47 protein-coding genes are annotated in these 51,290 nt (G+C 68.2%); 22 read left to right on the plus strand and 25 right to left on the minus strand.

The window, feature by feature from the left end; translation table 11 throughout:
- The 4 genes from VD964_RS22705 to VD964_RS22720 all read left to right on the plus strand — a co-directional run.
- The coding region (locus VD964_RS22705) for a cbb3-type cytochrome c oxidase subunit I (protein WP_324870773.1) at nucleotides 1–1,243 on the plus strand (1,243 nt) is incomplete at its 5' end.
- A complete protein-coding gene (locus tag VD964_RS22710; RefSeq protein WP_414637242.1) occupies nucleotides 1,243–2,055 on the plus strand; it encodes a CbbQ/NirQ/NorQ/GpvN family protein in 813 nt (270 codons plus the stop codon). The genes VD964_RS22705 and VD964_RS22710, both read left to right, overlap by 1 nt.
- A gap of 3 nt (nucleotides 2,056–2,058) precedes the next feature.
- Nucleotides 2,059–3,972, plus strand: a complete 1,914-nt coding sequence (locus VD964_RS22715; RefSeq protein WP_324870775.1) for a nitric oxide reductase activation protein NorD — start codon at nucleotides 2,059–2,061, stop codon at nucleotides 3,970–3,972.
- A 24-nt stretch (nucleotides 3,973–3,996) separates the two neighbouring features.
- A complete protein-coding gene (locus VD964_RS22720) occupies nucleotides 3,997–4,683 on the plus strand; it encodes a DUF4142 domain-containing protein (protein ID WP_324870776.1) in 687 nt (228 codons plus the stop codon).
- Between the two features lie 12 nt (nucleotides 4,684–4,695).
- Here VD964_RS22720 and VD964_RS22725 read toward each other — a convergent pair whose 3' ends face one another.
- Nucleotides 4,696–5,004, minus strand: a complete 309-nt coding sequence (locus VD964_RS22725; protein ID WP_324870777.1) for a putative quinol monooxygenase — start codon at nucleotides 5,002–5,004, stop codon at nucleotides 4,696–4,698.
- Between the two features lie 238 nt (nucleotides 5,005–5,242).
- On the opposite strand from VD964_RS22725, the gene VD964_RS22730 reads away from it, so the two are divergent.
- Together VD964_RS22730 and VD964_RS22735 are read left to right on the plus strand one after the other, a co-directional pair.
- The gene (locus VD964_RS22730) at nucleotides 5,243–5,662 is read left to right on the plus strand and encodes a CopG family transcriptional regulator (RefSeq protein WP_324870778.1); all 420 of its coding nucleotides are present in this window, start codon (nucleotides 5,243–5,245) and stop codon (nucleotides 5,660–5,662) included.
- Between the two features lie 39 nt (nucleotides 5,663–5,701).
- On the plus strand, nucleotides 5,702–6,910 hold the full coding sequence (locus tag VD964_RS22735) for a PHB depolymerase family esterase (RefSeq protein ID WP_324870779.1): 1,209 nt from the start codon (nucleotides 5,702–5,704) through the stop codon (nucleotides 6,908–6,910).
- A gap of 3 nt (nucleotides 6,911–6,913) precedes the next feature.
- Here VD964_RS22735 and VD964_RS22740 read toward each other — a convergent pair whose 3' ends face one another.
- Entirely contained in the window at nucleotides 6,914–7,840 is a 927-nt protein-coding gene (locus tag VD964_RS22740; protein WP_324870780.1) for a LysR family transcriptional regulator, read from the minus strand.
- A gap of 106 nt (nucleotides 7,841–7,946) precedes the next feature.
- Here VD964_RS22740 and VD964_RS22745 point away from each other — a divergent pair, with 106 nt between their 5' ends.
- Nucleotides 7,947–8,624, plus strand: a complete 678-nt coding sequence (locus tag VD964_RS22745) for an SDR family NAD(P)-dependent oxidoreductase (RefSeq protein WP_324870781.1) — start codon at nucleotides 7,947–7,949, stop codon at nucleotides 8,622–8,624.
- 83 nt (nucleotides 8,625–8,707) lie between these two features.
- On the opposite strand, the gene VD964_RS22750 is transcribed toward VD964_RS22745, so the two are convergent.
- Complete coding sequence (locus VD964_RS22750) at nucleotides 8,708–9,286, minus strand: hypothetical protein (RefSeq protein ID WP_324870782.1); 579 nt, start codon at nucleotides 9,284–9,286, stop codon at nucleotides 8,708–8,710.
- Nucleotides 9,287–9,391: 105 nt separating this feature from the next.
- A complete protein-coding gene (locus tag VD964_RS22755) occupies nucleotides 9,392–10,405 on the minus strand; it encodes a helix-turn-helix domain-containing protein (RefSeq protein ID WP_324870783.1) in 1,014 nt (337 codons plus the stop codon).
- Between the two features lie 235 nt (nucleotides 10,406–10,640).
- On the opposite strand from VD964_RS22755, the gene kynU reads away from it, so the two are divergent.
- Genes kynU through VD964_RS22770 form a run of 3 tightly spaced genes read left to right on the plus strand, consistent with a single transcriptional unit; the run spans nucleotide 10,641 to nucleotide 13,527 of the window.
- Nucleotides 10,641–11,834, plus strand: coding sequence for a kynureninase (kynU, locus tag VD964_RS22760; protein ID WP_324870784.1), 1,194 nt, complete (start codon nucleotides 10,641–10,643; stop codon nucleotides 11,832–11,834).
- A complete protein-coding gene (gene kynA, locus VD964_RS22765; protein ID WP_324870785.1) occupies nucleotides 11,831–12,697 on the plus strand; it encodes a tryptophan 2,3-dioxygenase in 867 nt (288 codons plus the stop codon). Before kynU ends, kynA begins: the two co-directional genes overlap by 4 nt.
- A complete protein-coding gene (locus VD964_RS22770) occupies nucleotides 12,694–13,527 on the plus strand; it encodes an alpha/beta hydrolase (RefSeq protein WP_324870786.1) in 834 nt (277 codons plus the stop codon). The genes kynA and VD964_RS22770 overlap by 4 nt, the downstream gene beginning before the upstream one ends.
- Nucleotides 13,528–13,546: 19 nt before the next feature.
- On the opposite strand, the gene VD964_RS22775 is transcribed toward VD964_RS22770, so the two are convergent.
- The 5 genes from VD964_RS22775 to VD964_RS22795 all read right to left on the minus strand — a co-directional run bounded on the left by VD964_RS22775 (nucleotide 13,547) and on the right by VD964_RS22795 (nucleotide 17,536).
- A complete protein-coding gene (locus VD964_RS22775; protein ID WP_324870787.1) occupies nucleotides 13,547–13,693 on the minus strand; it encodes a hypothetical protein in 147 nt (48 codons plus the stop codon).
- Between the two features lie 92 nt (nucleotides 13,694–13,785).
- On the minus strand, nucleotides 13,786–14,622 hold the full coding sequence (locus VD964_RS22780) for an oxidoreductase (protein WP_324870788.1): 837 nt from the start codon (nucleotides 14,620–14,622) through the stop codon (nucleotides 13,786–13,788).
- A gap of 137 nt (nucleotides 14,623–14,759) precedes the next feature.
- Nucleotides 14,760–15,704: an AraC family transcriptional regulator gene (locus tag VD964_RS22785; protein WP_324870789.1), complete on the minus strand. Its 945-nt coding sequence runs from the start codon at nucleotides 15,702–15,704 to the stop codon at nucleotides 14,760–14,762.
- 117 nt (nucleotides 15,705–15,821) lie between these two features.
- Nucleotides 15,822–16,448, minus strand: a complete 627-nt coding sequence (locus VD964_RS22790; RefSeq protein WP_324870790.1) for an acetate uptake transporter — start codon at nucleotides 16,446–16,448, stop codon at nucleotides 15,822–15,824.
- A gap of 161 nt (nucleotides 16,449–16,609) precedes the next feature.
- Entirely contained in the window at nucleotides 16,610–17,536 is a 927-nt protein-coding gene (locus VD964_RS22795; protein ID WP_324870791.1) for a LysR substrate-binding domain-containing protein, read from the minus strand.
- 304 nt (nucleotides 17,537–17,840) lie between these two features.
- Here VD964_RS22795 and VD964_RS22800 point away from each other — a divergent pair, with 304 nt between their 5' ends.
- From VD964_RS22800 to VD964_RS22810, 3 genes are all read left to right on the plus strand, one after another.
- Nucleotides 17,841–18,611, plus strand: coding sequence for an SDR family NAD(P)-dependent oxidoreductase (locus tag VD964_RS22800; protein ID WP_414637239.1), 771 nt, complete (start codon nucleotides 17,841–17,843; stop codon nucleotides 18,609–18,611).
- 87 nt (nucleotides 18,612–18,698) lie between these two features.
- Nucleotides 18,699–20,684 carry a transketolase gene (gene tkt, locus VD964_RS22805; protein ID WP_324870792.1) on the plus strand — a complete coding sequence of 662 codons (1,986 nt, stop codon included), beginning with the start codon at nucleotides 18,699–18,701 and terminating at the stop codon, nucleotides 20,682–20,684.
- 40 nt (nucleotides 20,685–20,724) lie between these two features.
- Nucleotides 20,725–21,690: a D-2-hydroxyacid dehydrogenase gene (locus VD964_RS22810; RefSeq protein WP_324870793.1), complete on the plus strand. Its 966-nt coding sequence runs from the start codon at nucleotides 20,725–20,727 to the stop codon at nucleotides 21,688–21,690.
- Here the strand turns inward: VD964_RS22810 and VD964_RS22815 are convergent.
- Complete coding sequence (locus tag VD964_RS22815; RefSeq protein WP_324870794.1) at nucleotides 21,684–22,436, minus strand: GntR family transcriptional regulator; 753 nt, start codon at nucleotides 22,434–22,436, stop codon at nucleotides 21,684–21,686. The two genes, VD964_RS22810 and VD964_RS22815, sit on opposite strands and share 7 nt — an antisense overlap.
- A 224-nt stretch (nucleotides 22,437–22,660) precedes the next feature.
- Between VD964_RS22815 and VD964_RS22820 the strand changes: the two genes are divergently transcribed.
- The 7 genes from VD964_RS22820 to VD964_RS22850 all read left to right on the plus strand — a co-directional run bounded on the left by VD964_RS22820 (nucleotide 22,661) and on the right by VD964_RS22850 (nucleotide 31,934).
- Nucleotides 22,661–23,686, plus strand: coding sequence for an ABC transporter substrate-binding protein (locus VD964_RS22820; protein ID WP_324870795.1), 1,026 nt, complete (start codon nucleotides 22,661–22,663; stop codon nucleotides 23,684–23,686).
- A 178-nt stretch (nucleotides 23,687–23,864) separates the two neighbouring features.
- Nucleotides 23,865–24,671: an ABC transporter permease gene (locus VD964_RS22825; RefSeq protein ID WP_324870796.1), complete on the plus strand. Its 807-nt coding sequence runs from the start codon at nucleotides 23,865–23,867 to the stop codon at nucleotides 24,669–24,671.
- A 4-nt stretch (nucleotides 24,672–24,675) separates the two neighbouring features.
- The gene (locus tag VD964_RS22830) at nucleotides 24,676–25,458 is read left to right on the plus strand and encodes an ABC transporter ATP-binding protein (protein WP_324870797.1); all 783 of its coding nucleotides are present in this window, start codon (nucleotides 24,676–24,678) and stop codon (nucleotides 25,456–25,458) included.
- Nucleotides 25,455–26,798 carry an amidohydrolase family protein gene (locus VD964_RS22835; RefSeq protein WP_324870798.1) on the plus strand — a complete coding sequence of 448 codons (1,344 nt, stop codon included), beginning with the start codon at nucleotides 25,455–25,457 and terminating at the stop codon, nucleotides 26,796–26,798. Before VD964_RS22830 ends, VD964_RS22835 begins: the two co-directional genes overlap by 4 nt.
- Nucleotides 26,799–26,834: 36 nt before the next feature.
- On the plus strand, nucleotides 26,835–27,566 hold the full coding sequence (locus VD964_RS22840; protein WP_324870799.1) for a maleate cis-trans isomerase family protein: 732 nt from the start codon (nucleotides 26,835–26,837) through the stop codon (nucleotides 27,564–27,566).
- A 145-nt stretch (nucleotides 27,567–27,711) separates the two neighbouring features.
- On the plus strand, nucleotides 27,712–29,148 hold the full coding sequence (gene hydA, locus VD964_RS22845; RefSeq protein ID WP_324870800.1) for a dihydropyrimidinase: 1,437 nt from the start codon (nucleotides 27,712–27,714) through the stop codon (nucleotides 29,146–29,148).
- A 263-nt stretch (nucleotides 29,149–29,411) separates the two neighbouring features.
- On the plus strand, nucleotides 29,412–31,934 hold the full coding sequence (locus VD964_RS22850; protein ID WP_324870801.1) for a bifunctional diguanylate cyclase/phosphodiesterase: 2,523 nt from the start codon (nucleotides 29,412–29,414) through the stop codon (nucleotides 31,932–31,934).
- Nucleotides 31,935–32,001: 67 nt separating this feature from the next.
- Here the strand turns inward: VD964_RS22850 and uxuA are convergent, their stop codons facing one another.
- The 3 genes from uxuA to VD964_RS22865 all read right to left on the minus strand — a co-directional run bounded on the left by uxuA (nucleotide 32,002) and on the right by VD964_RS22865 (nucleotide 36,285).
- Nucleotides 32,002–33,192, minus strand: coding sequence for a mannonate dehydratase (gene uxuA, locus VD964_RS22855; protein ID WP_324870803.1), 1,191 nt, complete (start codon nucleotides 33,190–33,192; stop codon nucleotides 32,002–32,004).
- 55 nt (nucleotides 33,193–33,247) lie between these two features.
- Nucleotides 33,248–34,771 carry a mannitol dehydrogenase family protein gene (locus tag VD964_RS22860; RefSeq protein WP_324870804.1) on the minus strand — a complete coding sequence of 508 codons (1,524 nt, stop codon included), beginning with the start codon at nucleotides 34,769–34,771 and terminating at the stop codon, nucleotides 33,248–33,250.
- A gap of 152 nt (nucleotides 34,772–34,923) precedes the next feature.
- Nucleotides 34,924–36,285 carry an MFS transporter gene (locus VD964_RS22865; RefSeq protein ID WP_324870805.1) on the minus strand — a complete coding sequence of 454 codons (1,362 nt, stop codon included), beginning with the start codon at nucleotides 36,283–36,285 and terminating at the stop codon, nucleotides 34,924–34,926.
- Nucleotides 36,286–36,754: 469 nt separating this feature from the next.
- Here VD964_RS22865 and VD964_RS22870 point away from each other — a divergent pair, with 469 nt between their 5' ends.
- Nucleotides 36,755–38,449 (plus strand): ELWxxDGT repeat protein, encoded by a 1,695-nt coding sequence (locus VD964_RS22870; RefSeq protein WP_324870806.1) that lies wholly within the window; start codon nucleotides 36,755–36,757, stop codon nucleotides 38,447–38,449.
- A gap of 9 nt (nucleotides 38,450–38,458) precedes the next feature.
- Here the strand turns inward: VD964_RS22870 and VD964_RS22875 are convergent, their stop codons facing one another.
- The 3 genes from VD964_RS22875 to VD964_RS22885 are packed head-to-tail and all read right to left on the minus strand — an operon-like array spanning nucleotide 38,459 to nucleotide 41,843.
- Entirely contained in the window at nucleotides 38,459–39,226 is a 768-nt protein-coding gene (locus VD964_RS22875) for a GntR family transcriptional regulator (protein ID WP_324870807.1), read from the minus strand.
- On the minus strand, nucleotides 39,223–40,638 hold the full coding sequence (locus VD964_RS22880) for an amidase (RefSeq protein ID WP_324870808.1): 1,416 nt from the start codon (nucleotides 40,636–40,638) through the stop codon (nucleotides 39,223–39,225). Before VD964_RS22880 ends, VD964_RS22875 begins: the two co-directional genes overlap by 4 nt.
- Nucleotides 40,635–41,843, minus strand: a complete 1,209-nt coding sequence (locus VD964_RS22885) for an MFS transporter (protein WP_324870809.1) — start codon at nucleotides 41,841–41,843, stop codon at nucleotides 40,635–40,637. Before VD964_RS22885 ends, VD964_RS22880 begins: the two co-directional genes overlap by 4 nt.
- 26 nt (nucleotides 41,844–41,869) lie before the next feature.
- Between VD964_RS22885 and VD964_RS22890 the strand changes: the two genes are divergently transcribed.
- Complete coding sequence (locus VD964_RS22890) at nucleotides 41,870–42,223, plus strand: hydroxyisourate hydrolase (protein ID WP_324870810.1); 354 nt, start codon at nucleotides 41,870–41,872, stop codon at nucleotides 42,221–42,223.
- Nucleotides 42,224–42,229: 6 nt separating this feature from the next.
- Here the strand turns inward: VD964_RS22890 and VD964_RS22895 are convergent, their stop codons facing one another.
- From VD964_RS22895 to VD964_RS22935, 9 genes are all read right to left on the minus strand, one after another.
- Nucleotides 42,230–43,042 (minus strand): ABC transporter permease, encoded by an 813-nt coding sequence (locus VD964_RS22895; protein ID WP_324870811.1) that lies wholly within the window; start codon nucleotides 43,040–43,042, stop codon nucleotides 42,230–42,232.
- Nucleotides 43,043–43,058: 16 nt separating this feature from the next.
- The gene (locus tag VD964_RS22900; protein ID WP_324870812.1) at nucleotides 43,059–43,916 is read right to left on the minus strand and encodes an ABC transporter permease; all 858 of its coding nucleotides are present in this window, start codon (nucleotides 43,914–43,916) and stop codon (nucleotides 43,059–43,061) included.
- An 81-nt stretch (nucleotides 43,917–43,997) separates the two neighbouring features.
- The gene (locus VD964_RS22905; protein ID WP_324870813.1) at nucleotides 43,998–45,044 is read right to left on the minus strand and encodes an ABC transporter substrate-binding protein; all 1,047 of its coding nucleotides are present in this window, start codon (nucleotides 45,042–45,044) and stop codon (nucleotides 43,998–44,000) included.
- A 47-nt stretch (nucleotides 45,045–45,091) separates the two neighbouring features.
- On the minus strand, nucleotides 45,092–46,210 hold the full coding sequence (locus VD964_RS22910) for an ABC transporter ATP-binding protein (RefSeq protein ID WP_324870814.1): 1,119 nt from the start codon (nucleotides 46,208–46,210) through the stop codon (nucleotides 45,092–45,094).
- A 329-nt stretch (nucleotides 46,211–46,539) separates the two neighbouring features.
- Nucleotides 46,540–47,598, minus strand: a complete 1,059-nt coding sequence (locus VD964_RS22915) for a biotin-dependent carboxyltransferase family protein (RefSeq protein ID WP_324870815.1) — start codon at nucleotides 47,596–47,598, stop codon at nucleotides 46,540–46,542.
- The gene (pxpB, locus tag VD964_RS22920; protein WP_324870816.1) at nucleotides 47,595–48,317 is read right to left on the minus strand and encodes a 5-oxoprolinase subunit PxpB; all 723 of its coding nucleotides are present in this window, start codon (nucleotides 48,315–48,317) and stop codon (nucleotides 47,595–47,597) included. The genes VD964_RS22915 and pxpB overlap by 4 nt, the downstream gene beginning before the upstream one ends.
- An 11-nt stretch (nucleotides 48,318–48,328) precedes the next feature.
- Nucleotides 48,329–49,630: a TRAP transporter large permease subunit gene (locus tag VD964_RS22925; RefSeq protein WP_324870817.1), complete on the minus strand. Its 1,302-nt coding sequence runs from the start codon at nucleotides 49,628–49,630 to the stop codon at nucleotides 48,329–48,331.
- 3 nt (nucleotides 49,631–49,633) lie between these two features.
- The gene (locus VD964_RS22930; RefSeq protein WP_324870818.1) at nucleotides 49,634–50,143 is read right to left on the minus strand and encodes a TRAP transporter small permease; all 510 of its coding nucleotides are present in this window, start codon (nucleotides 50,141–50,143) and stop codon (nucleotides 49,634–49,636) included.
- Between the two features lie 117 nt (nucleotides 50,144–50,260).
- Nucleotides 50,261–51,290: TRAP transporter substrate-binding protein (locus tag VD964_RS22935; protein WP_414637241.1), on the minus strand; the 1,030-nt coding region annotated here is incomplete at its 5' end.

The following is a 51,290-nucleotide window of genomic DNA, read 5'->3' on the forward strand; positions in this document are numbered from 1 at the left end:
GCCCAACTTCCTGTCCGAGACGCTGCCATTCAACATCCTGCGCATGATCCACACCAACGCGCTGATCGTGTGGCTGCTGCTCGGCTTCTTCGGCTCGGCCTATTATCTGATCCCGGAGGAGGCGGAGCGCGACATCGAGAGCCCGATGCTGGCCTATGTCCAGCTGGCGATCCTGATGGTCGGCGCCCTTGCGGCGGTCATCGGCTACACCATGGGCATCCATGAAGGACGCGAGTTCCTGGAACAGCCGCTGTGGGTGAAGGTCGGCATCGTCATCGCAGCGCTGATCTTCCTCTACAACGTCTCGCTGACCGTGTTCCGCGGCCGTAAGACGGCGATCACCAACGTCCTGCTGCTGGGGCTGTGGGGTGTCGCCATCTTCTTCCTGTTCGCCTTCTACAACCCGGCCAACCTGGCGCTGGACAAGATGTACTGGTGGTACGTCGTCCATCTGTGGGTGGAGGGCGTGTGGGAATTGGTGATGGCGTCGATCCTGGCCTTCCTGGTCATCAAGATGACCGGCGTCGACCGCGAGGTGGTGGAGAAGTGGCTCTACGCCATCGTCGGTCTCGCCCTGTTCTCCGGCCTGCTCGGCACCGGGCACCATTACTACTGGATCGGCGCCCCGGGCTATTGGCAGTGGATCGGTTCGCTGTTCTCCACGCTCGAGGTGGCGCCCTTCTTCGTCATGGTCCTCTTCGCCTTCACCATGGCCTGGAAGGGGCGGCGCGACCACCCGAACAGGGCGGCCTTCCTGTGGACGCTCGGCACGCCGGTCTTCGCCTTCTTCGGAGCGGGCGTGTGGGGCTTCCTGCACACGCTGTCCTTCGTGAACTACTACAGCCACGGCACCCAGGTCACCGCAGCGCACGGGCATCTCGCCTTCTTCGGCGCCTATGTGATGCTGAACCTGTCGATCATTACCTACGCCATGCCGGGTTTGCGCGGCCGCGCGCCCTACAACCAGGTGCTCAATATGTGGAGCTTCTGGATCATGACCTCGGCCATGGCCTTCATGACCTTCACCCTGACCTTCGGCGGCGTCGTGCAAATCCATCTGCAGCGCGTGCTGGGGATGACCTATATGGAGGTGCAGGAGCAGTTGGCCCTGTTCTACTGGATGCGTCTCGGTTCCGGCGTCTTCGTGGTTCTGTCGGTTCTGCTGTTCGTCTATTCCGTCTTCGGACCGGCCCGCGAGCAGTTGCCCGCGCGCAGCCGGCCCAGCGTCGCTCCGGCGGAATGATGGGCGGGGATGCATCGGGAGACGGGGTGGCGGACTCCGCCATCCCCTTCTACGCCCCGACCGGCAACGAGGTGGCGCTGTTCGAACATGCCCACCGCAACCGGCTGCCGCTGCTGCTGAAGGGGCCGACCGGCTGCGGCAAGACGCGCTTCGTCGCGCATATGGCGGCGCGGCTGGGGCGTCCGCTCCACACCGTGTCCTGCCACGACGATCTGACTGCCGCCGACCTGACCGGGCGCTACCTGCTGAAGGGCGGCGACACCGTCTGGACCGACGGCCCGCTGACCCGGGCGGTGCGTGAGGGCGCCATCTGCTATCTGGACGAGGTGGTGGAGGCGCGCAAGGACGTAACCGTCGTGCTGCACCCGCTGACCGACGACCGCCGCCTGCTTCCGCTGGAACGCACCGGCGAGCTTCTGGAGGCCCCGCCGGACTTCATGCTGGTCGTGTCCTATAACCCCGGATACCAGAACATCCTGAAGTCGCTGAAGCCCAGCACCCGCCAGCGCTTCATCGCCATCGAGTTCGGCTTTCCGGCTCCGGAGGCGGAGACCGCCATCGTCGCCCGCGAGAGCGGGCTTGCCGCAGAGCGGGTGGCGCCGCTGGTTCGGTTGGGCAACGCCCTGCGCGCGCTCAAGGGACAGGATCTGGAGGAAGGCGTCTCGACCCGGCTGCTGGTCTATTGCGCCAGCCTGATCCGGGACGGCATGGCGCGCGACGAGGCGGTGCTGGCCGCCATGGTCGAGCCGCTAACCGACGACCCGGAGGTCAAGAAGGCGCTGCTGCGGGTGGCCGAACTCACGCTGGGGTGACGCATGGCATCCATCTGGGAACCGGAGGAGTTCGTCGGCGCGCTGTGGCACCGCCTTGTCGGCAATGCCGTGTCGTACCCACGCCATCCGCAGGCGGCGGTCGGCCTGGACGACATGCGGACGCGGCTGGGCGTGCTGTTCCGGGCGCTGGGCGGGCCGGGCGCCGTCCGCATCGCCGCGACCGCCGCGGAGTCCTCCGGCCACCGGCTGGGCTTGAAGCAGTGGCTGGGCCTGGGAACCGAAAAGCTCGACCGCGCCCGCTATGACGGCGCCACCCTCCAGCTTCCCGACCGCCTCGACGTCTTTCCGGTGCGCGAGGACAATGCCGGGCTCTACGAGTGGCTCGCCGCCTTCTTCGTCCATGCCGAGCCGCCGCCGATGCTTCCCCCCGATCTGCTGCAGGCCGATCTGGCCCGCCTGCGCGCGGCAAGGGTGGCGACCGACCGTGCGCTTGCGGCATGGCCGGGACTGCGCGCGCTGCATGAGCGGCTTTGCCGGGCGATGCGCGCCGCAAGGCCGCGGCGGCGCCTGCCCGTGCAGGAGGCCGCGGTGGAGAGCGTGGTCCTCGCTCTGCTCGGTGCGGAACAGCCGCCCTCTGCTGCCATGTTCGCCGCTGTGACCGATGGCACCGTGCCGCTCGATGCGTTCCGGGCGGATCCCGGCTATCGGCCGTTCCTGCCCGTGCCGCTTTGGGGCGAGGTGTCCGAGGCCATCGGAACGGGCGTGGCGGCGGACGGCGACGAGGAGGGCGGCGGCGGTGCGGAGGGGGACGGCAAGCGCCGCAAGGCCAAGCGCCGCGACACCGATCAGACCCGGCGCGACGACCCGCTGATGCTGAACCGCTTCGAAAAGATCCTGGGGCTGGCGGAGATGGTGAACCTCAACCGCAAGGTCGAGGACGACGACGAGGAGAACGCGCGCAAAGCGGCCGAGGACATGGACGAGATCACGGTGGGGCAGCATGAGCGCAAGGCCTCGACCAAGCTGAAGCTCGACCTCGATCTTGCCGCCGAGGAGGTCTATGCGGCGCCGCTTCGGGCCGAGATCACCTATCCCGAATGGGACTGGAAGCGCCGCCGCTATCTTCCCGACCATTGCCGCGTGATCGCCGAGCCCGCCGCGCTGGAAGGCGAGGAGTGGCGTCCCGACGACGATGCGATCCGCCGCATCCGTCTGGTGCGCCGCCAGTTCGAGGCCATGAGGCCGCGCCGCCAGCTGATGACCGGCCAGCCCGATGGCGACGACCTCGACCTTTCGGCGCTGGTGCGCTCCGTCGCCGACCGGCGGGCGGGCGGTTACGGCTCGGAGCGGGTCTACAGCGCGGTGCGCACCGTCGCCCGCGACCTGTCGATCTGCGTGCTGGTCGACGTCTCCCTATCCACCGACAGCTATGTCGAGGAGCGGCGCGTGCTCGACGTGGAAAAGGAGGCGCTGTTGGCGCTGACGCACGGGCTGGCCGCCTGTGGCGACGAGCACGCCATCCTCACCTTCACCTCGCATCGCCGGCACCATGTGGACGTGCGCACGGTGAAGGATTTCGAGGAGCGGCTGGACGCCCGCGTCCTGCGCCGGATACAGGCGCTCAAGCCCGGCAGCTACACCCGGATGGGGGCCGCGCTGCGCCACGCCACCTTCCGCCTGAAGGACCGTCCGCACACCCACCGGCTGCTGCTGGTGCTGACCGACGGCAAGCCCAACGATACCGACCATTACGAGGGGCGCTATGCCATCGAGGACACGCGCGTGGCGGTGCAGGAGGCGCGCCGCGCCGGATTGCGGCTGTTCGGCATCACGGTGGACGAGCAGGGGCGCGACTATCTCCCCTACATCTTCGGCACCGGCGCCTACGCCATCTTCCCGCATGTCGCGCGCCTGCCGGCGGCATTGCCGGCCATCTACCGCCAATTGACCTGCTGAGTGTTCACGGGAACAGGAGCCATCATGCCTAGGATCCTCCGCGCCGCCATTCTTGGAACCGTGTTGGGAACCATCCTGGTGTCCAGCTCGGCCTGGGCACAGGCCAACCTCCGGCCCGACCCGACGCCGCGCCTGCCGCCGCAGCCGGGGCAATCGCTGCCGCTGGAGGACGCGCTGTTCCTCAGGCAAGCCGCGGCGGCCAGCGAGGGGCAGGCCGAACTCGGGCGGCTCGCGGCGGAGAAGGGGCCGGACGACGCGTTCAAGGCCATGGCTAGGGAGATCGCGCAAACCCACACGAAACTCGACGAGGGTCTGAAACGCCTGTCCTCCGCCCGCACCCTGCCGCCGGCCGATCAGGTGACTCCGCAGCGCGCCGACCGGTTCGGAGCGGCAGGGGCGGTGACCAACCCGGCGAACACGCAAGAAGGGATGGCGCAGGAGGCGGCGAAATCCCTGTCGGCGACCAGCGGGGAAGGATTCGCCAAAGGCTATCTGGAAGCACAGCTGCGCATCCACGACCGCATCGTCGACCTGTACCAGACCGAAGCGTCGCACACGCCCGACCGGGAGCTCGCCACCTTCGCCATCACCAATCTGGTGTCGATCCAGAAGAACCGCGACGCTCTGCGGCAGATGGCCGGGCGGTTCGGGATCAGCGCCCCGGCCGAGGGGCAGGCCATCCAGTACGGCGACCCGACCAAGGCGCGCTGAAACGGGGGGTGGTCAGCCGATGCGGCGCAGCAGGTCGATCCGCAGCGGCTCGCCCAGCAGCGTGTCGAACCGCGCGGCGAGGCCGGTGAAGGCGGCCCCTGCAGCATGGGCGTCGAGTGCCGCCTGATCCTGCCACACCTCGTACATCACGATGGTGCCGGGGCGCTCGCGGCTGACATGGGCGGAGTAGGCGAGGCAGCCCGGCTCCTTCAGCACGGTCGGGACGATGGCTGTGATGGCATCGGCCAGCGCCTGCTCCTGTCCGGGCTTGGCGACGAGATAGGCGACGAGCTGCACCTGATCGTTGGGCGGAACGGTCATTCTGGAGTTTTCCTTCTGGACGGAGTTGGCCGGGGCCGGTGCGGTCGCCGGCCATATCTGTGTTGCGGCCAGGATTAAAGCGCATCCCGCCGCGGAACCGAAAATTCATTGTTCCGATCCCAGCCAGAAAGAAACCTGATCGTTCGTACAGGTTCGGGAAAAGGCGGACGCCGGTCTTGAACGGGAAGGGAGCGACATCCATTTACCATCCAGTTGGATGGTGAAGGGATGGTCGGCTATGAGCGACACGGCCCGCGACCTGCGGCCCAAGGCAGGCGACAGCGAGAAGATCACGATCAATCTCGGCTATGTCGACCTGGGCCATATCGATCTGCTGGTCGATGAAGGATTCTATTCGAACCGCACCGACTTCATCCGCACGGCCATCCGCAATCAGGTCGACCGGCATGCCGAGGTCGTCCGCCAGACCGTGACGCGCAAGAGCGTCGACCTCGGCCTGCGCCATTTCAGCCGTGCCGACCTGGAAGCCGCGCAGGCCGAAGGGAGGATGCTGGACATCCGCGTCCTCGGGCTCGCCACCATCGCCCAGGACGTTTCCGCCGACCTCGCCCGCGCCACCATCGCCTCGCTGACCGTGCTGGGCGCGCTGCATGCGCCGGCCGCCGTCAAGGCGGCGCTCGCCGACCGCATCCGCTGACGCGGCGGGCACAATTCCCGAACCCGGAAAGAAACCCATATGCCCAACTCACGCCCCACCGGCTTCCTGCCCGGCATGGATGAGGTCGCCCGCCTGACCCGTGCCGGCCGGCTTGCCGAGGCGACCGGCCTCGTCCAGCGCCTGCTGCGGGGGTCGGGCGAACCCGGCCCCACGGCCGCACCCGACCCTTCAGTCATCGAGGGCGAGTTCACGCGGCTCGATCCCGCATCCCCAGCCGGCAAGGCGCCGGGAGGCAAGCCCGGCCATGCGGCGAGAACCGGCCTGGGCGAGACCCTGCGCGGCCTTGCCGCCCGCCTGCGGCCGACCGGGCTTCACGGCACGGGAACGGGTGCGCCCCGCCCCGCTGCCGACCCGCTGCCCGATGGCGCGTCCTTCGTGACGGCGTCCTACAGCGGGGCATCGGGGACCCGCGCCTACAAGCTCTATGTGCCGGCCAACCGCGGCGAGGGGCCGCGTCCGCTGGTGGTGATGCTGCATGGCTGCACCCAGTCGCCCGACGATTTCGCCGCCGGCACCCGGATGAACGCCTTCGCCGAGCGGCATGGCGTGTTCGTCGCCTATCCGGAGCAACCGGCCTCGGCCAACCCCCAGCGCTGCTGGAACTGGTTCAAGCCGGAGGACCAGCGCCGCGACCGTGGGGAGCCCGACCTGCTGGCCGGCATCACCCGCCGGATCATGCGCGAGCATCCCATCGACCCCACCCGCGTCTACATCGCCGGGCTGTCGGCCGGCGGCGCCGCGGCGGCGATCATGGCGGCGGCCTATCCCGATCTCTATGCCGCGGTCGGCGTGCATTCCGGCCTGCCGGCCGGTGCGGCCGGCGATCTTCCGTCCGCCCTCGCCGCCATGCGCCAGGGTGGCCGGCCGGCGCCGACTGCCGCGCGGACCGGCCGCAAGGTGCCCACCATCATCTTCCACGGCGACCGCGACACGGTGGTGAATCCGCAAAACGGCGATCAGGTCGCGGTCCAGACGACCGCCGCCGTCACCAGCCTGCGCACCGAAACGCAGAACGGCGAAGCCCCCGGTCGGCGCACCTACAGCCGGACCCTGTATACCGATGCAACCGGCCGGGTGCTGTGCGAGCAGTGGACCATCCATGGCGCCGGACATGCCTGGGCGGGCGGAAGCCCTGCCGGATCCTACACCGACCCGCAGGGACCGGATGCCACGGCAGAGATGATGCGCTTCTTCCTGGAGCATCCCCTGTCGGCGACGCCGGGCTGACGATCAGGACGAAGCCGGCGGTTCCGGCAATCCGACGTCCAGTCCTGCGACGATCTGCCGGAACCAGACCAGCGGCGGGTAGCTGGCGGTCGAGCCATGCCAGTACATCCGTGCCGTGAAGCCCGGCATCGGAAAGGGCAGGGCGGTGACCGTCAGTCCGAGCTGGGCTTTCGCAGCCTCCGCAACCCGGCGGCCGATGACCAGCACGAGGTCGCTGTCGGCGACGAGTTGCGGGGCCAGCAGGAAATGCGCGACGGTGAGCGCGACCCGCCGCTTCAGCCCCATCCGCGACAGGCAGTCGTCGACGACGCCCGCACCGTCGCCAGTCTGCGAGACCAGCAGCGCGGGAAAGCCGGCGAACCGTTCCGCCGTCGGCGGTCCGTCGTGATAGGGGTGGCCGGGGCGGGTCACCATGACGAACCCCTCGTCGAAGAGCGGGCGGTTCAGCACCTCCGCCGCGCCCTCTCCCGCGACGGCCAGCGACAGGTCCACCGCACCGTCCTTCAGCAGCGAGATGGCGGATCTGCGGTCCGCGGCGATCACCCGCAGATCGATGCCCGGTGCCGAGCGGGACAGTGCCGCCATCAGCGGCGGCAACAGGACCGCCGCCAGGTAATCGCTGGCGGCCACGCGGATCTCCATTTCCGCACCCACCGGGTCGAAGGCGATGGAGTCCTGGAAGGTCGCGGTCAGCGCCGCCAGCGCCTGCGCGGCATGCACCCGGATCTCCTCCGCCCGCGGGCTGAGGCGGTATCCCCGCCCCTCCCGCACCAGCAGCGGATCACCAAAGATCTCGCGGAGCCGCGCCAGCGCGCTGCTCGTCGCCGGCTGGCTGCGTCCGATGCGAAGTGCCGCGCGCGAAACGCTGCGCTCTTCCAGCAGCGCCGCCAACGCGATCACGAGGTTCAGGTCGATCGACCTTATATTCATGGCATGGATACTCTACATACCAACTACCGCTTGGACAGATAGCTGCGTCCGGCCGCACTGTCCACCGTGTTCGGCGCGACGCCGACCTTGCAGGAGGACCCCATCCATGAGCACGGCTCACAGCACCAAGCATTCCGCCATCGTCGTCGGCACCGGTCCGGGCCTGGGCTTCGCGCTCGCCCGGCAGTTCGGACGTGAACTCGGGGAGGTCGCGCTGATCGCCCGTTCGGCCGACCGGCTCGCCCCTCTCGTCCGCGAATTGCAGGAACTGGGCATCACCGCCCACGCCCTGACGGCCGACGCTGCGGACCTCGACGGACTGCGCGGCACCATCGAACAGGCGGTGGCGGTCATGTCTCCGCTGAAGGCGCTGATCTACAACGCCGCCGCCATCCAGCCGGCGCGGCCCATGGCTTTGGACCCGAAGACCCTTGCTGCCGAGCTGGTCGTCGACGTCGCCGCTCCGCTGGCCGCGGCACAGGCGGCCGCGCCGGCCCTGGAGGCCAACGGCGGCGGCAGCGTGCTGTTCACCGGCGGCGGATTCGCCCTCTATCCCTATCCGGAGATGGCCGCGCTCAGCGCCGGCAAGGCGGCTTTGCGCAACCTCACGGCAACGCTCGCCCAGGACCTGGCGCCGAAGAAGATCGACGTCGCCATCGTCACGATCTGCGGCTATCTGGCCGAGGAAGGCCGCTTCGCTCCCGACACTGTCGCGCAGGCTTATTGGGACCGGCACGCCGCCCCTGCGGATGCCGAACGCCCGTTCGAACTGACCTACGCGTGACCGTTCCGGTGACGGGCCGCGCGTGTGTCCCGTCACCGGAACTTGCCCATCGCCGGAACTTGCCCGTCATCGGAACTTGCCCGTCATCGGAACTTGAAGGGCAGCCGGATGCCCATCGCGGCGGTGTTGAAGCCGGCGGACATGAAGGCGTTGTTCATGTACTCCATCCCCTTCAGCCGGTTGATGACGTAGCAGTCCTTCCTGTCCAGTTGGTTCAGCGTCCAGCCGCTGAACCATGGCTGCACGGTGCCCAGCGCGGTGGCCACCGGTTCCACAAGGGTGTCGAACATGTTCGGGGCGGGGGTGTTGCCCAGCGCCGCACTGAGTGTGGCGCTTCTCTTGGCCCACCAGCTCTTGCGCCCGATGTAGTAGGCGGATGCGGTGGCGATGTTGGCGGCCGATGTCTTGGTCGAGTTGCTGACGCCGTCCGATTCCAGGTTCATCGGCCCCCAATGGCCGTCGCCTTTCGTCGAGTTCTGGTCGATCAGCCATTCATGCATGACCTTCACCTTGGCCTTCGACGGCGACTGCTTGAACTGCTCCAGGCAGGTCAGGAACACCGCTTCGGCCGCACCGCCACTGACCGCCGCCCACATCATCACCATGGGGCGCTCGTTCAGGCTGAGCTTGGCGTCCACAAGCCTTTTGAAGTCGTAAGCCACGGGTCTCACCTCGGATCGGCTGGTCGGTTGGAGTAATACGCTAGCGTGGCAATGGAGGGCGGGCCATGACCGGGCGTCCAAATTTCCTTGACCATGCATCCGCGCTCAGGCGCGCAGCCGGCGCAGCCAGTCCGGAAACTCGCCGCCGATGCCGCCCGCCGCGCCGATTGAGGTGGCATCCTTCACCGGCCCGGCCGATGCTCCGGCCCGCATCTCCGACGGCGAGCAGCCGAAGGCGCGGCGGAAGGCCCGGCTGAAATGCGCCTCGCTGGTGAAGCCGTAGGCGAAGGCGATTTCCCCGATGCGCCGCCGCTCGCCGGGGTCGCACAGATGCTCGCGCACGCGCAGCAGCCGGCGCTCCTGAATGTAGCGGTTGACGCCACGGTGGGGCTCGAACAGCGTATAAAGCGCCGAGCGCGACAGGCCGAGCGCCATGCACAGCCGGTCCGGCGACAGATCCGGGTTCGTCAGGTTGGCGTCGATGTAGCGCCGCGCCTGCATGATCAGCGTCGCGGCGACCTGCGGCCTTGCCTGCACCAGCGCATCGTGGCTGGGCGCCAGACAGGCCGTGACCATGTCGCGGATGACGCGCACGACCTGCGGCGCCTCCTCCACCGTCGCCGCCGGCACCGCCTGGGCCAGGGACCGCATGTGGTCGGCCAGCAACCGCCCCATGATGCCGCCGAGGCGCGCCCCATGCAGCGCGTCCGCCCGCGGCAGCATGCCGGTCATGACATCGCGGGGAACGATGATGCAGGCGCCGTCCAGCCGCATCGGCGGCAACGCCAGCGGTTGGCCCATGTCCTTGACCAGAATTTCATCCGATGCGTTTCCGGCAGCGCCGGACCGGTCCAGGCGGATGATGAAATGGTCCATGTGGTCCGACCGGATTTTCGCCGGAGACCGGTGGTAGGCCAGCGCATCGACATCCATGGTGCCGACGATGAGCGGCCCCAGATGGGCGCTGGTGGCCGTGCCGCTGAACCGCCGGCACGCATCCTCTTCGAGCGGGGCGATCTCGTAGACCGACGTCATGGCATCGCGCCATGCGCCGAAACGCTCGCGTTCCGGAAGGAAGCCGGTGGAAAAGCGCCGGAACGGAACGGTCTGCGTGGCCACGAAGGAAACCCGCAAAATTGCTTAGTGTACAACTTTCTTTCAGATAGGCGCGTTTGGGTCAATAGGTTGGTGGAGGCCCGCCGCTGCCCATTTTCCGCTGGACAGTCTCGGGTCGGCGGAGATATCCAAGCTCATAGATTATTGGGACAACTAACAAATTTTGGGCGACGGCGGGTTGTGGGCGGCGTGCCGTGGATGTGCTGCCGCCTTCCGGCCTGAAGGAGCAGGCAGAGCGATGACGGATTTCCAAGCGACACGCGCCCGCTTCCGCATTCCCGACGGCGTGATCTATCTGGACGGCAACTCGCTGGGACCGCTGTCGGTCGGCGCGGAAGAGCGGGTGGCCCGCACCCTGACCGCGGAATGGGGCGGCCAGTTGATCCGCGGCTGGAACAGCGCCGGCTGGATGGTGCAGCCGCGCGTCGTCGGCGACCGCATCGCCCGGCTGATCGGCGCGCCGGCCGGCAGCGTGGTGGTGGGCGACACCCTGTCGATCAAGGTCTATCAGGCGTTGGCCGCGGCCCTGGCGATGCGGCCGGACCGCCGTGTCATCCTGTCCGACAGCGGCAACTTCCCGACCGACCTCTACATGGCGGAGGGGCTGATCGAGACGCTCGGCCGCGGCCATGTCCTGAAGGTGGTGGCGCCGGAGGAGGTGGAAGGGGCGATCGGCGAGGATGTCGCCGTGCTGATGCTGACGGAGGTCGATTACCGGACCGGCCGCCTGCACGACATGGCGGCGCTGACCGCCAGGGCCCATGCGGCCGGCGTGGTGACGGTGTGGGATCTCGCCCATTCCGCCGGGGCGCTGCCGGTCGATCTGGCCGGTACGGGCGCGGATTTCGCGGTCGGCTGCACGTACAAGTATCTGAATGGCGGACCGGGCGCGCCGGCCTTCATCTATGTCGCCCCGCGCCATGCGCAGACGGCGCGGCCGGCCCTGTCCGGCTGGATGGGGCATGAGGCGCCATTCGCCTTCGACCCGTCCTACCGCCCCGGCGAGGGGGTGGAGCGGATGCGCGTCGGCACCCCGCCGGTGATCGCGCTCGCCGCTCTCGACGCCGCGCTGGATGTCTGGGACGGGGTGGAGATGGCCGAAATCCGCCGCACCTCCATCGCGCTCTGCGACCTGTTCATCGAACTGGTGGAGGCGCAGTGCCCGGCGCTGGAACTGGCCTCACCGCGCGACGGCACGCGGCGCGGCAGCCAGGTGTCCTTCCGCCATCCCCACGGCTACGCCATCATGCAGGCGCTGATCGACCGCGGCGTGATCGGCGATTTCCGCGCGCCCGACATCCTGCGCTTCGGCTTCACCCCGCTCTACATCGGCGAGGCGGAGGTGCGCGGTGCCGTCGCCGTGCTGAAACAGGTGATGGACGGCGGGCTTTGGGACCGGCCCGAGTACCACAGGAAGGCCGCCGTAACATGAGCAAGCGTGACATGAGTGGGCGCGACAAGAGCAAGCCTTACGATCCGGCGGCCGAGGGCGCCCAGATGGCCTTCGACGGGCGGATGTCCTACGGTGACTATCTGCAACTCGACCGCATATTGGGGGCGCAGATCCCGCGTTCCACCGCCCATGACGAGATGCTGTTCATCATCCAGCACCAGACGTCGGAGCTGTGGATGCGGCTGGCGGTCTACGAGATCCGCGCCGCGCGCGAGGCGATCTGCGAGGATCGGCTGTCGCCCGCCTTCAAGATGCTGGCCCGCGTCGCCCGCATCTTCGAACAGCTGAATTCCGCTTGGGACGTTCTGCGCACGATGACGCCCAGCGAATACACCCGCTTCCGCGACGATCTGGGCCAATCCTCCGGCTTCCAGTCCTACCAGTACCGGGAGATCGAATTCCTGCTGGGCAACCGCAACCCGGCGATGCTGCGCCCCCACGCTCACCGGCCGGAAATCCACGCCATGCTGGAACGGGAGCTGTCCCGCCCCAGCCTGTACGACGAGGCGCTGCGCCTGCTGGCCCGCAACGGTATCCCGGTTCCGGCCGAAGTGCTGGAACGCGACGTGACGCTGACCCACCAGCCCCATGACGGCGTGACGGAGGCGTGGCGGGTCATCTACCAGTCCCCCGAAGCGCATTGGCCGCTGTACGAGCTTGCCGAGAAACTGGTGGATTTCGAGGATTATTTCCGCCGCTGGCGCTTCAACCATGTGACGACGGTGGAGCGGGTGATCGGCTTCAAGCGCGGCACCGGCGGTACCGGCGGCGTGTCCTACCTGCGCAACATGCTGGCGGTGGAGCTGTTCCCGGAACTCTGGCGCGTGAGGACGGTGCTGTGAGCGGATTGCAGGCAATCACCGATTGGGACGGCGCCTACAGCAACAGCGCCTATATCCCCGGCGGCGACGCCTATCCGGCGCGCTGGGCGGAGCAGGCGGCGGCCTTCCGGGCAGAGCTTTCGGCAGCCGGCCGGGCGGAGTTGGACCTGCCCTATGGCGAGGGCGAACGGGACCGCTACGACCTGTTCCACCCCGATGCCGCAGCCAGGGGAACCGTCCTGTTCATCCATGGCGGCTATTGGATGGCCTTCGACAAGGGGCGCTGGTCGCATCTGGCGGCCGGCGCGCTCGCCCGCGGCTGGGCCCTCGCGATGCCCAGCTATACGCTCTGCCCCGAAAGCCGTATCGCCGGCATCACCCGGCAGGTCGCGCGTGCGGTGGAGGTCATCGCGCAAACCCAGCCGGGACCGTTGCGGCTGACCGGCCATTCCGCCGGCGGCCATCTGGTCAGCCGGCTTGCCTGTGCCGACGCGCCACTGTCGGCGGAGGTGCAGGGGCGGGTGGAGCATGTCGTCTCCATCAGTGGTCTGCATGACCTGCGGCCGCTGCTGAACACCCGCATGAATGGCACGTTGAATATGGACGAGGCGGAGGCAGTTGCGGAAAGCCCGGCCCTTCTGCGCCCGCGGCCGGGCACCCGCATCACCTGCTGGGCGGGTGCCGCCGAACGGCCGGAGTTCGTCCGGCAGACCGAACTGCTCGCCAACATCTGGCATGGGCTGGGGGCGGCGACCGAACTGCGGCTGGCCGCCGGGCGCCATCACTTCGACGTCATCGACGATCTGGCCGATCCGAAGTCAGATCTGTTGGCAACTTTGCTTGGGACTTGAAGCGGTGATCGGCTGATCCTCATCCCAACAACTCCTCCCCGCGCTGGCGGCGGGGACTGGCGGTCGGCTGGTACGCCTCATGGCGCGTATGAATCTGAAAGCTGCGGTCGCTGCCGACCAGCAGAAGCAGGCCGAGCGACGTGGCGACGATCCCGATGCAGAGCATGGCGGCATCTCCTGTCGTGATGGTATTCCTTGCCTGATTCTCCAGGAGAGTGGAGGGCAGGGGCGGGGTGGCCGCCCCCGATCCCCACGCTGTCAGGCTGCGAAGTCGGTCCCAGCCGAGCGGTCCCGCCAAGCGGCGATCTCGGCACGGCGCTGCTCGATCACGCCGTCGGCCATCGCGAGCGCATCGGAGCCGGCCAGGAAATGGCGGGGCGGTTCCGGCGTGTCGGCCAGTTCGACCATGGCGGCGGCCAGCTTCACCGGGTCGCCCGGCTGCTTGTGGCTGTAGCTGTCGTAAGTCGACCGCTGCTCGGCCGAGTGGGCGGCGTAATCGGCGATCTCCTTGGTGCCGTAGCGCACCGAACTTCCGTCGAGGAAATCGGTGCGGAAGAAGCCGGGTTCAACCACGGTGACGTGGATGCCGAAGGGCGCCACCTCCAGCGCCAGCGAGTCCGAGAAGCCCTCCACCGCGAACTTCGTCGAGCAATAGACCGAGGCACCGGCAAAGCCCAGGACCCCGCCGATGGAGGACAGGTTCAGGATGCGGCCCGACCGCTGCCGGCGCATCACCGGCAGAACGGCGCGGGTGACGTGGAACAGCCCGAACACGTTGGTGGTGAACTGCCGCTCGATGTCCGCCGCTTCGATCTCCTCGAACCGGCCAAGCTGGCCGAAGCCGGCATTGTTTACCAGCACGTCGATACGCCCGAAGCGGTCGACCGCCGCCTGCACCGCCGCAACCGCCTGTGCCTCGTCGGCGACGTCGAGCGCCACCGTCAGCACGCGGTCGCCATGGCCGGCATAGGCCGCCTGCAACTGGTCGAGCTTGCGGCCGGTGGCGACCACCCGGTCGCCGGCGGTCAGCGCCGCCTTCGCAATCTCCGCCCCGATGCCGCGCGCGCTGCCGGTGATGAACCAAACCTTGCTCATGTCCGTCTCCCATCTTCGCTGGAGGACCCGCAGTGCGCTGCGGTCCCGATGAAGAGAGGATAGGGGCGGGCGGTGCGCACCCGGTAGACCAGAGGTCCGACAGGATTGCCTGATCCTTCGGGGCCGGGAGAAATTCCTCAGGCCCGCGCCGCCTGACGGGCGCCGGCATCCTCGCCGGTCATGGAGGCGCGCAGGCGCGCGGCGTCGCGGATCGGCGGCAGTCCGAACAGGCGGGCATATTCGCGGCTGAACTGGGACGGGCTGCCGTAGCCCACGGCGAAGCCGGCGCTGGCGGCATCGGCCAGATTGGCCAGGATCAGCCGCCGCGCCTCCTGCAGGCGCAATTGCTTCTGGTACTGGAGGGGGCTGAGCGCCGTGACCTCCTTGAAATGCTGGTGGAAGGCCGACGGGCTCATGTTGGCCTTTGCCGCGACCGTCTCGATGCGCAGCGGCTCGCGGAAATTGTCCTTGATCCACTTCACGGCGCGGCCGATCTGCGCGGTTCGGCTCTCGCCCAGCGCGATCCGGTGCAGCAGGCTGCCCTGGTCGGCGGTCAGCAGCCGATAGAGCAGTTCGCGCTCCACCAGCGGCGCCAGAACCGGAATGGCGTCGGGCGTTTCCAGCAGCCGCGCCATCCGCGCCGCTGCGTCGATCATCTCCGGCGTGGCGAGGCTGGTCGTCAGGCCGAGCCCCTGGTCGGCTTGCGGCGCCGCCTTCAATCCCGCTTCCAGGATCAGGCCGCTCAGCAGCGCCGGGTCCAGCGTCAGGCGCAGGCACAGATATGGGGCCTTCGCCGTCGCCTGCGTCACTTGCCCGATCACCGGCAGGTCGAGCGACACGGCGAGATACTGGCCAGCGCGGTAATCCAGGATCCGGTCGCCGGCGATGCTGCGCTTCGCCCCGCGCGCGACGATGCACACGGACGGCTCATAAACGGTGTGGAGCTGTTCGGTCGGGCTGCCGGCGCGGACCACCGCCAGCCGGGGGATTTGCGTTTCATGGACCCCGTCCCCCAGATCGGAGGTCACGCGGTCCAGGATCAGCGAGAATTCGGTCTCCTTGAAATTGGATGGCAGGAACATGGATGGCAGGCTCCCATTCCGGATCAGTCCGCAGCCAGCCATCCTAGCGTCCGGATGCCGATGCTCACAGATGTCCAAGAGGATCGTGCAAGCATCGGCGAGGAATGGGCCGAACTTTCAGCGCAGGAACGGCTTTCCCATCGGCAGCACGTCGCGGCCGAAGACGTCGAGGAAGACGGCATGCGCCATGCCGTACAGCGCCAGGCCGGCGCAGACCATCAACTCGTAGCCGGCGATCACCGTGAAGACATGATCGGCGAAATGGGCCAGATCCAGCAGGACGAAGCCGGCCAGCAGCGTGATGAAGATCAGGCCCAGCACCCGGCTGATCCGCATGGCACCGATGGTCATGATCGCGGTGTAGAGCGTCCAGGCGACCAGAAACCAGCCGATGTCCGTCTCGCTGACGGTGAACAGGCCCGTCTTGTTGCCGATCAGGATCAGGCACAGCGAGATCCAGAAACAGCCGTAGGAGGTGAAGGCGCTGTAGCCGAAATTGTTGCCCGCCTTCATCTCCTGCAGGCCGGCGATCATCTGCGCTACCCCGCCGAAGATCAGGCCGAGCCAGACCACCGGGCCGATGTCGACCCAGCCGACATTGTGGAACTGCAGAAGCAGGGTCGACAGCCCGAAGCCGGCAAGCCCGACGACGGCCGGGTTGCCGTGCTTGAGCGGGGCGTGGGAAACGGTCTGACCGGCTTCGGCAGGCGAAGCCGGTTTCGCGACGAGAACGGATACTGACATTCTGGTTCCAGTCTCGCGGGCGGCAAACTTGAGCCCGCCCGCGGCAAAGATAAGGTGTTGGAGAAGGGCGGACACCGAACGCCCGCCTCCACCTTTAAGACCACGTTCCCGCGCGCCGATGAAGTGGTCATACCAGCGACATACCACCGCATCCGTATGCGTCAACCGGGCGGCGCCCGGTGGCCGGGGGCCGCCTTGTCGAAATCGATCCTCGGAACGTCAAGCTCTTCGACAAGCCACGTCACGAAGCAGCGGAAGGCGTGTTTCCGTTCGGCGCCCTTCGGCCAGACCATCCAATGCGCGACATGCCGCAGGCTTTGCGAGCGTCCCTCCAAGGGGGCCACCAACTGGCCGGTCTGCAGTTCGCGCTCCGCCAGACGCGTGGATTCCAGCACCACGCCGACCCCGTTCACCGCGGCGGCGATGGCCATGAAGCTGCGGTCGAAGCGCGGTCCCGCCGGGGTGGCTGCTATGGCGGAATTCGCGTCGAACCACATCGGCCATGTGACCCGGTTGTGGTCGCTGCGGACGAGCGGGACCGACAGGAGATCGTCGATGGCGGTGACCCGCGACGCGATGGCCGGCGCGCACAGTGGGCAGACCGTTTCCTGCCCCAGCGGGATCGCAACCACGTCGGTCTGGCGCGGCTCCCCATAGACGATGGAGAGGTCGTATTCCTCGGACGGGAACAGCGGGTAGTCCGGGCTGGCCGACAGCTTCAGCTCCACCGCCGGGAATAGGCCCAGGAAGCGGCCCAACCGCGGCGAGAGCCATTGCGCGGCGAAGGACGGCGCGCAATGGACCCTGATGCGCGCCGGCCCGGCGGTCGTGATCTCCTGCAAACCGCGCTGCAGCTGATCGAAACCGCGGGTCACGTGCTGGAAGAGCGTCCGTCCTTCCGGCGTCGGCGCGATCTTTCGCGGCGACCGCTGGAACAGCACCGTTCCCAGCATGCGCTCAAGCTCGCGGATCGCATGGCTGATCGCGGAGGGGGAGACCGCCAGTTCCTGAGCCGCCGCGGCAAAGCTGCCCAGGCGGCAGGCCGCCTCGAAGGCGCGGAGCTGGGTCAGCGGAAGACGGCCAGTCATAGGTGAATCCAATTCATGACCTGTTGCAAACGATGCGTTTGTCAGATGGTCCGGGGTGATGCAAGTCTTTCATCGCGCCGCAGCCATTCGAAAGAACCCGCCAAGGCACGCCTCCCTGGTTCAGCGCGCTACTGAGATCAAACAGCCGGATCGGGCGGAAAATCCGGCACTGCCTGAACGGAAGACCCGGCGACGGCATTCCTGTCCCGGCGAGCTCCGGCACGGCACCAGAGATGAGCCCTCCTCACGAACTCCTTCGCTCCCCGCCGCGCCGGGGATCGGCCCCTCGAACTGAAAAGGTCCCATGACAATGCAGCAGCGTTCGCTCCTCGACGGCAAGGTCGCCGTGATCTCCGGCGCCGCCTCTCTCCGCGGCATCGGCATGGCGACCGCAAGGATGTTCGCCGAGCATGGCGCCAAGATTGCCATCCTCGACCTGGACGGCAAGGCCGCGGCCGAGGCAGCGGCGCTGATCGGACCCGCGCATCGCGGCTACGCCTGCAACGTCACCGACCGGACCGCCTGCCAGGGTGCCGTGGAGCGTGTGATCGCCGATTTCGGGCAGATCGACATCCTCATCAACAACGCCGGCATCACCCAGCCGGCCAAGACCGTCGACATCGATCCGGAAAGCTGGGACCGCATTCTCGATGTCAACCTGCGCGGCGTGCTTTACCTGTCGCAGGCGGTGATCCCGCACATGCAGCGGCGCGGGCAGGGCTCCATCGCCTGCATGTCGTCGGTGTCGGCGCAGCGCGGCGGCGGCATTCTCGGCGGCCCGCATTATTCGGCGGCGAAGGCCGGCGTGCTCGGCCTCGCCAAGGCGATGGCGCGCGAACTGGGCAAGGACGGCATCCGCGTCAACTGCGTGACTCCCGGCCTGATCCAGACCGACATCAACGCCGGCAAGATCAGCGACGACAAGAAGGTGGAGATCCTCGCCGGCATCCCGCTGAACCGGCTGGGCAACGTCCAGGACGTGGCCGGCGCCTTTCTGTTCCTGGCCTCCGACCTGTCCGGCTACATCACCGGCGCCGTCATCGACGTCAATGGCGGCATGCTGATCCACGGCTGACCGCGCGGCTCCCGTCCTTTCCGATTTCCGACCATTCCTTCAATGACCGCCGCCCCCGAAGGGGATTGCGGTGAGGAGACCTTCGCCATGCCCCCCGCTGCCATCGATCCCCGCCTGATGGCGAATGCGATCCGCTTCCTGTCCATCGATGCCATCGAGCGCGCCACCGAAGGACACCAGGGCGTGCCGCTGGGCATGGCGGAGATCGCCACGGCCCTGTTCACCCGGCATTTCAAATGCAACCCGGCCGATCCGCGCTGGCCGGACCGCGACCGCTTCGTCCTGTCGAACGGTCACGGGTCGATGCTGCTCTATTCCCTGCTGCACCTGCTGGGCTACGAGCGCATCTCGCTCGACCAGATCAGGAATTTCCGCGAACTCGGATCGCATTGCGCCGGCCATCCCGAATACAACCCCGACGCGGGCATCGAGGTCACCACCGGCCCGCTCGGCCAGGGCATCGCCAACGCCTTCGGCATGGCGGTCGCCGAAGCTTATCTGAATGCCAAATACGGCCCCGCCCTGGTCGACCACCACACCTACGCCTTCGTCGGCGACGGCTGCCTGCAGGAAGGCGTCGGGCAGGAAGTCATCCAACTCGCCGGCCATCTGCGGCTGGGCAAGCTGATCTTCTTCTGGGACGACAACAGCATCACCGACGACGGCAGCACCGTGCTGTCGATCAGCGAGGATGTCGCCGCCCGCTTCCGCGTCGCCGGCTGGCATGTGCAGGAGGTCAACGGCCATGGTGTCGAGGCGGTGTCGGCGGCAATTGCGCTGGCCAGGAAGGACCCGCGCCCGTCGATGATCGCCTGCCGCACGGTGATCGCCCGCGGCATCCCGCGCCTGGAGGGCCAGCGCGGCGGCCACAGTGCCCGCCTGTTCAAGGAGGATCTGGAGGCGACGCGCGCCAATCTCGGCTGGCCGTACCCGTCCTTCACCGTGCCGGATGACGTGCTGTCGGCTTGGCGCGCCGCCGGTGCCCGCCATGGCGGGGAGTATGACGCGTGGCACCGCCGCGTCGCCGCACTGCCGGACAAGGAACGTGCGGAGTTCACACGCGTGATCGAGGGCCGGCTGCCCGACGGCTGGCGCGACGCGCTGCTCGCCTACAAGAAGCGCATGGCCGACGAACGGGTTGCCCAGCCGTCCATCCAGGCGTCCGGCGACATCACCACGCTGCTGGCGGACATCCTGCCGGAGATGATGATCGGCTGTGCCGACCTGGAGGCGCCGACCAACCACAAGCGCACGCGCACCTCCTTCACGTCCGAAGAACCGGCCGGCTCCTATGTCCATTGCGGCGTGCGCGAGCATGCGATGGGGGCGATGGTCAACGGCATGGCCGCGCATGGCGGCATCATCCCGGTCAGCGTCACCTATCTCGCCTTCTCCGATTATCAGCGGCCGACCTTGCGCATGGCGGCGCTGATGGGCCTGCCGGCGCTCTACGTGTTCAGCCACGATTCGCTGGCGGTCGGCAAGAACGGCCCGACCCACCAGCCGGTGGAGATCCTCGCCTCCTTCCGGGCCATGCCGAACATCCTGGTGATGCGCCCGGCCGACGCGGTCGAAGCCGCCGAATGCTGGGAAATCGCGCTGGAACACCGGACCGGCCCCAGCATGCTGGTCTGCTCCAAACAGGCGCTGCCCCCGACCGGCCGTGCTTACGGGGCTGAGAATCTGACGCGCCGCGGCGCCTATGTGCTGGCCGAGGCCGAGGGCGGCAAGCGTCTGGTCACGCTGATGGCCACCGGGTCGGAGGTGGCGCTGGCGCTCGAAGCCCGCAAGACCCTGCAGGCGGAGGGGATCCCCACCGCCGTAGTGTCGATGCCCTGCTGGGAACTGTTCGACCTGCAGGACGACGCCTACCGCGCCGAGGTGATCGGGTATGGCACGGTGCGCGTCGGCGTCGAGGCGGCGGTGCGGCTGGGCTGGGACAAATATGTCAGCGAGACCGGCGGCTTCATCGGCATGAGCGGCTTCGGCGCCTCCGGCCCGGTCGACGCCCTGTTCGAACGCTTCGGCATCACCCCGGCCCACATCGTGGCCGAGGTCAAGCGCCGGCTCTGACCGTACCGCCGCCCCCCCTTTCGTGACCAAGGACATCGTGATGCGCAAGATCGTCTTCCTCGACCGTGCCACCCTCGCCCCGCAGATCCGCTTGCGCAAGCCGGGCTTCCCGCATGAGCTGGTCGAACATGCCCGGACGACGCCGGATCAGGTGCTGGACCGGCTGGCCGGTGCCGAAATCGCCATCGTCAACAAGGTGCAGCTGACCGCCGACCTGCTGGAACAGCTGCCGCAGTTGAAGCTGATCGCCGTGGCCGCCACCGGCACCGATTGCGTCGACAAGGAGTATTGCCGGACGCAGGGCATCGCGGTGAGCAACATCCGCGGCTATGCCATCAACACGGTGCCGGAACACACCTTTGCCCTGATGCTGGCGCTCCGCCGCAACATCGTGCCCTTCCGGCAGGACGTGCTGGACGGCGAATGGCAGAAGTCGGGCCAGTTCTGTTTCTTCAACCATCCGATCCACGATCTGCAGGGCGCCCGACTCGGCATCATCGGCGAGGGCGTGCTGGGCCAGCGGGTCGCCGACATCGCCCGCGTCTTCGGCATGGTTCCGCTGTTCGCCGCGCACAAGGGCAAGTCCGGCCTCGGGCCGCTCTACACGCCGTGGGACGTGGTGCTGGAGACCAGCGACGTCATCACCCTGCACAGCCCGCTCACGCCCGAGACGCGCGGCATGATCGCCATGCCCGAGTTCCGCCAAATGAAGCGCAAGCCGCTGATCATCAACACCGCGCGCGGCGGTCTGGTGGTCGAGGAGGATCTGGTGACGGCCCTGGACGAGGGGCTGATCGGCGGCGCCGGTTTCGATGTGACGCTGCCCGAACCGCCGCCGGCGGACAGCCCGCTGATGCGGATCGCCGGGCGGTCCAACGTCATCGTCACGCCACATCTGGGCTGGGCGTCGGACGAGGCACAGCAGGCGCTGGCCGACCAATTGATGGACAACATCGAAAATTTCGTCGCCGGGTCGCCCAGCAACCTCGTGATGGGTGCCTACTGACGAACGCCGATGCCGGCGGGGTGGTCGGAAACCGACCGGCCATCCTTCCCGGAAACCGCACCTGCCTCATTGCCCTGCCGCAAGGTGCGCAGGACCGCATCGGCGGTGCGGCGGCTATGGTCGGCCAGCAGGGCTGCGGTGGCGGTGGCATCGCGGCGTTTCAGGGCGTCCATGACCGCCTCATGCTCCGCCAGCGATTCTTGCCAACGGTCGGCATCGTAATTCGCCAGCGAGCGCGCCCGGTTCAGCTGGGCGGCGAAGCCCTTGTAGGTCGCCTCCAGCACCGGATTGCCGGCCATGGCGACGATCCAGCCATGGATGCGGCGGTTGGTGGTGGAATAGGCCGCGCGCTCCCCCGCATGGAACTGGGCGACGAGCTCGCCGTGCAGCCGATCCAGCTCCGCGAACTCCTCGGCCGAACCGTTGTCGCAGGCGAGTCGGCCGGCGAGGCTTTCCAACGCCTCCATCACCTGGAAGATCGCGGCGATCTCCTTGGGATCGATGGGCGTCACCACGGCGCCGCGGTGCGGGCGCAGTTCCACCAGCCCTTCGGCCGCCAGCACGCGCAGCGCCTCGCGCAACGGCGTGCGCGAGACGCCGAGCTGCTCGCACAACTCCATTTCCGGCACGCGGCGGCCGGGCGGCAGCTCCCCCTCCAGGATCATCGCCCGCAGCTCCGCCACCGCGGAGTGATGCAGCGTTTCGCGGCGCAGCGGGCCGGTGGCGGTCTTTGCGGGGCTGTCCATGGTCGATCCGGCGGGCCTGTTCTGCTGCATACTTGGGCATTCTTGTTCAAACGATGCCATGCGCTCAAAAATAAGGCAAGCAACCTCGTTGATGATCCTCTGCTCAAGAATATCTCTAATATATTGATATGTAATTGAAATTGCAGAATAGAGATTTTGTATACAATCTGGCACGGTGCTTGCGACAGAGGTGGAAACGCAACCGCATCTGGAGCCGAAGCCCCATGTCGATCCGGTCCCTCACCCTGAACGCCGTCACCGCCACCGCGCTGGCCCTGTCCGCACTGGCGGCGGCCGCACCGACGGCGCAGGCCGCCGATGCGGAAGCGGTGAAGCTCGGCTTCGCCAAATGCGCCCATTGCCTGCCGATGGCGCTGACGCCCGATCTGGCGAAGGGCGTTTCGATCGAGGCGATCAACTTCAATTCCGGCAACGACGTGCTGACCGCCCTGGTGTCCAAGAGCATCGACGTGGCGCAGGTCACCTACCTCCACTACGTCACCGCGCTGGACAAGGGCTTCGACGTCGTCGCCATCTCCGGACAGGTCAATGGCGGGTCGGAGATCGTCACCGCCAAGGGCATCGACCTGAAGGCCGGCGACTGGGCCGGGCTGAAGGCGCTGGCGGCTGCCCGCAAGGCGAAGGGCGAGCCGCTGCGCGTCGCGGCGTCGCGCGGGAACGCGCAGGACATCCACATGCGCGGCGCGCTGCAGAAGCACGGCATCGACGCCAACAAGGACGTCCAGTTCATCAACATCCCCAATCCGTCCGACCATGCCGCCGCCCTGCAGCGCGGCGAGGTCGACGTGATCTGCACGGTGGAGCCCTTCGCCTCGCAAATCCGCAGCACCGGCGTCGGCGCGCATTTCGCGCTGCCCTATGACCAGGCGGCCGGCAACCTGACCAACCTGATCGTGACCCGGTCCGATGTGATCAAGGAGCATCCGAAGGCGGTCGAGGCCACCGTTGCCTCCGTCGTGGCGCTGGTCGACAAGCTGAAGACCGACCGTACGGTGTGGGTCGACACCATCAACAAATACACCGGCCTCAACAAGGACATCGCGGCGGCGTCGCTGGAGAACGCCTTCCCCGACTACGCCATCCACAAGGACAGCACCGTCGCCATCGCCACGATGATGCGGGAACTGAAATACATCGGCAAAGACGTGTCGGACGTGGCGGTGAAGAACATCGACTACCGGTTTCTGGAGGCGGTGACGAAGAAGCCGAAGAGCGAGCTGGGGGGCTGAGGGGGCAACTTTCCGCGTCCTTGAGGTTTTGCCCCCTCCCCGACCCTCCCCCGCTTTGCGGGAGAGGGAGTAGGCGCAAGAGCCGCGGAGTTCCCTCTCCCGCGAAGCGGGGGAGGGTTAGGGAGGGGGCGAGCGGCAGCACGCCTGAAGATGTGTTTCGAAGGATAGGAGCCGGTCCATGACCGCATTGTCGAAATCCTGGGAGCGCGCGGTCGTTCCCGTCCTGATCCTCGCGGCCTGGGAGATCGTGTCGCGGTCCGGCCTGTTGCCGGCGGCCCTGCTGCCGGCGCCCTCGATCGTGCTGCACAGCTGGGCCGATTGGGTGTTCGGCTTCGACGAGACGGCGCAGGCCAACAGCGGGCGCTGGCTGGCCGACGCGCTGTCCAGCGCAGTGCGCGTCGCCGCCGGCTATGGCATCGCGGTGGCGAGCGGCGTGCTGCTGGGCATCGCCATCGGCTGGTGGAACTGGGTGGAGCGCGCCATCGAGCCGACCATCCAGATGCTGCGCCCGGTGCCGCCGGTGTCCTGGATCCCGGTGGCGATCATCTGGTTCGGCATTGCCAACAAGCCGGCGATCTTCCTGGTCTTCCTCGGCGCCGTCTTCCCGATCCTGATGAACACCATCCACGGCGTGAAGACGGCCGACCGCAACCTGATCCGCGCCGCCTCGATGATGGGCGCCACCGAGCAGCAGCTGTTGCGCCATGTGGTGTTCCCGGCGGCGCTGCCCAGCATCTTCGCCGGCCTGCGCATCGGCATCGGCGCCGCCTGGATGCTGACCGTCACCGCCGAGATGGTCGCGGTCAAGAGCGGGCTGGGGTACGTGCTGTGGGACAGCTATTACTTCCTGCGCTACGACCTCGTCCTTGCCGCGATGGCCAGCATCGGGCTGCTGGGCTACGCCACCGACGCGCTGATCAAGCTGCTGATGTCCGCGGCGCTGCACTGGCAGCACGCCTCCACGCTCCAGAGCCGGGAGGGTTGACCCCATGGCCTCCATCGAACTTCGGAACATCACCAAGGTCTACAGCGACGCCAAGCGCAAGCGCGACCTGCTGGCCATCGACGACGTCAGCCTGACGGTGGAACGCAACGAATTCCTCTGCCTGCTGGGCTCGTCCGGCTGCGGCAAGTCCACCCTGCTGAACATGATCGCCGGCTTCGAGAAGCCGACCAAGGGCACCGTCACCGTCGGCGGCAAGCCGGTGGACGGCCCCGGCGCCGACCGCGGCATGGTGTTCCAGCAGGCCAACCTGATGCCCTGGCTGCCGGTGTGGGAGAACATCGCCTTCCACCTGCGCCTGAAGGGCTGGCGCAAGGCCGACCGCCGCGCCGCCGCGCAGGAATACATCGACCTCGTCGGGCTGAAGGGCTTCGAGAGCCATTACCCGGCCGAACTGTCGGGCGGCATGAGCCAGCGCGTCGGCATTGCCCGCGCGCTGCTGATGAACCCGCAGGTGATCCTGATGGACGAGCCCTTCGCCGCGCTGGACGCCCAGACCAAGATGGACATGCAGGAGGAGCTGGTCGCCATCTGGCAGAAGCAGCGCTGCACCATCGTCTTCGTCACCCACAGCGTCGACGAGGCGCTGGTGCTCGGCACCCAGGTGGCGGTGCTGACCAGCCGGCCGGGCCGTTTGCGCGAACGCATCGAACTGGATCTGCCGCGCCCGCGCGACATCACCAGCCCGCGCTTCAACGACCACAAGCGCCATATCCTGAACCTGATCCGCGAGGAGGGCCTGCAACAGCGGCAGGTCGCCGCGGCATGACCGAGGCTTCCCAACCGCAACCGCTCGACCTGCTGCTGACCGGCGCCACCGTCATAACCGGCAATGCCGCAGGCGTTATCGACGATGCGGCGCTCGGCATCCGCGACGGGCGGATCGTCCATCTGGCCCCCGCCGCACAGCCCGCGCCGCTGGCCCTGCGGACGTTGGCGCTGCCGGGCCGGCTGGTGACGCCGGGCTTCGTCAACGCCCATCTGCATGCGGTGCTGGTGATGGTGCGCGGTGTCGCCGCCGACCTGGGCTTCGCGCCGTCCTACACGCCGGGCGTGCCCAAGGGCACAGACGCGACGCCGGAGGAAGCCCGCGCGCTGGCCCGGCTGGGCGCGGTGGAGGCGCTGCTCGCCGGCTCCACCCTGGTCTGCGACCATTTCGTCCATGCCGACGCGACGCTGGAGGCGATGGCCGAGCTTGGCTTGCGCATCCATGCCGGCTGGCGGGTGCATGACGTCGATTTCGCCCGCGTGCCCAAGGGTGAGTGGAGCTTCGATGCGGCGCTCGGCGAGGATCTGCTGCGGCGGACTCTCGACCTGCACGACCGCTGGGACGGTGCGCGCGGCGGGCGCATCCGGGTGCAGATGGCGGCCCATGCGCCCGATACCTGCTCCCCCGCCTTCCTGCGTACGCTGGGCGAGGTGGCGGCGGAGCGCGGCATGCGCGTCAACACCCATCTGGCGCAAAGCCGGGTGGAGGTGGAGCGGGTGAAGGCCGCCACCGGCATGACCCCGGCGGCGCTGCTGGAGGAAACCGGGATGCTGAACGACCGGCTGCTCGCCACCCATTGCCTCTACGTGGATGAGACCGACATCGCCCGGCTGGCGCGGTCCGGCGCCCATGCCGTCCATGTGCCGAAATGCAACGCCGCGTCGGGCCGGCTGGCGCCGACCCCGGCGCTGAAGGCGGCGGGCGTCAATCTGGCGCTCTGTACCGACACCCAGCATGGCGACATGGTGGAGGCGATGCGCTGGGCGCTCGCCACCGGCCGCATCCTCCAGGGCGGCGTCACCGCCGACTGGCAGCCCGCCGACGTCTTCCGCATGGCGACGCTGGGCGGCGCCCGCGCCGTCGGCATGGCCGACGAGATCGGCACGCTGGCGGTCGGCAAGGCGGCCGACCTCGTGGTGTTCGACGCCCGCCGGCCGCACCTGCGCCCGCTGACCAACCCGCTGGGAACGCTGGTCCACACCGGCCGCGGCGGCGATGTGGAGATGGTGCTGGTGGACGGCGAAATGCTGGTCGACGGCGGCCGTCCCGTCCATGCCGACCTGGAGGAGATTTGCACCGAGGCCGACAAGGCCGCCCGCGCCCTGTGGGCGCGTGCCTGACCCCCACTCAATTCAAAGAAAGACGAGTCCCCCGAGATGACCAAGCGCGTTCTTCTGGGCATGCTGACCCCGTCCTCCAACACGGTGCTGGAACCGGTGACCGCCGCCATGCTGAGCGGCCTGCCGGAGGTGAGCGCCCATTTCGGCCGCTTCACCGTCAAGGAGATTTCGCTGCGCGCCGCGGCGCTCGACCAGTTCACCGACGCGCCTTTCCTCGATGCCGCCCGGCTGCTGGCCGATGCGCAGCTGAACGTGATCGGCTGGAACGGCACCTCGGCCGGCTGGCTCGGCTTCGATGCCGACGTGAAGCTGTGCAAGGCCATCGAGGAAGAGACGGGGATTCCCGCCTGCACCTCCATGCTAGCGCTGAACGAGATTCTGGAGACGACCGGCCGCAAGCGCATCGCCATCGTCAGCCCCTATCTGGACGAGATCCAGCAGACGATGGTCGCCAATTACAACGCCGCCGGCTTCGAGGTGGTGGCGGAGCGGCACCTGAACGACCGCGGCAACTTCTCCTTCTCCGAGATCAGCGAGGAGCGGATCGAGCGCATGTGCATGGAGGTGGCGGAGGCCAAGCCGGAGGCCATCGCCATCATCTGCACCAACATGCGCGGCGCCCCGGTGGCGGAGCGGGTGGAAAAGGCGCTGGGCATCCCAGTCTACGACACGGTGTCCACCGTCCTGTGGAAGGCGCTGCGCATGACCGGCGTCGACACCCGCCGGGTCCAGGGCTGGGGCAGCCTGTTCCGGGAATTGCACGGGTGAGCGGCCTCTGCCCCCTCCCCAACCCTTCCCCGCTGACGCGGGAGAGGGGGCTGCCGCCACTCCCGCGCTAAACTCCCTCTCCTGCCGAAGGCGGGGGAGGGTCGGGGAGGGGGCAAAGTATTTAAAGAATTGGGAGACTCAACCGATGGACTTCGATCTGGTCATCCGCAACGGCACGGTCGCCACCGCGTCGGACGTGTTCAAGGCCGATGTCGGCGTGCGGGACGGCAAGGTGGCGGCGCTCGGCAGCGGGCTCGCCGCCGGGCGGGAGGAGATCGACGCCGACGGACTGCTGGTCCTGCCGGGCGGGGTCGACGGCCATGTCCATTTCGACCAGCCGACCGGCGACTCGTCCGTGATGGCCGACGATTTCCTGTCGGGCACCCGCTCGGCGGCGTTTGGCGGCACCACCACGGTGCTGCCCTTCGCCTGCCAGCAGAAGGGCCAGTCCCTGCGCGCCGCGGTGGAGGATTATCACCGCCGCGCGGCGGGCAAGCCGGTGATCGACTATGCCTTCCACCTGATCGTCACCGACCCGACGGAGCAGGTCCTGGGGCAGGAACTGCCGGCGCTGATCCGCGACGGCTACACCTCCTTCAAGATCTACATGACCTACGACGCGCTGAAGCTGAACGACCGCCAGATTCTGGAGGTGCTGGACATCGCGCGGTCCGAGGGCGCCATGGTGATGATGCATGCGGAGAATGCCGACTGCATCGCCTGGCTGACCGAGAAGCTGGAGCGGGCTGGCCAGACCGCGCCCTTCTTCCACGGCGTCTCCCGCCCCCGCGTGGCGGAGCGCGAGGCGACCCACCGCGCCATTTCGCTGGCGGAACTGGTGGACGTGCCGATCCTGATCGTCCATGTCTCCGGCGCCGACGCGGTGGAGCAGATCCGCTGGGCCCAGGGCCGGGGCTTGCGCATCTATGCGGAAACCTGCCCGCAATACCTGTTCCTGACCGCCGACGATCTGGGCGGGGAGGGATTCGAGGGCGCGAAATGCATCTGTTCGCCGCCGCCGCGCGATGCCGCCAACCAGCAGGTGATCTGGGACGGCCTGACCGGCGGCACCTTCCAGATCTTCTCCTCCGACCATGCGCCGTTCCGCTTCGACGGGCCGGGCGGCAAGAAGGTGAACGGCGAGAAGGCCCCCTTCCGCTGCGTACCCAACGGCATTCCGGGGGTGGAGACGCGACTGCCTCTGCTGTTCTCCGAGGGCGTGATGAAAGGCCGCATGGAGCTGACGAAATTCGTCGAACTGACCGCCGCCAACCCTGCCCGCATGTATGGCCTGCACCCGCGCAAGGGCACCATCGCCGTCGGGTCGGACGCCGACATCGCGATCTGGGATCCGGCACGCAAGGTGACGATCACCAACGACATCCTGCATCACGAGGTCGACTACACCCCCTACGAGGGGATCGAGGTCACCGGCTGGCCGGTGGTCACGCTGTCGCGCGGAGACGTCGTGTGCCGCGACGGCGAACTGCTGGCGTCGCCCGGCCGCGGCGCCTTCCTGCCCTGCGGCCTGCCGGCCCCGGCCCGGCCGAAGGGATCGCCGGCGCCGGCATTGTCCTTCTAAGGGTTACACCGGATTGCGAAGCCCAAATCTATGACGAAAGGCAAGGTATCGCGCAACAGGAGGCCGGCTGCGCGGTAAGATTGATCTGCGTCCCCTGCGAACTGTTCTCATAAGCGGAAAATTAACTGGAAGGAGGGCACAATAATTGTGACATTCGAAACTCGGTAACTTTCGCGATGATCTCTCCCCGCACTCCAGAAATCTTCGATCGGGCCACGGGCGATGCCCGCCGGCTTAACGTGATCGGGCTGATTTTTATCGCCATGGTTGTGCTGACCATCGCGTTCGTGATGTTCATGGCGCTGGAGACGGCGCGGCGAATCGACACGGCGATGGCTGAGCGGACGAAGGCGGAGATCGTCGATGCGGTGGCCGATCTGGGCGCCGCGATGGGGAAGAAAGCCGAGGAATACAGTTTGTGGAACGACGCCGTCGACCATCTGGTGGTCAGATTCGACGGCGTCTGGGCCAATGCCAATGTCGGTCCCTATGCGGAACGCCTGTGGGGGCTGGACCGCTCTTATGCCTGGAACGGCCGTGACGGGCTGATCTATGCGTCGAAGGACGGCGCCCTGCGCGGCGACCTGGATGCGGCCGCCCGGGAGGCCGCGGATTTGCGGCCGGTTCTGACGGCGGCGCGGACCGCCGGCCGGGCGATCAGCGGCATCGTCCATATCGGGCAGACTCCCTTCGTCTTCGGCGCCCGCGTGATCGAGTATGAGGAGGGGCGCGCCGCCCTGCCGCCCGACCCGCAACAGCCCGTCCAAGTCTTCCTGACCACGTTGGAAGGCGAGTTGGCGAAGCTGGCCGAGTCGCGGCGGATCGCCGAATTGCGCGTGGTCCCGATCGACACGCCGGCTCTTCCGGCCCTGGCCAGCCTGTCCCTGGAGGCCATCGCGGATCAGCCGGTCGGCATCCTGACCTGGAAGCCGGAACAACCCGGCGGCACTCTGGTCCGCCGGATCGCGCCCTATGCCGCCGGCTTCGCGCTGGCCCTGCTGGCGTTGCTTTTCCTGTTCCAGCGCCTGTTGCACCGGCTGAAGCGGCAGGAGCCGCTGCGCCTCAGCGAGGCGCGGCTGGCCCAGGCGCAGCGGGTCGCCCGGCTGGCCTACACCGTCCATCTGCCGGAGGAACGGCTGGAGGTCTCCGCCAATTTCCGCGAGCTGATCGGTCTGCCGGGCGATTCCAGCCTGCTCACCATCGGCCTCTATCTCGACCGGGTGATGCCGGAGCACCGCCTGGACGTGCAGGAGGCCTACCGCCGGGCCTGGGCGGAGAACAGCCGCTTCGACATCGAATACCGCATCACCCGCTCCGACGACGGCCATCTCGACCTTCAGGAGGTGGGGGAGCCGTTCCACGATTCCGATGGCCTCGTGCTGGGCCTGATCACCGCCATCCAGGACGTCACCGCCCGCCGCCACGCGGAGGAGACCATCCGGCACCAGGCCAATTACGATGCGCTGACCGGTCTTCCCAACCGGCCGCTGTTCTACGACCGGCTGCGGCAGGCACTGCGGCGGGCGTTGCGGCTGCGCAACCGGATGGCCCTGCTGTTCATCGACCTGAACCGCTTCAAATGGGTCAACGATACGCTGGGCCACCAGACCGGCGATGTGCTGCTGCGCGAGGCGGCGCAGCGGATGGCCGGCTGCCTGCGCGATTCCGAAACCATCGCCCGGATCGGCGGCGACGAGTTCACGGTGATCCTGTCCGACATCGGCGACCGCGAGGACGCCGAGCGGGTGGCCCGCCGCCTGCTCGACTGTCTGTCGGAGCCGTTCCGCATCGCCGGCCAGACCCTGCACATCTCCGCCAGCATCGGCGTCACCGTCGCCCCCGACCAGGGGACCGATCCCGAGCTTCTGGTGAAGAACGCCGATGTCGCGATGTACCATGCCAAGCGCATGGGCACGGCCAACTGGACCTTCTACGATCCGGCGATGGATGCCGACGCCCTGGCGCATCTGCAGTTGGAGAACGAACTGCACGAGGCGGTGGCGAAGGGCCAGCTCGCGCTGTTCCTCCAGCCGGTGGTGGATGTCGCCAGCGGCCTGCTGGCGGGTGCCGAGGCGGAAGTGCGCTGGAATCATCCCGACCGCGGCCTGCTTTCCGCCGGTGAATTCCTGCATCTCGCCGAGGCGAACGGACTGATCGTGGCGGTCGGCGGCTGGCTGCTGGATGCCGCCTGCCGGCAACTGGCGGACTGGCGCGACCGTGGCGCCACCGGCCTGCGTCTGACCGTCCCTGTGTCCTCCCTGCAGCTCCGCCATTTCGGCTTCGACGAGCAGGTCGCCGGCAGCCTCGCCCGTCATGGCGTCCCGCCCGACCGGCTGATCCTGGAGCTTCCGGAAGCCGCCATGCTGTCGCCGTCGGATGAGACGACACGGACGATGCAGACGTTGCGGACGCTGGGGATCGCCTTCTCCATCAGCGGCTTCGGCACCGGCTATGCGTCGCTGGGCCATCTGCGGCGGCTGCCGGTGGAGTTCCTGAAGATCGATCAGGTCATCCTGCAGGACATGGCGCGGAACCCCGGCAACCAGGAGATGGTGCGCGCCATCGTGGCGCTGGCCCGCAGCATGAACCTGACGGTGATCGCGGAAGGCATCGAGACGGGGGAACAGCAGGCACTGGCCGGCGAGGTGCGCTGCGTCTATGCCCAGGGCCGCTATCTCGGCCATCCGGTTCCTGCCGAGTCCTTCGACCTGACACTGACCGCCGCGGGGAGCGGGCCGCTTTGTCCGGCAGACGTCTGCCCGGCGGACGGCGAAGTTCGTCTCTGACGCGCGCTCGGCGGCGGGGCCCCTCCCCCCGCACTGGAGAGGGGCCCCGCCGCTGTCACGCCCGTCGTCACGCCACCCGCTTCTCGCGGAAGGCCTCGATGGTCCGCATCACGCCCCGCAGCTCGGCGAGGCCCTTCAGCCGGCCGACGAAGGAGTAGCCGGGGTTCATCGTCTGGCCGATGTCGTCACCCAGCAGATGGCCGTGGTCGGGACGCATCGGGATCTGGGCGTCGGCGCGGCCTGCCTGCCGGCGGCGGGCCTCCTCGTCGATCAGCGCCGCGGCCACGCCGATCAGGTCGGTGTCGCCGCCGAGATGGTCGGCCTCGTAGAAGGACCCGTCCGGCTCGTGCGTGGTGTTGCGCAGATGGACGAAGTGGATGCGCGGCGCGAACTCCTTCGCCATCGCCACCAGATCGTTCTTCGGGTTGGACCCGAAGGACCCCGTGCACAGGGTCAACCCGCAGGCCTCCTGCGGCACCGCATCGAACATCGCCCGCACGTCGTCGGCGGTGGACATCACGCGCGGCAGGCCGAAGATGGGGAAGGACGGATCGTCGGGGTGGATGCACAGCCGCACCCCTTCCTCTTCCGCCACCGGCGTGATCTCGCGCAGGAACTCGACCAGATTGGCGCGCAGATCCTCGACGCCGATTTCCTGGTACAGCTCCAGCATGCCGCGGAAGCTGTCGCGGTCATAGGCGAAGTCGCGCGCCGGCAGCCAGTCGATCAGGTTGCGTTCAAGCTCGGCCACCTGCTCCACGGTCATCGCATCGAACCGCGCCTTGGCGGCGGCGATGTGGGCGGGATCGTAGCTGGCCTCCGCGTTGCGGCGCTTCAGCACGAACAGGTCGTAGGCGGCGAAATCGACGCTGTCGTAGCGCAGGGCATAGCCGCCGTTCGGCAGCCGGTGCATCAGGTTGGTCCGGCTCCAGTCGGTGATGACCATGAAGTTGTAGCAGATCACCGGGATGCCGGCGCGGGCCACATTGCGGATCGACTGCTTGTAATTATCGATCTTGGTGCGGAAATCGCCGGTGCGGGTCTTGATCTCCTCTCCGACGCCGATGCTTTCCACCACCGACCAAGTCAGGCCGGCGGCCTCGACCATGGCGCGGCGCTTCATGATCTCTTCGGTGGTCCAGACGCTGCCCTGATTCATGTGGTGCAGCGCCGTGACGATGCCGGTGGCACCGGCCTGACGGGCCTTCTCCAGGGTGACGGGATCGTCCGGGCCGAACCAGCGCCAGGTTTCCTGCATGATATGATCCTTTCAAGAAGCGGGTTTGCTTGCGGCGGTCGTGACCGCTGCGATTTCACGAATTGGCGAGGAAGGCGGCCAGCGTCTTGGCGACGCCGACGGTCATCAGGCTGTCGAGATGGCGGACCACCGCGTCGCGGAAGCCGGCTTCGGCGACCAGTTCCGGCGCGAAGATGTCCTCGATGGCGAACAGGGCCGCCGCCAGCGCGCCGGGATCGCCGGCATGGACGCGGGCGATGCGGGTCAGCGCCGCCGCCATCGGGTCGGCCACCGCATAGGCGTTGCCGGCCTCGTCCTTTTCCAGCAGGAAGCGCATCCAGGCGGCGACGGCCAGTGGGATCACCCTCGGCACCTTGCCGGCGGCGAACAGTTCGCGTGCCGGTTCCAGCAGGCGCGGCGGCAGCTTCTGCGATCCGTCCGACGAGATCTGGATGGTGCGGTGGCGGATGCCGGGGTTGCGGAAGCGCGCCTCCAGCGCCGCGGTATAGGCGGGGATGTCGGTTTCGGGCACCGGCGGCAGGGTCGGGATCAGGTCGGATGCCCACATGCGGCGCATGACGGCGGGCAGCTGCGGATCGGCCATGGCGTCGGCGATGGTCTCGATCCCGGAGATCACCGACAGGTAGGCCAGCAGCGAATGGGCGCCGTTCAGGCAGCGCAGCTTCATCAGCTCGAACGGGTGGACGTCGTCGACCAGGATGGCGCCGGCCTTTTCCCAGGCAGGACGGCCGAGCGGGAAGCGGTCCTCGATCACCCATTGCTTGAATGGCTCCGTCACCACCGGCCAGGCGTCGGCGCAGCCCAGCGCCGCTTCCACCGTCGCGCGGTCGGCGTCCTGGGTGGCCGGCGTGATGCGGTCGACCATGGTGCAGGGGAAGCTGACCTGTTCCGCGATGTAGGCGGCAAGCTCGGGATCACGCAGTTCGGCGTAGCGGACGACGATGCCCTTAACCTTGATGCCGTTCTGGGCGAGGTTGTCGCAGACCAGCACCGTGAAGGGCGCCACTCCGGCGGCGCGGCGGCGGCGGATGGCTTCGCACAGCAGTCCGGGAACGCTGCGCGGTGTTGTGGGATCGGCAAGGTCGGCACGGATCAGCGGGTGCGCCTCGTCCAGGGAGCCGGTGGCGGCGTCCTGGCAATAGCCCTTCTCCGTGACCGTTAGGGTGACGATGCGGATCTCCGGCTTCGCCGTCAGGGCCAGCACCGCTTCCAGCTGGTCGGCGGTCGCCATGGCGTCGAGGAAGGACCCGACCACGCGCAGGCTATCGCGGTTCTCCTCGCGCACCAGCAGCGTGTAGAGGCAGTCCTGCGGCTTCAGCGCGTCGCGGATGGCCGGCGACAGCGGATCGACGCCGACGATGCCCCAATCCTTCGCTCCGGTCGCCAGCACATCGTCGGTGTAGGTGGCGAGATGGGCGCGACAGAAGGCGCCGAGGCCGATATGGACGATACCGGGCGTCACCGCGGCGCGGTCGTAGGTGGGGCGTTCGACGGCCTGGGGAAGGCGGCGGAGGGTGTCGGGGGAAAGGCGGGTTTGGGAAGGACGGGCCGCCAGCAGGGCGGTGTTCGCGTCGGGCATGATGGGCTCCGGTTCGCGGCGGTCGCTGCGGTCACCCAGTTTTTCCGCTGTCGCGGAGTGTCGCGGGGGGCCGGTGCACCGTCATTCGGTGAGGCTTGAATGGTTCGGAAGGTCTCCGGGGCAAGGCGCCCCGGAGCCTTGGGGTGGATGCGTCAGACCTCGATGCCGGCCGGGGTGCGGCCCGAACCGGTCTTCGGCAGCACGAAGTGCATGATCGCCAGACCGACGAGGTAGAGGACGGAGGCGATGCCGAACAGCACCTGATAGTTGCCGTTGGTGGCGTCCAGCAGGCGGCCGACGCCCATCGACACGAACATGCCGACGAAGTAGGCGCAGAAGCCGCCGATGCCGACCACCGAGCCCACCGCGTTGCGCGGCATGGTGTCGGACACGATGGTGTAGACGTTGGCCGAATAGCCCTGGTGGGCGGAGGCGGCGATGCCGATCAGCAGCACGGCCAGCCACATGTTGGACACGGTGGAGGCGAAGAAGACCGGCAGCACGCACAGGCCGCAGATCAGGAAGGTCAGCTTGCGGGCGCGCAGCGGCTTCATGCCGCGCTTGATCAGGTGGGAGGAGAACCAGCCGCCGCCGACGCTGCCGAAATCGGCCATGGTGTAGATGATGATCAGCGGCAGCATCGCCCCGAACAGGTTGACGCCATACTGCTTGTTCAGGAAGCCCGGGACCCAGTTCAGGTAGAACCACCACACCGGAGCCGAGAAGCAGGTGCCGACGATGTTCGCCCAGGTGCCGCGATAGCTCAGCAGCTTGATCCAGGGGATGTTTTCCTGCGGCATCACGGGGTCGCTGCGGATATAGGCCAGTTCCTCGGCCGTCAGCTTCGGATGCTCTTCCGGCTTGCGGTAGATCAGCAGCCAGGCGATGACCCAGAAGAAGCCGATGCCGCCGGTGACCAGGAACGCCGCCTGCCAGCCGAAGGCGACCAGCAGGATCGGCACCAGGATCGGCGCCACGACCGCGCCGACGTTGGAACCGGCGTTGAAGATGCCGGTGGCGAGCGCCCGCTCCTTGGCCGGGAACCACTCCGACACCGCCTTGATCGAAGCCGGGAAGTTGCCGCCCTCGGTCAGGCCCAGGCCGGCACGCGCCACCTTGAAGCCGAAGACGCTGCCCATGAAGGCGTGGATGCAGGCGAAGAAGCTCCAGCCGGCGACGGCGGCCGGCAGGCCGATGCGGATGCCGATCTTGTCCATCAGACGGCCGCAGCCGATGTAGCCGAAGGCGTAGGCCAGCGAGAAGGCGGCGACGATGTCGCCATAGTCGGACTCGGTCCAGCCCATGTCGCCCATCAGCGTGGACTTCAGCAGGCCCAGAACCTGACGGTCCATGTAGTTGATGGTGGTCGAGAAGAAGAGCAGGGCGCAGATGGTCCAGCGGTAGCGGCCGATGGCCTTGCTTACCGTGACCGCGGCCTTGCCGATGCCGCCGGCCCTGCCGGCCGGCTCCGCCGACTGCGCGGGGGCGGCGTCGGCAATGATCTGTTCGCTCATGATTTGGCGTCTCCAGCCAGGACGCGGTTCACCGCCGCCGGTCTTCGATCCCGCACCCATGGTCGATCCTGCATCGGACATGGGCACGCCGAAGGGCATGCGCGGAAGCCGGCATTCCGGGCTCCCACGCTGCATCGGGCGGTGGTTTCTCGCGTTTCAGCACTGTCTCCTGGAGCAGTCCGGCCATCGTCGGGAGCGGTGCCGCTTCGGTACCGTTCGTGGCGTTGCATACTACCATTCCAGTTGCTGGTATGGTAGTTGCGCTCGGGGCCGGTGGTCAATCGAACCATCTGCGGCATTTCGTCAGGCTTCCGTCCGCCCCTCTTTCTGACGGGTGTCCAGCGGTGGCGCCTTTCCTGATCGGGGTAGGCGGATGGCAGATGGGGCAGTGGCTGACCGCGCTCTTCGGGAAAACAACCAAAGAATGTAGATTCCGTCCGCCTTGCTGATGCGATTGAAGGGGGCGGTCATGGAACGGAATCACGCGCAGGATCACGGCGCGTCCGGGCGGACGATCACCGGTGGCAGGCGTCGCGACCTTCTGTTCGGCGGCGATGGAAATGACACCATCATCGGAAATCGAGGCAACGACTATATGGAGGGTGGTGGCGGCAGCGACCGCTTCGTCCTCAAGCCCGGCGACGGATGGGACTGCATCGGCGATTTCCAGGGCGGGGCCGGCGGCGACCTGCTGGACCTGCGGAGTTGGAGCGGGATCGGCAGCCTGGAGGATGTGCTGTCCCGCTCGCACCAGGACAGCGACGGGCTGGTTCTGAATTTTGGGCCGCGCGACGGCGTGAAGCTGATGGGCCTGTCGCAGGCGGATCTCACCGCCGACAATCTGCGGCTGAAAAGCGAGCGGGTGAAGGCCAGCGCCGTCTTCGCGGCGACGGACGGCACGCATGGCAACGAGTTGTGGGGGACGGACGGGCGCCGGGCCTTCCTTCTGCGCGACCTCGCGCCGGGAGCGGCCTCTTCCGAACCGGGAGACTTTGTGGAACTGGGTGGGCGCGTGCTTTTCAGCGCCGACGATGGCATCCATGGCCGCGAATTGTGGTCCACCGACGGGACCCCGGCAGGAACCCGCATGGTGACGGACATCAATCCGGGCGAGGTGGGCTCGTCGCCCACGTCACTGACCGAAGTGAACGGTCAGGTGTTCTTCCAGGCGAATGACGGCCAGCACGGCGCGGAACTGTGGGTCAGCGACGGGACGGCCGCCGGCACGCACATGGTGAAGGACATCGGCGGCGCCATGGCTGGAGTCTATCCATACAATCTGACGGCGGTGGAAGACGAACTGTTCTTCTCGGCCAGCGACAGCGAGCATGGCAGGGCGCTGTGGCGGTCGGACGGCACCGAGGCCGGAACGATGCTGGTCAAGGACTTCTATCCCGGACCGTTCGATCCGCCGGTCCCGCTCCCCATCTTTCCGGCGCATTTCACGGCGGTCGACGATCGGTTGTTCCTGACGGCGTGGGATGGCACCGGCTTTTATAGTCAGCTGTGGGTCACGGATGGAACCGAAGAGGGCACGACCAAGCTGTACGACGGGCTTGGCGACAACCCGAGGGTCGGGCGTCCGGTGGTCCTGACCGCGGTGGGGGACACGCTGTTCTTCAACCGCGGAGAGGATCTGTGGAAGAGCGACGGCACTCCGGAAGGCACTGTCCAGGTGAAGGATTTTCCATCGATCGGCCTCTCCCTGCCCAGCCGGTTCAGCGCCTTCGACGACCGGCTCGCCTTCGTCGCCGGCGACGCGGAGCATGGCGAGGAACTGTGGATATCGGACGGAACGGAGCAGGGAACGCGCATAGTGAAGGACATCGCGCCGGGCAGTGCCGGCTCCGGCATCGGTGACTTCGCCGTGGTGGACGATACGCTGTTCTTCACCGCCGATGACGGCATCCACGGACGGGGGCTTTGGATGAGCGACGGGACCGAAGCCGGCACGCACATGGTGACGGACAGGTCGCATGACACGACTTGGACGCAGCCCACGACTCTGCGCGCGGTCGGCGACAGCCTCTATTTCAGTGCGACGGATGCCAACCAGGCCGGTGCGCTGTTCCACCTCGACCCCGACAGGAGCGAGGTGACGCAGCTCGCCTCCACGCAGCCGATCAGCCTGCTGTACGGCACTTTGCAGATCGCAGGTGTCTGAGCCCGCGCGTCACCCCGCCTGCCGGGCGCGGGGGGAGGCGCAGGCGGCGGCGACCACCTCGCCGGTGCGGCCGACATGGTGGACGAACAGATGCTCCGCCATCTTGCCGTCGCGGGCCTCCAGCGCCGCCAGGATCTCGCGGTGCTCCAGCACCGACTCCTTCCACCGCCCTTGGGCGCCCAATGCGAAGTAGCGCGCCCGCGCCAACCGGCCGAGCAGCCGGTCATGCGCCTCCACCAGCGCGGGGTTCTTGGCGCTCGATACGATCAGCCGGTGGACCTTCTGGTTGATCGCGAAATATTCCTCCAGCGCGCCCGCCCCCTGCAAAGCCTCGATCTTTTCCTGGAAGCCGCGCAGGCGGCGCAGGTCGGCGGCGGTCATCCGTTCGGCGGCGAGCCGGGCCGCGAAGCTCTCGATGCAGCCTTCCGCCTCGAACAGGTGGGTCAGTTCGGCGGCGTCGAGCGGGGCGACGATGGCGTTGCGGTTGGGGCGCAGCATCACCAGCCCGTCGGCCGCTAGCAGCTTCAGCGCCTCGCGCAACGGCGTGCGGGAGATGCCGAGCTTCTCGCTCAGCTCCGGTTCGATCAGGCGGGCGGACGGCGCCAGTTCGCCATAAATGATCATGTCGCGCAGCCGGTCCACCGCCATGTCCGCCAAGGGCGGCGGCGGCACCGCGCGGCGTCGGCGCGGCGGTGCGGTGCCTGGGGCGGCGTCCGGCGTATCGTCCGGCCTTTCATCGTCCGGCCTGTCATCGTCGAAGGTCATGGTCGGGCTCATGGCTGGGAATCCGGCACGCCTGCGGCGAGCGTTTCCTCTGCGAAAGCGGCGAAGCGCAGCACCCGGCGGTCCATGCCGCGCGGTGCCACGATCTGCAACCCCACCGGCAGCCCGCCGCGCCCGGTCCCGCAGGGCAGGCTGAGCGCCGGGACCCTGGCGTGGTTGAACAGCGGGGTGAAGACGGCATGGGCGCGCGGCGGCACCGGCTGTCCGCCGATGGTTTCCGGTCCCAGCCGGTCCAGCGGCCAGGCGACGCAGGGCGTGGTCGGCCCGACGATCAGGTCCACCCCAGCGAACTGCGCGGCCAGCGCGCGACCGACCTCGACGCCGAGCAACTGCGCCGCCGCGACCTCCGCCCCGCACAAGGACAGGCCGCGTTCGATCTGCACCGCGATGTCGGGATCGAACAGGGTGGGATCACGGCGGAACGCCTCGCCACAAAGTGCCGCAAGCCCGGCATGCTGCAGCGGCATCAGCGCGGTTTCGGTGACGCCGGCCGGCCAGCGCGGGAACCGGCCTTCGGGACGGACGATGCGGGCACCGGCGCGGGCCAGAGCCTTCACCGCCCGCTCCACCGCGTCGCGCACGTCGTCGTCAACCGGGGCGTCCATGCCGAAGGTCGGGCTGTAGGCGATGGTCAGGGACGAAACCGGCCGCTCCTCCGCCGGGGCGATCGCGGCGCTGTCGGGGTCGCGCGGGTCGGGGCCGGCCAGCGCCTCGAACATCAGGGCGGTGTCGGCGACATCGGCGGCGATGGGCGCCATCACGGCGATGCCGACGAAGGGCTCGGCGAAGCCGGGGCCGTAGGGGATGGCGCCGAAGCTGGGCTTGAAGCCGACCACGCCGACATGGGCCGGCGGGCGGCGGCTCGACCCGCCGGCATCGGTGCCGAGCGCCAGCGGAACCAGCCCGCCCGCCACCGCCGCCGCCGGTCCGCCGCTGGAGCCGCCGGGGGTCAGCGTCTGGTCCATCGGGTGGCGCGTCGGGCCGAACAGCGGGTTGGTGGTGACGCCCTTGCAGGCGAATTCCGAGCTGTTGGCCATGCCGACGACGACCGCACCGGCGCGGCGCAGCCGTTCCACCGCCATGGCGTCGGCGGGGGCGTGGAAATCGGCGAACAGGCGCGACCCCTGGGTGACGCGGCGGCCGGCGACCCAGATGGTGTCCTTGACCGCCACCGGCACGCCGGCCAGCGGCAAATCCTCCAACTGCACATTCTCTCCGGCGGCAAGGCGGCAATCCACCGCGTCGGCGTCCAGCAGCGCCTGTTCGGCATGGACGGCGACCAGGGCGTTCAGGGCCGGGTTGCCGGCGGCGATGCGGGCGAGCGCCGCTTCGGTCACGGCGCGGGCGCTGCTGCGTCCGCCGCGCACGGCATCGGCCAGGGCCACGGCGCGAAGGGGAAGGGTCATCGCTTGTCTCCGAGAAGGCTCAGTCCCGCCAGCGCGGCCAGCAGGCTGACCACGAGATAGCCGGTGGCCAGCGTGCTGACCGCGGCGGCGGCCACCAGCACGACCGGGCCGGCGATCAGCCCGGCGAAGCCGCCGACCATCACCGCCCCCGTCGCCTCGCCGATGCGCCCCGCCGGAGCCAGCCGCGCCACCTCCGCCAGGAAGACCCCGTTCCAGCCGCTGGCGGTCAGCCCGAACAGGAAGGTCGCCGCCGCCAGCGCCGGGAAGGGCAGGGCGGCGCCGGCCAGCGCGACCAGCGCCGATGCCGCCGCCATGCCCAGCCCCAGCAGCCCGACCAGTCGGCGCGGCGCCACCCAGCGCGAGGCGACCACGCCCCAGCCGAGCCGCCCGGCGAGCCCGCCCGCCTGCCCGGCGGCCAGCGCCACCCCGGCGGCGACATGCTCCAGCCCCAGTTCCGCCACGGCGAAGACGACGAAGAAGCCGTTCAGCGTCAGCTGACTCGCCGAATAGGGGAAGGAGGCCAGCGCGAGCCGTCGCAGTGCCGGGTCCCTGCGCAGCAGCCGGATCGCCGCACCCAGCCCGAAAGCGGTCGTGGCGGATCGGGTCAGCGGATCATAGGCCGTCCGCAGCCGTTCGAAGGGCAGGACGCAAACCAGCGCCAGCGCGGCGATGGCCGCATAGCCGGCGCGCGGATCGGTGACGGCGGCCAGCAGCGGCAGGGCCAGCGATCCGGCCATCGCGCCGATCTGGTTGCCGGTCTGCCGGACGGAGAATACCATCGGCCGGTCGGCCTCCCGTACCAGCCGGCCGAGGATGGCGGCGCTGGCCGGTGTCTCCGGCCCGCAGGCCAGCCCGATGGCGATGCCCGCCGCCAGCAGCGCCAGGGCGCCGCTCCCCGTCATCGCGCACAGCATGGCGGCGGCCACCGCCACCGCGCAGAAGCTGGCCACCCGGAAGGAGCCCAGCCGCCCGGCCAGCACCCCGCCGCAGAGCGATGCCGCCATCCCCACGGCAAAGCCGGTGGTGGTGAACAGGCCGAGCCCCGCCGGGTCGATCCCCATGCGCGGCGCCAGAACTCCCGGTGCGAACAGGGCGAGAGCCACCAGGGCCTGCAGGCCGGTCATTCCGATCAGCGCCGGCAGAAGCGGCGGCATCGCCGGAGGCTTGGTCGGCGCTGGCGCGACCGTCGCCGTCTCGGCTACCATCGCGGAAACCCGGAACTGGAGGCGGCATGGCCGGCGGTATTTCGATTCACGGTGTGGACGTGGCGCGCGGCGTCGCCGCCGAAGGGCTGCGGGTGGAGCTTTACGCCCTGACGCCCGACCGCCGCCTGCTGGCCGACGGCCGGCTGGGCGCCAACGGTCAGCTCGACCACCCCACAATCCGCGGCGAGGGCATCACCCCCGGCCCGCACGAGGTGCTGTTCCATGTCGGCGACTGGCTGCGCGCGGCGGGATATCCGGAGGAGCAGACCCGCTTCCTCGACATCATGCCGTTCCGCTTTGTGGTGACCGACCTGGACCGCCATCTGCATCTGCCCTTCAAATTCACCCCCTTCGGGGTTTCTCTCTTTCTGGGTGTGTAGGCCGGGTCAGGTCAACCGCTTCGACAGGCCGGCCACCCGCTCCATCACCAGCATCAGCGCGATGGTGGCGACGATCAGCACGCCCGATAGCGCCGCGACCGTGACGTCGAGCTTGCCTTCCAGATCCTGCCACATGCGGATCGGCAGCATGTCGGTCGCCGCATCGCGCAGGAACAGCGAGACGGGCACATTGTCGAAGGACGCCATGAAGGCGATGAAGCCGCCGGCCATGATGCCCGGCCGGATCAGCGGCAGCGTGATGCGGCGGAAGGTGAACCAGCGGGTGGCGCCCAGGCTGGCCGACGCCTCCAGCAGGGTCGGGTTCATCTGCGCCAGCGACGCCACGGTGTTGCGCACGACGAAGGGCACCGACACCACGGTGTGGCCGATGATGAGGGTCAGCGGTGACACCGGCACCCCGACCAGCGAGAAGAACATCAGCGACGACAGTCCGAAGGCCAGCGCCGGCAGAACCAGCGGCGACAGGAACAGGCTGTCCAGCACCCGCGCCGTCAGGCTGGCCGACCGCGCGATGCCCAGCGAGGCGGCGACGCCCAGCAGGATCGACAGCGCGGTCGCCCAGGCCGCCACCTTCAGGCTGTTCATCAGCGCGAACTGGAGTTGCCAGGCGTTCCACAGCTCGACATACCAGCGCAGCGAATAGCCGGGCGGCGGGAATTTCAGCGAATAGCCGCTGGTGAAGGACACCCAGATCACCACGACCGTCGGTGCCGCCAGCAGCAGCAGGGCCAGCAGCGCCACCCCCGTCATGACGATGCGGAAGCTGAGCGCGTCGAAATCGAAACGGCGGTTGCCCATGGCGGCCTCCCCGGGGTCAGGCGTTGGTGTAGCCGCGCGACAGGCGGCCCAGCACGTTGAAGATCGACACCACCACCAGCACCGCGACCAGGAAGATGACGGAGATCGCGGCGGCGAAGGGCCAGTTCTGCAGGGTGGAGGCCTGCTGGTAGATGTACATCGGCATGAACAGCATCTGCCCGCCGCCGATGAGGCTTTGCGTGATGAAGGCGGTGATGGCCGCGGCATAGGTCAGCAGGCAGCCGGCGATGATGCCCGGCAGCGACAGCGGCAGGATCACCTTGCGGAAGGTCCGCCAATGCCCGGCCCCTAGCACCGACGAGGCGTCGGCGAGGTTCGGGTCGATGCGGCTCAGCGCGGTGATCAGCGGCAGCACCATCAGCGGCATCTGCACCTGGGCCAGGGCCATCACCACGCCGCCTTCGGTGTAGAGCAGCTTCAGCGGCGTGTCGATCAGCCCCAGCCCGAGCAGCGAGGCGTTGACGATCCCCTGCCGCCCCAGGATGACCACCCAGGCGAAGGTGCGCACCACCACGCTGGTCAGCAGCGGCAGCAGCACCAGCAGCATGATGACGCCCCTGGCCCAGCCGGGGGAACGCTGGTGAAGCCACGCCACCGGATAGCCCAGCAGCAGAGTCAGCGCCGTCACCTTCACCCCCAGCCACAGCGTCGATCCCAGCACGCCGAGGCTGAAGCTGTCGCCGAGGAAGTTGACGTACTGGGTCAGCCCGAACCGTCCGCCCTGCGGGTCGGTCTGGAAGCTCAGCGCCAGCAGGATGACCAGCGGCGTGACGAAGAAGACGACGAACCCCGCCGCCAGCGGCGCCGCCAGTTTGAGGTCGTATGTGGTGACGTTGCGCAGCGTCGCGGCCATGGTTTCGGTTCCTCTTGAGTAACCTCTCCCCGAAAACCATCCCCTCTCCCCCCGGGGAGAGGGAGGAGGGCGTTCGGGTCGTCACACCCTGATCTCGCGGTTGAACCGCTCGATCCAGGCGCTGCGCTGCTCGTTGATCTTGGCCCAGTCCTGGAACACGAACTTCTTCGCGATCTCGGCATGGTCCTTCGCCAGCGTCTTGGCGAGTTCGCCCTTGATCGCGACCTTGGTGTTGGTCGGCACGATCATGAACGGCTCCTCCATCAGCTTGGCCTGCACCTCCGGCGACAGGGCGGCCTCGATCAGCTTGAAGGCCAACTCCTTGTTGGGAGAGTTCTTGACGATGTGGATGGTCGTCTTGAAAGCAATGGCGCCTTCCTTGGGGATGACGAACTCCACCGGGACGCCGCGCGCCTTCAGGATCTGGATGGCGTTGAAGTTGCCGGGGGAGATGTCGATCTGGCCCTGCTGGAACAGGGTCGCGAGCTGGCCGGGGTTGGCGGCGACGGCGGCGAGGCTGGGGCGCAGCGCCTCCAGCGCCTTGAAGGCCGGGTCGATGTTGGATTCCGACCCGCCATGCATCTTGGCCAGTTCCACCATGAACCCGGTGCCGAGCGTGGAGTTCAGGTTGGTGATGCCGACACGGCCCTTGAATTCCGGCTTCCACAGATCGGCCCAGGAGGTCGGCGGCGTCTTCACCGTTTCCGGGTTGTAGGTGATGCCCACCACCTGGAAGAAGGGAGACGGCCCCATCGGCACCTGCGCCTCCGGGATCAGGTCCTTGTAATAGGCGCTCTTTTCCACCGGATAGGGTTCGACCAGATCCTGGGCGATGGCCTGCAGCGCGGGTCCCGGATCATGCAGCATGACGTCGATCGGCGGGTTGTTCTTCGCCGCGTTCACCTTGGCGATCTGGTCGACCGACAGCATGGGGTCGAGCACCATGTCGGCGTTGCCGGTCGCCTTGCGGAAGGCGGGGACGAGCACGGCCTTGTGCGCCTCCTCCCAGCTGCCGGTGAAGGTTGCGAAGACCAGCGGGCGCGCCTGCGCCCAGGTCAGGCCGGGGAAGGCGTGCATGGCACCCAGCGTCAGGGCCGTCTGCATCAGGGAGCGGCGGGTCAGCAGCATGTATCACTCCTGTCGGGTGGGGAGGAGAAAGGGTGAGGGACGAGACTTCAGGCCGCGGCGAAGACCGAGGCGAGGCGGGGGGCGACCGGGGCGAGGCGAACCGGGGTGCCGGGGGCGAACAGCGCGGCGCGGTCGATGCGCGGCTCGGAGACCTTCACGGCCGACCCGTCGGCGACGCGCACCTCGTGGACGATTGTGGCGCCCAGCGGCAGCCCCATCTCCACCACGCCGTTCAGCGTGTCGGCGCCGTTTGCGGCGGGATCGACGCGCAGATGCTCCGGCCGCAGGCAGACGGTGACGCGGCCGCCGGGGCGGACGTCGCCCTTTGGCGCGCGCGTCTCGATGGTGCCGCCGGCATCCAGCCGCACCGTGCCGCCGCTGCGGTCCGAACCGAGCAGAACGCCGCCCAGCAGGTTGGCGGAGCCGACGAAGGTGTTGACGAACAGGCTGTCCGGCGCGTCGTAGATGTCGGTCGGCGGGGAGAATTGCTCCAGCCGGCCCTGGCTCAGCACCGCGACGCGGTCGGCCATCGACAGCGCCTCCTCCTGGTCGTGGGTGACGAGGATGGTGGTGATGCCGGACAGGCGCTGGATGCGCTTCACCTCGATCTGCATGTCGAGGCGCAGGTTCTTGTCCAGCGCCGCGAAAGGTTCGTCGAGCAGCAGGATCGACGGGTTCACCGCCAGCGCGCGGGCCAGGGCCACGCGCTGCTGCTGCCCGCCGGACAGCTGGCGCGGCATGCGGTCGCCGAGATGGCCCAGCTTCACCAGATCTAGCATGCGCTGGGCCTCGCTGCGCTGGGTGGCGCGGTCGACGCCGCGGGCGTCCAGCCCATAGGCGACGTTCTCCGCCACCGTCATGTGCGGGAACAGCGCGTAGTTCTGGAAGACGATGCCGACGGAGCGGCGGTTGGGCGGCAGCCCGTCGATGGCCTCGCCGCCGACGATGACGTGGCCCTTGGTCTGGGCCATGAAGCCGGCGATGATCCGCAGCAGGGTCGTCTTGCCGCAGCCCGACGGCCCGAGCAGGGCCACCAGTTCGCCGCCCTTGATGTCGAGCGTCACGTCGTTGACGGCCAGCGTGTTGCCGTAGCGCTGGGTGATCCCGTCGAGAAGAAGCGTCTGCCCACGCTGGGCCGACTGGCTGCTTGGCGAGGCTCCGACCATGGCTGTACCGTCCGTTTCGCGTTGCGCTTTTCAGATCGTTAGATAGCAAAGCGCATGCCGTTTCCGGACTTATTAGGTTTTATCAGTGGCTTACGCGCATTATTGGTCGCTTGATGGACGGGTAGCGGCGCCCTGATGATGCTGAAATAAGCGGCAGACACAGGCAATTGCCGCATTTGGCGCCAACGATGCTAAACATTTGCCCCCACCCTAACCCTCCCCCGCTGGGCGGGGGAGGGGACTGCCGCCACTCTCCCGAACACGCACTTGCTCCCTCCCCTGCGAGAGCGGGGGAGGGTTGGGGTGGGGGCAATGGAGTGGGGAGCCCCTCACACCAGCGGCAGATCGCTGCCGCCATTGACGATGTCCACCGTCCCGGAGATCAAATTCTCGGCATACAGCGCCTCCAGGTCGATGCCGCCGGCCGGCCGCACCGGGCGGATGGCGCGGATCCAGCCGGATATCGCCTGTTCCTGGCGACGGCGGATCGCTTCGGCCTCGTCCACCGTCACCGCCTGGAAGGACAGGCGGTCGCCGGGACGCAGGCGGCCGGCGCGGGGCAGGTCGGCGGAGATCACGGTGGCGATCTTGGCATAGCCGCCGGCGGTCTGGTGGTCGTTCAGCAGCAGGATCGGCTGCCCGTTGCCCGGCACCTGGATGGAGCCGGTGACCAGCCCGTCGGACGGGATGTCGGCCGACCCGCGATGCTTCAGCGCCGGCCCTTCCAGACGCAGGCCCATGCGGTCGGCCTGCTTGCCGACATGGTAGGCCGCCGACAGGAAGGTTGCCAAAGCCTGCTCGGTGAAGCGGTCGTCCTGCGGCCCGAGCACGACACGCAACGGCCCGATGCCATACTCCGGCGGTTGCGGCAGTTCCACGTCCGGTCCGTCCGGAACGCCGTCGCGGACAAGCGGCAGCCGGTCGTCCTGGCCCAGAGGGCGCCCGCCGAGCGGACCGATGCCGGCCCGGACATAGGTGGACAGGCTGCCCATCACCGGTGCCAGCGCGAAGCCGCCGGCCACCGCCAGATAGGCCACCGACGCTCCATCCACCGCCCCCAGCCGCAGCAGGTCGCCCTGCCGCAGGGTGTGGCTGCGGTGGGGCTCCAGCGGCCGGGCGGCCTCCCCCTCGCGCTCCAGACTCATCGCCAGCGGGCCGACCGCAGCGATGCGGACGGAGGCGGCGTCCACCCGCAGGACGGGGCCGAGCAGCGCGATCTCCAGCCCCGCCATGCCCGGCGGATTGCCGACCAGCGCATTGGCGAGCCGCAGCGCCACCGGATCGAGCGCACCGGCCACCGGCATGCCCAATTCCTGGAAACCGAAGCGGCCCAGATCCTGGATCGTCGCGAACAGGCCCGGCCGCACCACCGTCAGAAAGGCGCTCATGATGCGGCCCTCAGGCAGGCGGGATCGAAGCGGCCGGCAGCCACCGCCTGCGCAATGCCGTCGAAGGCAGCGCGGTCCACCGCCTCGAATCGCACCCGGTCGCCGGCCGCCAGCAGGACGGGATCGGCCCGGCCGGCGTCATAGAGCGGAACCGGACAGCGGCCGATCAGGTGCCAGCCGCCGGGACTTTCCCACGGATAGACGGTGGTCAGCCGCCCGGCGACAGCGACGGAGCCGGCCGGCACCCGCACCCGCGGCTCCGTCCGGCGCGGCCGCTCCAGCTCCGCCGGCAGGTCGCCCATGTAGCCGAAGCCCGGCATGAAGCCCAGCATGTAGACGAAATACTCGGCCGAGCCGTGCAACTCCGCCACGCGCTCCGTGGTCAGCCCCAGTCCATTGGCCAGCTCGGCCAAATCGGGGCCGAGGTCGGGAGCGTAGCAGACCGGCAGGCGCCACAGCCGCCCCTCCGCCGTGGCGGCGTCGCTGCCGGCCAGCGCCGCCTCCACCGCCGCCTGCATCTCCCGCCGCCCGGTGGCGACGGGATCGTAGACCACCAGCAGCGAGCGGAAGGTCGGCACCGTTTCCACCAGTCCCGGCGGCGGTTCGGCTTTCAGCCGGGCGTGCAGGGCCATGACGCGGGCGTTGGTCGCCCGGTCGATGGCCTCGCCGAACTCGACGTTGAAGGCGGTGTCGCCTGCGGTGGTGAAGCGGATCTCCACGCCCACGCTCCTTACCCGATCATCATCGACGGCAGCCACGTCACCATGCCGGGGAACAGCCACAACAGGGCAACCATCAGCACCATCAGCAGGAAGAAGGGCAGGCTGGCCTTGCCGATGGTGAAGATGTTCCTGCCGGTCATCGCCTGCAGCACGAACAGGTTGAAGCCGACCGGCGGCGTGATCTGCGCCATCTCCACCACGATGATGATGTAGATGCCGAACCACAGCAGGTCGATGCCCGCCTGCTGCACCATCGGCAGGATCACAGAGGTGGTCAGCACCACCATGGAGATACCGTCGAGGAAGCAGCCCATCACGATGAAGAAGGCGGTCAGCGCCACCAGCAGCGCCGCCGGCGACAGCTGCATCGTGGTGATCCACTCCGCCAGCAGGCGCGGGATGCCGGTATAGCCCATCGCCACCGTCAGGAATGCCGCACCCGCCAGGATGAAGCCGATCATGCAGGAGGTGTGGGCGGCGCCGAACAGGCTGTCGCGGAAGGTCGTCCAGTTCAGCGTCCCGGTCGCCAGCGCCAGCACCAGCGACCCCAGCACGCCGATGCCGGCGGCCTCGGTCGGGGTGGCGATGCCGACATAGATGGAGCCCAGAACCGCGGCGATCAGCAGCATCACCGGGATCAGCGCGCCGGTGTCGCGGATCTTCTCAGGCAGACTCTGCGACGGTTCGGGCGGCGGCACCCGGCCGGGGTTCAGCAGCGACCAGCCGCCGACATAGGCCATGAACAGGCCGGTCAGCACGATGCCGGGAATGACGCCGGCGATGAACAGCCGGGCGATGGACACGTCCGCCGCCACGCCATAGACGATCATGATGATCGAAGGCGGGATCAGCAGCCCCAGCGTGCCGGCCCCGGCCAGCGATCCCAGCGTCATCATCGGGTCGTAGCCGCGCCGGTTCAGCTCCGGAATCGTCATGCGGCCGATGGTGGCGGCGGTGGCGGCCGAGGACCCGGACACGGCGGCGAAGATCGAGCAGCCGATGACGTTCACATGCATCAGCCGGCCGGGCAGCCAGCCGGTCCAGGGTGCCAGCCCCTTGAACATGTCGGACGAGATGCGGGTGCGGAACAGGATCTCGCCCATCCAGATGAACAGCGGCAAGGCCGTCAGCGTCCATGAGGTGCTGGCGCCCCAGATGTTGGTCGCCATCACCATGCCAACCGGCCGCGCGGTGAACAGCGCCATGGCGACGAAGCCGACGCCGGCCAGCGCCAGCGCCACCCAAACGCCGGCCCCCAGCATCAGGAACATCGTCACCACGACGACGATGGATGCGGTCGTCTGATCCATCGTTCAGCCCTCGCTCTGCATGCCGGCATGCTGGTAGGACGCGTCTCCGCCCCGCAGCACGGTCACGAGATCGTCCAGCAAGGCGATCACCAGCACGACCAGCCCGGCCGCCATCAGCGCCTGCGGTATCCACAAGGGGATCGGCAGCACGCCCTGGCTGAGGTCGCCGAAATCATAGGAATCGTAGGTCATGCGCAGCCAGTACCAGGCGAAATAGGCGCTGAGCGCCGTGCCGAAGGTGAGGCAGGCCAGTTCGAAAGCGCGGCGGGGCGCGCCGTGCAGCCGCTCCACCAACACGCCGACGCGGATGTGGGAGCCACGGCGCAGCGCCGGCCCCAGCATCAGGAAGAAGGACGCGGCCATGCAATAGCCGGCAAGCTCGTCGGCCCCCGGCACCATGCGGCCGACGAGGCGGCTTCCCACCTGCGTGATGATCAGCACGGCGATGGCGGCGAGCGCGACCGCGCCCAGGATCTCGGCGGTTCGATAAAGAATGAACAGTGCGGTGCGCATGGCGCAACCACCTCCTGCGGTCGGTCGGGGCGAAGGGGTGTCATGGACCGGTGGTGATCCGGCCGGCCGCCTTGCTGCGGCGTGCCGGCCGGATCTCCCCAAGATCCCTGCGGCCGGTTACTTGCGGAAGGCGGAGATGATCGCCTCGCCGTCGGCACCGGCGGCCTTGGTCCATTCCTCGGTCATGGTCTTGCCGATGGCGGACAGGCCTTCCTTCAGCTTGTCGGACGGCGGCAGGACCTTCATGCCGTTGCCGGCCATGGTCTTGTTCAACTCGGCCGTCTTCTTTTCCCACTCGGCCCAGCCGGCGGCCTCGGCCTTGGCGGCGGCGTCCTGGACCGCCTTCTGCGTGTTGGCGTCCAGACCCTTCCACACCTCTGCGTTGACGAAGACCATGTTGCGCGGCAGCCAGGCCTGGACGTCGTAATAGACCTTCACGAAGTCCCAGGCCTTGGTGTCGACGCCGGTGGCGGCCGAGGTGATCATCGCGGTGACGATGCCGGTGCCGAAGGCCTGCGCGACTTCCGCCGCCTCGATCTTCACCGGGACCGCGCCGCTCAGTTCGGCGATACGGGTGGTGGCCGGGTTGTAGGCGCGGAACTTCTGCCCCTTCAGCGCTTCGACCGACTGGATCTCGTCCTTCACGTAGAGGCCCTGCGGCGGCCACGGAATCGAGTAGAGCAGCTTCAGGCGCTGGCGCTCCAGCTTCTTCTCGAGATACGGCTTGGAGACGTCGTAGAGCTTGCGCGACGCCTGGAAGTCGGTGGCGAGGAACGGCACCGAATCGAGGCCGAACAACGGGTCCTCGTTCGCCCAGGAGCTGATCAGCACCTCGCCCAGCTGCGCCTGTCCGGACTGGACCGCGCGCTTGATCTCCGGATGGCGGATCAGCGAGCCGTTGGAATGGACGGTGATCTGGATCTTGCCGCCGGTGGCCGCCTTCACGTCCTCCGCGAACTGCTTCACCACGACGGTGTGCAGGTTCGTGTCGGGATAGGGGGTCGGCATGTCCCAGGTCTCGGCGAGTGCTGCCAGCGGCCCGGCGGCGACGCCCAGCCCCAGCAGGCCGGCGACGATCGGGCCGGCCATCCGGGCGACGAGACGGGATTGCAGCATGTCAGCGGTCATGATGTTCGGAAGCTCCCTG

The organism is Azospirillum sp. (assembly GCF_035628975.1).
Taxonomy (GTDB): domain Bacteria; phylum Pseudomonadota; class Alphaproteobacteria; order Azospirillales; family Azospirillaceae; genus Azospirillum.

Excerpts from the sequence above, each read along its gene's own strand:
- VD964_RS22925 (WP_324870817.1), bottom strand. The coding sequence starts at position 49,630 with ATGGATCAGACGACCGCATCCATCGTCGTCGTGGTGACGATGTTCCTG.
- VD964_RS22715 (WP_324870775.1), top strand. The coding sequence starts at position 2,059 with ATGGCATCCATCTGGGAACCGGAGGAGTTCGTCGGCGCGCTGTGGCAC.
- hydA (WP_324870800.1), top strand. The coding sequence starts at position 27,712 with ATGGACTTCGATCTGGTCATCCGCAACGGCACGGTCGCCACCGCGTCG.
- VD964_RS22860 (WP_324870804.1), bottom strand. The coding sequence starts at position 34,771 with ATGCCCGACGCGAACACCGCCCTGCTGGCGGCCCGTCCTTCCCAAACC.
- VD964_RS22840 (WP_324870799.1), top strand. The coding sequence starts at position 26,835 with ATGACCAAGCGCGTTCTTCTGGGCATGCTGACCCCGTCCTCCAACACG.
- VD964_RS22740 (WP_324870780.1), bottom strand. The coding sequence starts at position 7,840 with ATGAATATAAGGTCGATCGACCTGAACCTCGTGATCGCGTTGGCGGCG.
- VD964_RS22875 (WP_324870807.1), bottom strand. The coding sequence starts at position 39,226 with ATGAGCCCGACCATGACCTTCGACGATGACAGGCCGGACGATGAAAGG.
- VD964_RS22710 (WP_414637242.1), top strand. The coding sequence starts at position 1,243 with ATGGGCGGGGATGCATCGGGAGACGGGGTGGCGGACTCCGCCATCCCC.
- VD964_RS22890 (WP_324870810.1), top strand. The coding sequence starts at position 41,870 with ATGGCCGGCGGTATTTCGATTCACGGTGTGGACGTGGCGCGCGGCGTC.
- VD964_RS22885 (WP_324870809.1), bottom strand. The coding sequence starts at position 41,843 with ATGGTAGCCGAGACGGCGACGGTCGCGCCAGCGCCGACCAAGCCTCCG.
- VD964_RS22810 (WP_324870793.1), top strand. The coding sequence starts at position 20,725 with ATGCGCAAGATCGTCTTCCTCGACCGTGCCACCCTCGCCCCGCAGATC.
- kynU (WP_324870784.1), top strand. The coding sequence starts at position 10,641 with ATGACGGATTTCCAAGCGACACGCGCCCGCTTCCGCATTCCCGACGGC.
- VD964_RS22795 (WP_324870791.1), bottom strand. The coding sequence starts at position 17,536 with ATGACTGGCCGTCTTCCGCTGACCCAGCTCCGCGCCTTCGAGGCGGCC.
- VD964_RS22825 (WP_324870796.1), top strand. The coding sequence starts at position 23,865 with ATGACCGCATTGTCGAAATCCTGGGAGCGCGCGGTCGTTCCCGTCCTG.
- VD964_RS22835 (WP_324870798.1), top strand. The coding sequence starts at position 25,455 with ATGACCGAGGCTTCCCAACCGCAACCGCTCGACCTGCTGCTGACCGGC.
- VD964_RS22865 (WP_324870805.1), bottom strand. The coding sequence starts at position 36,285 with ATGAGCGAACAGATCATTGCCGACGCCGCCCCCGCGCAGTCGGCGGAG.
- VD964_RS22930 (WP_324870818.1), bottom strand. The coding sequence starts at position 50,143 with ATGCGCACCGCACTGTTCATTCTTTATCGAACCGCCGAGATCCTGGGC.
- VD964_RS22775 (WP_324870787.1), bottom strand. The coding sequence starts at position 13,693 with ATGCTCTGCATCGGGATCGTCGCCACGTCGCTCGGCCTGCTTCTGCTG.
- VD964_RS22725 (WP_324870777.1), bottom strand. The coding sequence starts at position 5,004 with ATGACCGTTCCGCCCAACGATCAGGTGCAGCTCGTCGCCTATCTCGTC.
- VD964_RS22905 (WP_324870813.1), bottom strand. The coding sequence starts at position 45,044 with ATGCTGCTGACCCGCCGCTCCCTGATGCAGACGGCCCTGACGCTGGGT.
- VD964_RS22720 (WP_324870776.1), top strand. The coding sequence starts at position 3,997 with ATGCCTAGGATCCTCCGCGCCGCCATTCTTGGAACCGTGTTGGGAACC.
- VD964_RS22800 (WP_414637239.1), top strand. The coding sequence starts at position 17,841 with ATGACAATGCAGCAGCGTTCGCTCCTCGACGGCAAGGTCGCCGTGATC.
- VD964_RS22870 (WP_324870806.1), top strand. The coding sequence starts at position 36,755 with ATGGAACGGAATCACGCGCAGGATCACGGCGCGTCCGGGCGGACGATC.
- VD964_RS22880 (WP_324870808.1), bottom strand. The coding sequence starts at position 40,638 with ATGACCCTTCCCCTTCGCGCCGTGGCCCTGGCCGATGCCGTGCGCGGC.
- VD964_RS22745 (WP_324870781.1), top strand. The coding sequence starts at position 7,947 with ATGAGCACGGCTCACAGCACCAAGCATTCCGCCATCGTCGTCGGCACC.
- kynA (WP_324870785.1), top strand. The coding sequence starts at position 11,831 with ATGAGCAAGCGTGACATGAGTGGGCGCGACAAGAGCAAGCCTTACGAT.
- VD964_RS22915 (WP_324870815.1), bottom strand. The coding sequence starts at position 47,598 with ATGAGCGCCTTTCTGACGGTGGTGCGGCCGGGCCTGTTCGCGACGATC.
- VD964_RS22830 (WP_324870797.1), top strand. The coding sequence starts at position 24,676 with ATGGCCTCCATCGAACTTCGGAACATCACCAAGGTCTACAGCGACGCC.
- VD964_RS22900 (WP_324870812.1), bottom strand. The coding sequence starts at position 43,916 with ATGGCCGCGACGCTGCGCAACGTCACCACATACGACCTCAAACTGGCG.
- VD964_RS22910 (WP_324870814.1), bottom strand. The coding sequence starts at position 46,210 with ATGGTCGGAGCCTCGCCAAGCAGCCAGTCGGCCCAGCGTGGGCAGACG.
- VD964_RS22850 (WP_324870801.1), top strand. The coding sequence starts at position 29,412 with ATGGTTGTGCTGACCATCGCGTTCGTGATGTTCATGGCGCTGGAGACG.
- VD964_RS22895 (WP_324870811.1), bottom strand. The coding sequence starts at position 43,042 with ATGGGCAACCGCCGTTTCGATTTCGACGCGCTCAGCTTCCGCATCGTC.
- VD964_RS22780 (WP_324870788.1), bottom strand. The coding sequence starts at position 14,622 with ATGAGCAAGGTTTGGTTCATCACCGGCAGCGCGCGCGGCATCGGGGCG.
- VD964_RS22815 (WP_324870794.1), bottom strand. The coding sequence starts at position 22,436 with ATGGACAGCCCCGCAAAGACCGCCACCGGCCCGCTGCGCCGCGAAACG.
- tkt (WP_324870792.1), top strand. The coding sequence starts at position 18,699 with ATGCCCCCCGCTGCCATCGATCCCCGCCTGATGGCGAATGCGATCCGC.
- VD964_RS22820 (WP_324870795.1), top strand. The coding sequence starts at position 22,661 with ATGTCGATCCGGTCCCTCACCCTGAACGCCGTCACCGCCACCGCGCTG.
- VD964_RS22790 (WP_324870790.1), bottom strand. The coding sequence starts at position 16,448 with ATGTCAGTATCCGTTCTCGTCGCGAAACCGGCTTCGCCTGCCGAAGCC.
- VD964_RS22735 (WP_324870779.1), top strand. The coding sequence starts at position 5,702 with ATGCCCAACTCACGCCCCACCGGCTTCCTGCCCGGCATGGATGAGGTC.
- uxuA (WP_324870803.1), bottom strand. The coding sequence starts at position 33,192 with ATGCAGGAAACCTGGCGCTGGTTCGGCCCGGACGATCCCGTCACCCTG.
- VD964_RS22785 (WP_324870789.1), bottom strand. The coding sequence starts at position 15,704 with ATGTTCCTGCCATCCAATTTCAAGGAGACCGAATTCTCGCTGATCCTG.
- VD964_RS22730 (WP_324870778.1), top strand. The coding sequence starts at position 5,243 with ATGAGCGACACGGCCCGCGACCTGCGGCCCAAGGCAGGCGACAGCGAG.